Raw genomic sequence first — 55652 nt, 5'->3', positions numbered from 1 at the left:
ACCACCGCCGCCGTTGCCGCCGTTGCCGCCCGAGCCGCCACCGCCGATCGGCAGTTCGCCGCCGCCAGCGCGGCTGATCTGGCGCAGGCCGAAGCCCGAACCGGTCAGCATGAAATAGTTGCTGCGCAGGGCACCGTGACGCTGGATGTCGATCAGGGTCGGACCGCTGGAAGCCTGCTTGGTCCGGTTGGTGTCCATCAGGTTGGTCGCGGGCGTCAGATAGAAGCGGACACCGCCGAAGCCGGTCGCGCCATCTTCATCGAACATGCCGTTGGCGAAGAGCGCGACACCCGGGACTTCCGGCAGCAGCGCTTCGATGCCGACGTCGCCGCCCACACCGGTATCTTCCGCGTAGGCGACACCGGCGCCGAGGCGCAGGTTGGGATTGACGTAGATCGAGGCGCCGACGCGGCCGTAGAAGCTGTCTTCGACGACATCGCCCCACTGATAGCCGGCGAGGCCTTCGAGGGTGACGTTATCGAGATAATATTCGGCGATGCCGGAGACCGAATACTGCTTCAGCCCTTCGACATAATAGCCGCCGCCGGCGATACCGACCATGAACTGCTGCGGGTCGCGATAGAAGAGCTGAGCCGCGCCGCCCGCGTAGCCCGCCTCGTCCGCCACGACACCGGCGATCGCGTCGATCTGGAAGCCCATGTTCTGGCCGATCGGAGCCGCGATCGAGGCCGTGCCACCATAGAGCGTGCCGTTATCGTCACCGCCGCCGAAGATGTCGAACTTGCCGCTGACGCCGGCCAGCGCGTCGTTCCCGTAACCGAACTGGTCCCCGGAAACAGGCACCGCATCCTGAGCGGAGCTCCAGGTCGCGACCGCAAGGGTCGAGACCAGCGCCGTCGAGGAAAGGACCACCTTAAGTCGCCCGCCCGTAACAGACCTGTAAGGTCCACGCTGTCCGTGTTTCATTTCTTCCCGCCTCGTCAGCACTTGGCACTGTGCCCTAATGTGACTTGGGTGCCCCAAGCCGCCTGGATCGTCAAAAACAGCTGCCACCAATTTGGGAGAGAGACCCCCCAATACTGAGGCAACAACCCCCGTAACGTCAGTATCCGTCCAGATTTCGCACTTGGACCCGATCTGAAACCCCGGAAGCTTCACGAACTGGATTGTGTGATGTCCGCCTGATCATTTCGATTACGAACACCGCCGGAATAGAGAGTACCCGCCAATGCTTCCACCAAACTGGTTGGATAGGCTGCAGGCGGCACTTCCCCTGCGACACCATCGGGCAAATTCTGCCGGGCGACGGCATCATTAACCTTAATTTCTTCATACATACTTGTGGGACAATACAGGACCCATCGGGAATCGGCCCGGATTTGGCGTCCGAATACGATCCCTCGGGGCTGTGCGACATTTTCGCCGCGGTCGCGGCGGAAATGGTGACGGCCGTCACGTCCCGCCCCGCCCGGGGTGTGAGCTTGCTCACTTTCTTCGGCCGGTCCGCGGGCTACATTTCTCTCAGGTCAGGGCGAGATACAGCGATGGCCCCGAACCGGTACATGTTCAACCTGAGACGAAGGGCGAATTCATCATGAGCAACGAACTGTCCATCAAGCGCGGCACCAAGACCGATCCGGCCGATGTCGGCAGCATCGACAAGAGCAAGCTCGGCATCCTGCTGGCCAAGCCGCCGCAGACCGAAACCGAAGGCCAGGCTGCCTACAGCGGCTATACCCAGTGCCCCTGGTGCGGCCATGTCGGCTGGACCGTCGGTCTCGACACCAACTATTATGTCGACATCGTCTGCGGCTCCTGCGGCGGTTACTTCCGCGCCTGACGACGCATCGGGGTGGGTAATTCCAGAGATTACGCACCCCGGGCCCGCCCCCGGCCGCCACGGCGGCCGGGCCGCGCGCCGCTTGCCACGACGGCGCCGGCAGCACAGGCTGCGCGCCATGGCCACCGATTCCATTCCCGACCGTCGCCGCTTCATCGCCGAGAACACGGCGGTGGTCTCGCCCCCGCATACGCCGGAGCTGCGGCTCCATCTGGCGAGCGAAGCCATCCCGCTCTGGCACAAGACCGAGGAAGACCTCGGCGCCCTGGGCCTGCCACCGCCCTTCTGGGCCTTCGCCTGGGCCGGCGGACAGGCATTGGCGCGCTATATCCTCGATCATCCCGAACTGGTCGCGGGCCGGCGCGTGTTCGATTTCGCCTCGGGCTCGGGCATCGTCGCCATAGCGGCGGCGCGGGCCGGTGCCCGCACTGTTCTTGCCAGCGATATCGACCCTTTCGCCCTCGATGCGATCACCCTCAATGCCGCGCTGAACGGGGTCAGCGTCGAGGCGCAGGCCGCCGACGTGATCGGCAGGACCGACCTTGCGGCCGAGGTCGTGCTGGCGGGGGATGTCTGTTACGAGCAGCCGATGTCAGGCCGGGTGACCGACTGGCTGGGCGGTCTCGCCGCCGCCGGTCGCGTGGTGCTGGTCGGCGATCCGGGGCGCAGCTACCTGCCGCGCGAGCGACTGGAGTCGCTGGCCATCTATGAAATTCCGGTATCCCGAGAGCTCGAGGATGCCGAGGTCAAGCGGACGTCGGTCTGGCGCTTCATCGGGGCCTGAACGGACGCCGTGCCCGTGGCGGTTCCCACGGGCACGGCCTGGCCGTCAGGCCACCTGCCAGCTGAGCGCCGTCAGGCCACCTGCCAGCCGAGCGCCGTCAGGCCGCCTGCCAGCCGAGCACGGCCTTGATCTCGAGGAATTCCTCGAGGCCGAACTCGCCCCATTCACGACCGTTGCCGGACTGCTTGAAGCCGCCGAAGGGCGCGGCGAAGTCAGGGCCGGCGCCGTTCAGGTGCACGTTGCCGGTGCGCAGCCGGGCCGCGACCTTGCGCGCGTGCTCGATATCGCCCGACTGCACATAGCCCGACAGGCCATAGACCGTGTCATTGGCCATGCGAATCGCGTCTTCCTCGGTGTCATAGGGCAGGATGGCGAGCACCGGGCCGAAGATTTCCTCACGCGCGATGGTCATGTCGTTGGTGACGTCGGCGAAGACCGTCGGCCGCACGAAATAGCCTTTGTTCAACCCCTCCGGCAGGCCGAGACCGCCGGTCACCAGGGTCGCGCCCTCCTCGATCCCCTTGGCGATGAGGCCCTGGATCTTGCGGAAATGCACATCCGAGACGACAGGCCCCATGGTCACGCCCTTGTCGAAGGGATTGCCCACCTTGATCTGCTCGGCCGTCGCCTTCGCGATCTCCATCGCCGCGCCCTGCGATTCGCGCGGCACGAACATCCGGGTCGGCGCATTGCACGACTGGCCGGAATTGTTCATGACGCCGCGCACGCCGCCGCTGACCGCCGCGGTGAGGTCAGCATCGCGCAGGATGATGTTGGCCGATTTGCCGCCCAGTTCCTGATGCACGCGCTTGACCGTGTCGGCCGCCGCCTTGGCGACGAGGACACCCGCCCGGGTCGAGCCGGTGAAGGAGACCATGTCGATATCGGGATGGGACGACAGCGGCTGGCCGACGCCCGGCCCATCGCCATTGACGAGGTTGAACACGCCTTTGGGCACGCCCGCCTCGTGCAGCACTTCGGCGAAGATCATGGCATTGACGGGCGCGATCTCGGACGGCTTCAGAACGACGGTGCAGCCGGCGGCGAGCGCGGGCGCGACCTTGCAGACGATCTGGTTGATCGGCCAGTTCCACGGCGTGATGAAACCGCAGACGCCCACGGGCTCCTTGGAGATCGCCGTGGTGCCGCGCACGTCCTGAAACTCGAAGGTTTTCAGGACTTCGATCATCTTGGCGAGATGGGCGACGCCGGTCGCCGCCTGCGCCGCCTTGGACAGGAAGGCGGGCGCGCCCATTTCGGTCGAGATCGCCTCGACGAAATCGGCGTAGCGCGCCTGATAGGCGGCGAGAATCCGCTCGAGGAGGGCAATGCGCTCTTCCCGCGTCGTCTGGCTGTAGCTCTCGAAAGCCGCCCGCGCCGCCTTGGCCGCCCGGTCGACATCGACCGCCGAGCCGAGGGAAATCCGCGCGAAAGCCTCTTCGGTCGCCGGATTGATGACATCGAGCGCCTTCGGCACCGCCGGATCGACCCAGGCACCGTCGATATAGAACTTCAGATAGTCTTTCATGAGCCTCCTCCTCGCCGGTTGCTCCGGCCTTGTCGTGGTCTGGGACGTTAGGGCCATTGATAGCCGGCGTCGAGTGTCGTGGGCGAATGCCAGCCTCCTGCGGGCTCGGCACCAATTCGGCGTGAAATAGCTGACAATTTGTCCAACTCTCACTTGACGGCCAAGGCCGGCTGTTTCACTGCAATAGGCGGATATCGGACGAGGGATCGACATGCCACGCGCCACGACAACGATCTTGCTGGCGCTTTGCGCCGGCGCCACGCTCGCCGGCTGCGACAGCCTCGGCGACCGTCTGTCGAAGCGCCGGGCGTTCCCGGATTACTACACGCAGCCGACCGCCCCGGCGACGGCGCCCGGCAACACGGAAAACGCCGCGCCTGCCGCCGAACCCAGGCCGGTGCCCGCCCCCATCATCGAATCGACCCCTTCCGCCCTGCCTGCCGCATCGCCCACCGAAGCCGCCCCCGAGACGAACTCATCGGCGGAAGGCACGGCGGTCGATCCCGCGGCCGGCGCAACCACGATCTTCGACGCGACAAGCGCACCGGCGGCCCCCTCCACAACGACGCCTTCGATGCCGGCGGATCCCGCCGCGGGGGCGACCGTGATCTATGATGCCGGCGCGAATGCACCAGCCGCGCCTGACGCGGCGACGCCGCCGGGCGGCCCCGGCCCGCTCTTCATCGAAGTCCCGCCGGCTTCCGCCCCGGCGACGCCCGAGTCGACACCCGCCGACGCCGCCGCCACGGCGCTGCCGTCCGCCACGCCCGAGCCAGTCCCGGCCCCCGCCGCCGATCCCGTGTCCCCTCTGCCGGAGCCGGTCGAGCCCCCCCAGCCGCAGGCGGTCGGGACGACCGAGCCGCAGGCGGTCGGGACGACCGAGCCGCAGGCCGTGGAGGAATCGGGGACAAAACCGGCCGAAAGCGCCGAAACGAGCGATTCCCATGCCGTGGCATCCCCGGAGTCGGCCGCCACGCCGGCCGAACCCGCCGCGACGGGCGGCGCCCTGCCGGCACGCAGCATCAGAATCATTACGCCCTGAGTCAGGGATCTGGCTGAGTCAGGAAACAGGCTGAGTCATGACAACAGGCGGCCGGAAACGGCCGTCTGCGCAAGGCGAGGGAAAGGGGGGATTGATCGCCGATTCCGGCCCGCGATCAGAGGGCGTTCGCCATGCGGCCGAACTGGGCGAGAACCCAGTCGCCGATCTGAAAGACGACGAGGAACACCACCAGCGAAATCAGGCTGGCGATGAAGACATATTCCAGAGAGGTGGCCCCCTGCTCCTCGACGGACGGAGGGGGCGGAGTCGCTTCCTGGACCGTAAGGCCGGCGAGGCGGCGTAACGCTGCCCTGATCATGCCGAGACGCCCTCTCATATTAAGCCCCGCCGCATCGCCTGGGCGACACAGCGGGGCAAAGGCCCTTGATCGAAGATGACCCCGAAGGGATCAGTCAGACGATTAGGTGGCGTTGTTCAGCGTGTCCGAGACGTTGGTGAACACATCGCTGATGCCATTGCCGACGAAGCCCATGGCCACGATGGCGGCGACGGCGATCAGCGCGGCGATCAGGGCATATTCGATGGCGGTCGCGCCGCGTTCGTCGGTCTTGCGCATCGAGGCGATCAGATTGCGAAGCATTTCATCTCTCCTGTTCGGGACATCGGCTCTATCCGATCCCGTCAAACGGGTACCATATTCCTAGCGCCAATCAATCCGCCCGGCGCATGAGAAGACTATGGACCGTAATTCTTAACGCGGCGTTTCGATTGCAGGGCGTACCCGGAAAAGCGCCAGAGATTGCACCAAATTGGATTGAATAGGCACGAATTCCAGGAATTCCGGGGCATTGGCGGCCAAAAGATGCCCATTCAGGTAACCGGGATCGAGTCGTCGCAGGATGCCACCGCCCGCGACCAGACACACGGCGATGTAATCGACATCGCGCCTGCGCAGGACCGTTAAAACGGCCTGAGGATCGGTTGCGGAAAACACCGCGAGGGCGTCGTGCAGCGATGCCGAGCCGCGATGGTAAGGCCCGGCCACGGTGCGGAAAGCAGTCTCGTAGGCGATTCTCGGCCCGGCATTGATATCGTCCGACAGCACGATCGGATCGTCGGGGCCCTGAAGCTCCGGGGAGCGGACACCGTTCAGGGCGGCGACCAGCTGCGACAGATCGCAGGCCTCGCGCCGGACTTGCTCCCGCCCCGGCAGTGCAAGGCCGGCAAGCGGCACGATCAGGGCCATCCCGAGGGTTACCAGCGCCAGGCCGGCGATCCTGGGCAGCCACCGCAGCCCAGCCAGCACCCGCCCCGCCGCAGCCAGCAGACCGGCCGAGGCGACGGTACCGGCCGCCGCGAATTCGACAATGAAGCGCCGGAATTCCAGCCCGGCGACGAGTGTCATGAGAGCGGTCGCCAGAAGGACGACGATGGCGCGGCGGGCAGGCCCCTCCCCCTTTCCGACCAAGGCAAAGGGCAGCCAGAGGACGGTCAGCGCGATTCCCCCGACCTGGGAGAGGAGATCCGACCAGCCCACGACCTGTCGCAGATCGAAGGGCTGCATTTCCTTGATCCGGCCGATCACCGCCTGCATGTCAGGATCGGTGAAGCTGAGCGACGCCTTCTCGAACCCGGGGAAGGCCAGCGCGAGGGCCGCCAGAGCCACCACCGAAAACAGGGCGCCGACAACGATACGTCGCCATACCCGGCGCTTCTCGCTCGTCCTCCGTACAAGGAGGCGGTCGAGCAGCAAGCTGCCGGCGAAGACGAAGGTCATGGCGAGACCGAGGCCGAGATGGACGATGGAAACGCGGTCATGCTCGGCCGTCAGCCACCGGGCCGGTTCCACATCGACGGCAAGGGCAAGAGCGATCCCGCCGGTGAAACCAATGGCGATCCGCAGCCCCTGCGCGGCGAGCGCCGCACCCTCGTCCCTGCCCGCCACGAACAGAAGGCCGAAGGCGGCCAGTATCGGCACCACGACGAGCAAAGCCTCCGGGCCGACCCAGACCCCGAGTGCCCCGGCGGCACCGGCCAGCAAGGCCATGCCATGACGCTCCACCGACATCGCCGCCCGCAGCGCGGCGCCGAGCAGGACCACGGCGCAGAGCAGGATCAGCACATGGTGATCAGCCCGCCCCACGGCGCCATAGGCGAGCACGATGGGCTGGGCCAGCAGCATGATGCCGGCGAACCAAGAAACCTCACGCGACCACAGCGCGCGCGCCGCCCAGACCGCGAGCAGACAGGCGATGATGTGCAGCACGGGACAGATCAGCATCCCCGACCACCACAGCGCCTGTGGCTGGGGCACGCCCAGCGCCGCCGCCACCATCGCCGGCCCCAGGATCAGCAGGTCGAGCGGCCGGGTCCAGTGCAGGGGCATCCCTTCGGGCGCGCCCATGCGCGTTACCGTGTTGTCCCACCAGCCGCCGCCCTGCCACAATTGCTCGACCCGGAGCAGCCTTGTATAGCTGTCGGTATCGAGAAGCCGGTGCGCGCCGATGGCGCCGTCCGGCCCACCCGCCAGGCGCAGGTGCAGGGCAAGGGCGGCCAGGATGAACAGAAACGGCAGAAGGCGGCCGGCGAAAGTACGGTTCATGGCATTCCAGCTTCAGACAGGACCGAGCATCCGGTCGCGCGAACCGGCGGTTGGCGCCCATTGCAGCACGAATAGGGTTAACAAATGAACGCCGTCGACGATCCCCACCCCCAGACGGCCCCGGCGGTGGTGATCGGCGGTGGCCCCGCCGGTCTGATGGCGGCGGAAAGCCTGCTCGACGCCGGCTGCGCGGTCGCGCTTTACGACGCCATGCCCTCGCTCGGGCGGAAATTCCTGATGGCGGGCAAGAGCGGCCTCAACATCAGCCATGCCGAGGCGCTGGAGCCCCTGCTGGGCCGCTACGGCCCGGCGCGGCCCCGGCTGGAAGCCGCGATCCGATCCTTCGGCCCGGGCGAGATCACCGCCTTCGCCGCCGGTCTCGGCATCGAGACCTTCACCGGCTCGTCCGGGCGCATCTTTCCGGCCGGCTTCAAGGCCGCGCCCCTGCTGCGCGCCTGGCTGCGCCGCCTGCGCGCCAAGGGGCTTAAGATCCATGTCCGGCACCGCTGGTGCGGTTTCGGTGACGATGGCGCCCTCCGTTTCGAGACGCCCGGCGGCCCATGCGGCATTCCGGCCCCGGCAGCCACCGTGCTCGCCCTCGGCGGCGCCAGCTGGCCCAACCTCGGCAGCGACGGCGCATGGCGCCCCCTGCTGTCGGCGCGGGGGATCGCCACCCATGACTTCGGTGCCAGCAATTGCGGTTTCGACGTCGCCTGGTCCGAGGTGTTTCGCGGGCGTTTCGCCGGCCAGCCGGTGAAACCCGTCGCGGTGCGCTTCGGCGATCAGGAGGTCCGGGGCGAATTCGTGGTGACGGAAGGCGGGGTCGAGGGCGGCGCCATCTATCCCCTCGCCGCGGCGGCGCGGCGCGCGCTCGATCAGGGGCAACCGGCCATCCTCCTCCTCGACCTGATGCCGGGGCGGGACGAGGCGGCCCTCGCCGCCGCCCTGTCGAAGCCGCAGGGGCGTCACAGCCTGACCGATCACCTGCGCCGCTGCCTTGGCCTAAGCGGCGTCCGCGCCGGCCTGCTGCGCGAGGGGGCGGCTCCGGCGGACCTTGCCTCGCCGCAAGGTATCGCGCGGCGCCTGAAGGCCCTGCCCCTGCCCCTGACGCGGGCAAGGCCGCTGGCCGAGGCGATCTCGACCGAGGGCGGCGTCGCGCTCGACGCGCTCGACGATGATTTCATGCTGAAGGAACTGCCAGGCGTCTTCTGCGCCGGGGAGATGGTCGACTGGGACGCGCCAACCGGCGGCTATCTGCTGACCGCCTGCCTCGCCCTCGGCCATCGGGCCGGGCAAGGCGCCGCGCGCTGGCTGCGCGGGGGGCCGGTGTCGCTTTCACAATGATCGAAGGGATCACTCGTCGCCCCGGCGCAGGCCGGGGCCGCGTGACGAGAATGCTCCCTTTCCGTCACAAGATGCCGGCCTTTCGCCGGCAAGACGAGAAAAAGGAAACTTCCGGCCGTCCGAAAAGGACGCCGAGGCCCCCGGCGGAGAGCCGGGGGCCGCCCGAAACTGCTTACTTGTTCTTGCCGTGACGGGTCTTGATCCAGCGGACCGAGCCGGACTTGGAGCGCATCACGATGGTTTCCGTGGTGATGCCGAGCGGGGTGATCTTCACGCCTTCCAGCATCGAGCCGTCGGTGACGCCGGTCGCGACGAAGATGACATCGCCGCGGGCGAGGTCCTCGAGGTCATACTTGAGGTTGAGGTCGGTGATGCCGGCCTTCAGCGCGCGCGCCTTTTCCTCGTCGTTGCGGAACAGCAGACGGCCCTGCATCTGGCCGCCGATGCAGCGCAGCGCGGCCGCCGCCAGCACGCCTTCCGGCGCGCCGCCCGAGCCGAAGTAGATGTCGATGCCGGTGTCCGGCTCCGCCGTGGCGATGACGCCGGCGACGTCGCCGTCCGGGATCAGGTTGATGCGGGCGCCGGCGGCGCGCACCTTGGCGATCAGCTCAGCATGGCGCGGGCGGTCGAGGATGCAGGCGGTGACCTGATCGACCGGCACGCCCTTGGCGTCGGCGATGGCCTTCAGGTTCTCGGCCGGATCGCGGTCGATATCGACGATGCCGGGGGCATAGCCGCCGCCAACCGCGATCTTTTCCATGTAGACGTCGGGTGCGTGCAGGAAATGGCCGCGACGAGCCAGCGCGACCACGGCGAGGGCATTCGGCCAGGCCTTGGCGGTCAGAGTCGTGCCTTCGAGCGGGTCGAGGGCGATGTCGATTTCCGGACCCTTGCCGGTGCCGACTTCCTCGCCGATGTAAAGCATCGGGGCTTCGTCGCGCTCGCCTTCGCCGATGACGACGGTGCCCTTGATGTCCATCTGGTTCAGCGCCGTGCGCATGGCGTCGACGGCGGCCTGGTCGGCGGCCTTTTCGTTGCCACGGCCCGCCAGCTTCGCCGCGGCGATGGCCGCCGCCTCGCCGACCCGAACGAGTTCGAGCACGAGGGCGCGATCGTCCTCCGCCCCGATTTCGCCGGGGGCGGCCTTGGCAGTCTTCTTCGTCGCCATGTCCAGTTCCTTCAAATCCACTCTGCGCCGCCTCAGGCGCGCTTTATCTGTTCGATGCGAATCATGGTGGGGGCCTCGAGAACCGAGGCCAGCGCGCCGATCCGCGCCATGGCCCGCGCCATGGCGGCTTCCTGTACTTCGTGCGTCACGATCACCACCGGCACGCCTTCGCCAGGCGCGCGTCCCCGCTGCAGCAGGGACTCAATCGAGACCTGCTCGTCGCGCAGGATGGCGGCAATGTCGGCGATAACCCCCGGCCGATCAACCACGGAAAGCCGAAGGTAGCAGGCACCTTGTCGCGCCGTGACCGGCATCACCCTGGCGGGCGACAGTGCCTCGACCGGCACGCCGAACAGCGGCAGCCGGACGCCGAGGGCGATGTCGACGATATCGGCCATCACCGCCGAGGCGGTGGGGCCGGCACCGGCGCCCCGGCCCTCGAACATCATGCGGTCGACGAAATCGCCATGCACCACGACGCCGTTGAACACGCCGTCGACATGGGACAGGGGCGAGCCCTCGGCGATCATCACCGGGTGGACGCGGACGTCCAGCCCCTCGCCGGTGGAACGGGCGGTGCCGACCAGCTTGATGCGGAAGCCGAGTTCGCGGGCGAAGGCGATGTCGAGCGCCGAGACCCGGCGGATGCCCTCGATGTGAACGGCGTCGAAGTCGATCTTCGCCCCGAAGGCGAGACTGGCCAGCAGGGCGAGCTTGTGCGCGGCATCGACGCCGTCGACGTCGAAGCTGGGGTCCGCTTCGGCATAGCCGAGCTTCTGCGCCTCGGCCAGCGCGTCCTCGAAGGAGGCGCCGCTCTCGGCCATGCTGGTCAGGATATAGTTCGAGGTACCGTTCAGGATGCCGTAGACAGCCTCGATCCGGTTGCCGGCCAGCCCCTCGCGCAGGGCCTTGACCACCGGAATGCCGCCCGCGACCGCCGCCTCGAAATTGAGGGCGACGCCCGCCTTCTCGGCCATCGCCGCGAGGGCGACGCCGTGATGGGCGAGCAGCGCCTTGTTGGCGGTGACGACCGGCTTGCCCCGCGACAGGGCCGCCTCGACCGCGGCCTTGGCCACGGTCTCGCCGCCGATCAGCTCGACCACGAGGTCGACATTCTCGTCCGCGGCCATCTCGACCGCGTCGGCATACCAGCGCGCCCCGCCGAGGGCATTGCCGAGGCCGCGATCCTTGGCCGGATCGCGGGCCGAGACCGCGGTGATCTCGATCCGCCGCCCGGTACGCAGGGCGAGACGGTCGGCATGAGCCGCGAGCAATCGCACGAGACCGCCGCCGACCGTTCCCAGGCCGGCGACACCCAGTCGCAAGGAATCCGTCACGCCACGACCTTTTTCTGCACCGCCGCGTCCTGCGGACGCGCGGGGTCCGCCGAGGCGAGGAAACGTTTGATGTTGCGGATGGCCTGGCGCGTGCGGTGCTCGTTCTCGACCAGCGCGATGCGGACATGGCCATCGCCGTATTCGCCGAAGCCGAGGCCCGGCGCCACCGCGACCTTGGCCTCGGTCAGCAGGCGCTTCGAGAATTCGAGGCTGCCGAGATGGGCGAAGGCGGGCGGGATCGGCGCCCAGGCGAACATGGTCGCGGGCGGCGACGGCACGTTCCAGCCGGCGTCGAGCAGGCCGGGGATGAGCACGTCGCGCCGCGCCTTGTAGATCTGGCGCGCTTCCTCGACACAGTCCTGCGGGCCGTTCAGGGCGGCGGTGGCCGCGACCTGGATGGGCGTGAAGGCGCCGTAATCGAGATAGGACTTCATGCGGGCCAGGGCCTGGATCAGCTTCTGGTTACCGACGGCGAAGCCCATGCGCCAGCCGGGCATGGAATAGGTCTTGGACATCGAGGTGAACTCGACCGCGATATCCTTGGCGCCCGGCACCTGCAGGATCGACGGCGGCGGATTGCCGTCGAAATAAATCTCCGAATAGGCGAGGTCGGAGAGGATGTAGATCCCCTTGGCCCGGCAGAATTCGACGATGGGGGCGTAGAAGTCGAGGTCGACCACCTCGGCCGTCGGGTTCGACGGGTAGTTCAGCACGATGGCCGTCGGCATCGGCACCGAATGGCGCGTCGCCCGCTCGAGCACGGTCATGAAATCCGTCTCGGGCGTGACCGGCGGCAGCGAGCGGATCGCGGCACCGGCGATGATGAAGCCATAGGGATGGATCGGATAGGACGGGTTCGGCACCAGGATGGTGTCGCCCGGCGCCGTGATCGCCTGCGCGAGATTGGCGAGGCCTTCCTTGGAGCCGAGGGTCGCGATGACTTCCCGGTCCGGGTCCAGCTCGACGCCGAAACGGCGCGCGTAATAGGCGGCCTGGGCCTTGCGCAGGCCCGGAATCCCGCGCGAAACGGAATAGCGGTGGGCGCGCGGGTCGGCCACGGTCTCGACCAGCTTGTCGACGATGTGCTTCGGGGTCGGCAGATCGGGGTTACCCATGCCGAAGTCGATGATGTCCTCGCCGCGGGCGCGGGCCTTGGCCTTCAGGGAATTGACCTGCTCGAAGACATAGGGCGGCAACCGCCGGATGCGATGAAATTCGGGATCCATGATCGGACCTGATGTCCCTTCAAGGGAATGCGAGTTGAGAGAGTGAGTAGATTACTCGACGAAGACGACCGCTTCGGGCCCCTTGCCCCGGTTGCGCTGGCTGGCGGCCCCGGCGTCGGCGACGATCGCCTCCACCTTCACCGCCTGCGCGGGCACGCCCGCGGCCATCAATTCGGCCGCCACGGCATTTGCCCGGTCGATCGACAGCCCAAAGGCCCCGATCGAGTCGCCGCCATCGCCCTTGGCACGGGCATAGCCGACGATCCGCACCTGCGCCGCACCGGAATGCAGCGCGGAAGCCATCTGACGGATGGATTCGCGCGCTGCCGGCGAAAGGTCGATCGACCCTGCGGCAAAACCGATCACCGTGCCACTGCCTGAAGCCGATCCCGCCGCGGCAGCGGCGGTGGTAGCTCGGCTGGCCGGCGCGGCGGCACGGCGGCCTGCGTCGCGCGGCGTGTCGAGATCGACGCGAACGCGGGCGGGCGCGGCCCCGCCAAGGGCCGCCTGCATCGCCGCCGTCATGGGCACGCCGGTGACCGGCAGGGCGGGCGCGCGCGACGCCTCGAACTGCGGCATCGCCGTCGGAACATTGCGCGGGCTGCGGGTTTCGGCCAGCTGCTGCTGGTAGATATCGGCGACGATGACGCCGGGCGGCGCCTGGGCAGGAATCGCCAGCTCACGGGAAGCACCCGCGGTGACGAGGGCAAGGCTGCGCGTCTCGACCGGGGCCGGGGCGGGCGCCGTGCCGGCGCGGCCGGGCGCGACCGCGGGCTGGGCCCCGCCGGCCACCCGAATCTGGGGCGCGGGCGCGGGCGGCGCATAGCGGCTGCCGACCGGGGCCGGCTCGGCGGCGGCGACCGTCGTCGTGCCGCGGGCGGCGGCGACCGAGGCCGGGGACGGCACGGGCGCCCGTTCGCCGGCCGGGGCCGAACTGATCGAGGCGATGACGCGCGGCGTCGGGCCAGACGCCATCTGCCGCTGCTCCTGCCCCTCGGGCGCGGGCAGGCTGGCGACGGTCGGCGGCACCTTCAACGGGCGCACCGCGCCCGTGGTCGGCCGCGGCGCGGCGGGGTCGGCGACGGCTTCCGCCTGGGCCGACGGCCGGGCGACGGCGCGCGGCACGGCGGCGGCATAGCCGCTGCCGGTATTGGCGGCCGGGCGGCTGGAATAGGACGCGGCTTCCGGCGTCGAGGGCAGCGGCGGCGGCACCTGGCCACCGTCGGCGCGGCGCTGATAGCTGCCGAAGGGCGTGATGCCCCGGGCTTCGGCGGCCTGGCGGCGCTCCTCATTGGGATCGCGGATTTCGCTGGCGGCGACCGGCGGCAGGCTGCGCGGCGACGGCGCGGCGGCTTCCTCGCCGCCACGGAGGGCCTGGCTGGTGTATTGCGCGTTCTGTCGGTCGCCCGCGAGGCTGTTGGTGATTCTCACCCGCTCCGCCGCCGTGGTCGAAGGTGTCGGCCGCGTGGGCACCGACGACAGGGACGGAAAGCTCTCCTCGATGGTCGCCGGGCGCCGCACCGCATCGGCATCGCTCGTCGTCTCCGGCGTGTTGCCGGCGGTCGAAGGCGAATCACTGGCCGACTGGGCGAACCCCGGCGTGCCGGCCGCGAGCACGGCGCCCAGCGCGGCCGAGGCGACGCTCACCGCCACGACGATGGAAGGCACCAGACGTGCCGATCCTTCTGCGCCCCGCAAGACCCTAGCGACCATGGATTGAACCCCGAAACGACCCGGCCCGCGCGGGCCGCATAACATTTAGACAGACGTCGACTTTAACGCATAACGCAGACCAATTATACTCCCCCGCACGAGGAAGCCCACGCCCGTCAGTCTCTCAACAATAAGGAATGGTTCATGGCCGATCAACACGGCAAAGACCAGCAGCCGATCCCGGACCCGGCCGCCTTTGCCCGCAACATGGTTGAAGTCGCCAAGCGCTGCCGGAAACTCGTCGCTGAATTCATGGAACGGCAGGACATCGTCCGCAAGAACGTGAATTTCGATCCGCAGAATCTGGTGGCCGCCTACCTCGAGATGACGGCCAAGATCATTTCGAATCCGTCCTATATGCTCGATGCCCAGGTCAAGCTGTGGAAGGATTACGCCCAGCTGGTGCAGAGCGCGACCAAGCGCCTGCTCGGCGAGAGGCCGTCGCCGGTGATCGCCCCCTCGAAGAGCGACAAGCGCTTCAAGGACAAGAGCTGGGAAGAGAATCAGGCCTTCGACTTCATCAAGCAGTCCTACCTGCTGGCCGCGCGCTGGATCCAGAACACGGTCCACGACGTCGAGGGGCTGGACGCCAAGACCAAGAAGAAGGTGGAGTTCTATACCCGCCAGTTCGTCGACGCGATCGCGCCCTCCAACTTCGTGCTGACCAATCCCGAGGTGCTGCGCGTCACCATCGAGAGCAACGGCGAGAACCTGGTGCGCGGGCTCGATCATGTGCTCGAGGATCTGGAACGCGGCAAGGGTCGCCTTGCCATCCGCATGACCGACCCCAATGCCTTCGAGGTCGGCCGCAATATCGCGGTGACGCCGGGCAAGGTCGTGTTCCGCAACGATCTGATGGAACTGCTGCAGTACGAGCCGGTGACCGAGAAGGTCTACAAGCGGCCGCTGCTGATCGTGCCGCCCTGGATCAACAAATATTACATCCTCGACCTGAAGCCGCAGAACTCCTTCATCAAGTGGGCGGTCGACAACGGCTTCACCGTCTTCGTCGTATCCTGGGTGAACCCGGATTCGAAGCTCGCGCAGATCGGCTTCGAGGGCTACATGAACCAGGGCGTGCTCGCCGCGCTCGACGCCGTCGAACAGGCGACCGGCGAGCATCAGGTCAACGCCATCGGCTATTGCATCGGCGGCACGCTGACCGCGGCCACCCTCGCCTATCTGCAGACCATCGGCGACAAGCGCATCGCCGCCTGCACCTTCTTCGCCGCCCAGGTCGATTTCGCCGAGGCGGGCGAGCTGTCCGTCTTCATCGACGAGGACCAGCTGGAGTTCCTGGCCGACCGCATGTCGGAAAAGGGCTATCTCGAAGGCGGCGACATGGCGACGACCTTCAACATGCTGCGCGCGAACGACCTGATCTGGTCCTTCGTCGTCAACAACTACCTGCTCGGCCGCGATCCCTTCCCGTTCGACCTGCTGTTCTGGAACCAGGACGCGACGCGGATGCCGATCGCCATGCACATGTTCTACCTGCGCGAATGCTACCAGAAGAATCTTCTGTCGCAGCCGGGCGGGATCACCCTGAACGATACGCCGATCTACCTGAACAAGGTGAAGGTGCCGCTCTATTTCGTCGCCAGCCGGGAAGACCACATCGCCCCGGCGCGTTCGGTGTTCCGCGGCGCCCGCACCTTCAAGGCGCCGGTGCGCCTCGTCCTCGCGGGCTCGGGCCATATCGCCGGCATCATCAACCCGCCCGAGGCCAAGAAGTACCAGTATTGGACCAACGATGACCTGACCGGCGCCGCCTCGCTCGAAGACTGGATCTCCAAGTCGACCGAACATCCGGGCAGCTGGTGGCCGGACTGGCTGGAATGGATGTCCAAGAAATCGGGCGCCATGGTCCCCGCCCGCGTCCCCGGCGACGGCAAACTGCGCGTGCTGGACGATGCACCGGGCACTTACGTGAAGATCAAGTCTGAATGAGACCCGGGGCGGGGGAGCGATCCCCCGCCCCGTTCGCTTGTAAGAGCTGCGCCGGCCGCGTTGTCAGTTGACCGAAACGTCACCGGGCCCCTGATCGGGCGTGCCATCATCGCCGCCGCCATCGGCCCCCGAGACGGCACCCTTGTCATCGCCCGCCTCGGCCTCGCCGGCACCGCCCTTGTCGTCGCCCGCGTCGTGGCCGGCCCCGTCATCGCCGCCGCGCCCGCGTGCTTCACCCGCCTCGCCGCCGCGCCCGCCGGAGCCAGCCTCGCCGCCACGACCGGCATCGCCGCCGCGGCCGCCTTCGCCACCATGGCCACCTTCGCCACCATGACCGCCGCCGCTGCCACCACCGTGGCCACCGCCACCATGGCCCCCCCCACCACCGTGCCCGCCTTCACCACCGGATTTGGCATAGGCCACCGAGGCACCGAACAGGCCGCCGGTCGTGCCGGCCAGCGGCGCGCCGAGGACCAGCGTCAGGGTGGCGAGAGAAGTGATAAGGCGCTTTGTCGTGTTCATGTCGATCATCCCGTCAGGTTCGGCATTGATCTGCCGATGACAAGGACGAGCGCCGGGGGCGAAACCGTCCCTCGGCCGGGACGAATTTATTTTTTCGCGGGCATGGACGTTTCCCTGTCCGCCATCGTTCCCTGATCGAGGATCGTCTGGAGAGATCATGAGCGCTGCCGCCGGTACAGCCGTCATCACCGCCCTGCTGCCCGTGCTGCGGCGCTTCGCGCGCAAGCTGGCGGGTTCGGCGGCGGAGGGCGACGACCTGCTGCAGGAATCCTGCGAGCGGATGCTGAAATACCTGCGCCGGACGCCCGAGGCGGAAATCGGCCGGGCCTGGTGCTATGCCGTGGTGCGGAACTGCTGGGTCGACCTGCACCGGCGGCGCAGCCGCCACGCCGCTTTCACCCGTCCGCTGGCCGAGGACGAGGACATCGACAGCCTGCATACGATAAACGCGCCGGATCTGCATTTCGACGACATCTGGCGCCATGTCGACCGGCTGCCGCCGATCCACCGGGAAACCATCCTCCTGTGCTGCATCGAAGACCTGTCGAGCGAGGAGGCAGCCGCCGTCCTCGATGTTCCGGCCGGCACGGTCCGCTCGCGCCTGGCCCGCGCCAAACTTGCCCTTGCCGATGCCATCGGCGTGGAGGTGTCCCATGGTTGAATTGCGTGAAGAAGTCGTCGCCGTCGTCGCCACCAGTGCGGTCGACAATGACGAGACCGGGGCCGTCCGCGACCTGCTGCGGCCCGAGGCCGAGCTTCTGTCGCTCTACGACCGTCTCGTCGCCGCCCAGCGCCTGATCGTCCGCGCCCGCAAGGCCGCGCCGCCGGTCGCGGTGAACGGCGACTTTCTGGCCCGGATGGGCCTTGCCGAGCCGCCCGCGGTCGTCCGGCCCCGACATCGCCCGCTGTGGCTGGTCGCCGCCGGGCTGATGGCGGCCGCCATCGGTGCCGTCACCCTGCTCACCCCCGCCGATGAAGGACACTATGCCCCGGCCGGCGCCGGACCCGTCGCCGCGCCCCTGCCCGACCGCCTGACCCTGCCCGATGGCGAAGTGCTGGCGGCGCGGGCCGATGCGGTGCTTGCCCAATTGCCGTGCCGGGTCTTCGCCTCGGCCGAGACCCGGGCGATTGCCTGTCTCGCCAACGACGGCACGCAGCAAACCATCCTGCTCGAGCCCTGAAACCATGCGCCCGCGCCCTCTCCGCCTCGTCCTCCTCCTCGCGCTGCTGCTGGCGCTGGCCGCGCCGCATCGCCTGACCGGCCATTGCGGCTTGGCCTTCGCCAAGGGTGATGGCGGCGGCGATGGTGGAGGTGGCGGAGGCGGCAGTGGAGGTGGAGGTGGCGGAAGCGGCGGGGGCAGCTCCGGCCATGGCGGCGATGACGGCGGCGGCAGCTCTGGTGGAGACAGCTCTGGTGGCGATGACTCGGGCGGTGAAAGCTCCGGAGGGGACGATTCCGGGGGGGACGACTCGAGCAGCGACAATTCCGGCGACGACGATTCCTCAGGCGCCCGTGGCGGCGATCATGCCGGCGACAGCGCCGGCCGTCACATCGGGCGCGAACTGACGATCGTCGGCGCCACCCTCTCGCCCGAGGCGCTGCGCCCCTTCGATGTCGTGGTCATCGAGGACCGCGAGCTTCAGGCGCTCGGCCTTCATGTCGTGCGCCTGCGCACCCTGCCGCCGATCAGCACCGAGGAAACGCTGGCCGCGCTCCGCCTCGCCTTTCCCGATGCGCTGGTCAGCCGCAATCATCTCTATCGCCCCGAAAAATTCGATGGCCCGTCCGGCACCGATGCCCCGCCGGGCCTGTCCAACTGGCACCGCCGCCTGACCCGCTGGAGCGAAGAGGCGGCCGCCTGCGCCAGGGGCCGCGCCATCGGCGTCATCGACACCCTGCTGCTGAAGGGCGAGGCCGACCTCGCCGGGATCGAGATCGAAAGCCGGACGACGACCGACGCGGGCTACGAGGCCAGCCTCGATGCCCATGGCAGTTACGTCGTCTCGCTGCTGGCGGGGCCCAATATCGGCGTGGTGCCGGGCGCGCGGGTGTTTCATGCCGCGGCCGTCGAAGGGGTCGGCCGGGGCGTCTATGCCTCCGCGACCTCGATCGCGACCGCGCTCGACTGGATGGTCGGCAACCGGGTCGCCGTCGTCAATGTCAGCCTGGCCGGGCCGGACAACCCGCTTTTGCACCGGGCGATCCAGATCGCCGCGACACGCGGTACCCTGCTGGTCGCCCCCGTGGGGAACCAGGGGCCGGCGGCCGATACCGCCTATCCCGCGGCCTACCCGGAAGTGGTGGCGATCACGGCGACCGACCGGCTGAACCGGGTCTGGCAGGGCGCCTCCAAAGTCGCGGCCCCCGCCATCGCCGCGCCGGGTGCCGGCCTTCACATCGGCCGCGCCACCGTCAGCGGCACGTCCTACGCCAGCCCGCTGGCGGCCGGCGCCCTGCTGACCGCGCTCGCGCCGGGCGATCCGGGGGATCCGAAACAACGGCTGCTGTCGCGAACGGGCGCGACCGACCGGTCCGGGATCGGCCTTTTGCAGTTCGATCCCGGCTGCTTCCGCGACTGAGCGCGGGGCCTCGTCAGGCGACGAGGCCGGTCCGCCCCATGGCGAGGAACTTCTGGCGCCGGTCGCGGCGGATGGCGGCGCCGTCCTTGCCCTTGAATTCGTTGAAGGCGGTCGAGATGGCATGACCGACCGAGGCGATGGCCGCCTTCGGATCGCGATGGGCGCCGCCCAGCGGCTCCGACACGATGCCGTCGATGACGCCGAGCTTGATCAGGTCCTGCGCCGTCACCTTCATGGCCGCCGCCGCGTCCTGCGCCCGCTCGGCCGAGCGCCACAGGATGGAGGCGCAGCCCTCGGGCGAGATCACCGAATAGACCGCGTGTTCGAGCATCAGCACCTTGTTCGCGGTCGCCAGCGCCACCGCGCCGCCCGAGCCGCCTTCGCCGACGATGACCGCGACCAGCGGCACCGAGAGCTTCAGGCAGGCCTCGGTCGAACGGGCGATGGCTTCCGACTGGCCGCGCGCCTCGGCCTCGATGCCGGGAAAGGCGCCGGGGGTGTCGATCAGGGTGATGACGCCCATCTTGAAGCGGTCGGCCAGTTCCATCAGGCGGATCGCCTTGCGATAGCCTTCGGGCTTGGCCATGCCGAAATTGTGACGGATGCGGCCTTCGGTATCGGAGCCCTTCTCGTGGCCGATGACCATCACCGGCTTGCCCCGGAAGCGGCCGATGCCGCCCAGAATCGCCTTGTCGTCGCCAAAGGCGCGGTCGCCCGCGAGCGGCACGAAATCCTCGACCAGCATCTTCACATAGTCGTGAAAGCGCGGCCGGCTCTGATGCCGGGCGACCTGGGTCTTCTGCCACGGCGTCAGCTTGGCATAGGTCTGGCGCAGAAGCAGGTCCGCCTTCACCTCGAGACGGGCGATGTCTTCCGCGATGGAAATGCCCTGCGTCGCCGGCATGGCTTGGAGTTCCTTGATCTTGGCTTCGAGCTCCGCGATGGGCTTCTCGAAATCGAGGAACATGACCATGGTTTCGTCCTTGTGTTACCCGGGGCCAGAGGGCCCGAAGAACGGGCCGCGCATCCGGCGGCCCGTCCTATAGCACATCACTTGGCCGCGATGCGATCCGCCTGTTCGACCAGCGACTGGGCCTGGCGGATGGAGGCGATGTCGATCAGCCTGCCGTCGAGAGAAACCGCGCCCTTGCCTTCCTTCTGGGCGATGGCCATCGCTTCCAGAATGCGGCGGGCCTTGGTCACTTCCTTCTCGGACGGGGTGAAGACCTCGTTCGCGACCGGGATCTGCTTGGGGTGAATCGCCCATTTGCCTTCGCAGCCGAGCACGGCGGCGCGTCGCGCCTGCGCCTGGTAGCCGTCCGAATCCGAGAAGTCGCCGAACGGGCCGTCGATCGGGCGCAGGCCATTGGCGCGGGCCGCGACCACCATGCGGGCGATCGCATAATGCCACATGTCGCCCCAGTGACGGACGCGCTCACCCGCCTCGTCCGGGTCGGTCAGCACGGCATAATTGGGGTTCGGGCCGCCGATCTGGGTCGTCTGGGCGCGGCACGAGGCGGCATAGTCGGCGACGCCGAAATGCAGCGATTCGTTGCGCTTCGAGGCGGCGGCGATCTCGTGGATGTTCTGCATCCCGAGGGCGGTCTCGATGATGTGCTCGAGGCCGATCTTCTTCTTGCGGCCGATCGCGGTCTCGATCTGGGTCAGCATCATGTCGACGGCATAGACGTCGGAGGCGGTGCCCACCTTCGGGATCATGATGAGGTCGAGACGCTCGCCGCCGCGCTCCACGACATCGACGATGTCGCGATAGGCATAATGGGTGTCGAGGCCGTTGATGCGGACCGAGATCACCTTGTCGCCCCAGTCGACGTCATGCAGCGCCTGGATGATGTTCTCGCGCGCCTTCGGCTTGTCATCGGGGGCGACCGCGTCCTCGAGATCGAGGAAGATCACGTCGGCGGCCGACTTGGCGGCCTTTTCGAACATATGCGGGCTGGAGCCCGGCACGGCCAGTTCGCAGCGATTCAGGCGGGAGGGGGCCTGTTCGACGACTTTGAAGCTCATCAGCGACGTCTCCGGATAAAGTGGCGGGGACCGTAGAAAGGCCGGTCTGGCTTGTCAACTTGTGCGGCGCGGCAATCTTGCCATCGGATGGTGGCGATTGACGAGAGAGCGCATTTTTTCATCGAGAATGTGGGTGTAAATCTCGGTCGTCGAAATATCGGCATGACCGAGCAGGGTCTGCACCACCCGAAGATCGGCGCCATGGGCCAGCAGGTGGCTGGCGAAGGCATGGCGCAGGACGTGGGGCGAGACCCGGTCGGGGTCGAGCCCGGCTTCGAGCGCCAGCGCCTTCAGCCCTTGCGCGAAATGCTGCCGCGTCATGTGACCGGTCGCCGTGCCCGCCGGAAAGAGGAAGCGCGCCTGTTTGGGCAAAAGCCCCGCCGGCCGTAATTTGAGCCAGCGGGCGATGGCCGCCCGGGCGGGGTCGGACAGGGGCACCATGCGCTCCCGCCCGCCCTTGCCGCGCACGAGGACGAAGCGCGGATCATGGGTCAGCGCCGCCATCGGCAGCCCGACAAGCTCCGAAACCCGAAGGCCGGTGGCGTAGAGTATTTCGAGAAGGGCGAGGAAACGCATCCGCCGCTTCTGCCCCGAGGGACCGGCCGCCTGGCCGAGGGTTTCGGCGGCGAGGCGCAGCAGGGCCTCCACCTCCGTTTCCGAGAGATATTTGGGCAGGCGCCGGCCCTGGCGCGGGCTGGCGATGCGGCTGGTCGGATCGTCCGCCCGCAGGCCGTCCGCGAGGGCGAAACGGTGAAGCTGGCGCAGCGCCGACAGCCGGCGCGCCGCGGTCGAAGGTTTCAGCGCCAGCGCCTGCGCATGGGCGAAATAGGCCTCGATATCCTCGGCCCCCGCCCGGGCGAGGCCGCGCCCCCGGCCATCGAGAAAGAGCGCGAAATCGAGCAGGTCGCGGCGGTAGGAGGCGAGCGTATTGGCCGCCGCCCCCCGCTCCGCCGCCATCATTTCGAGAAAGGCGTCGAGCAGGGCGGCGTCCTCACCCTTGGGCACGAAGACCGGCGGGGATGGAGGCCGGCCACGCCGGCCGCCGGGGGCGCTCACGACGACGCGCTCACAGGTCCGCTGCCAGCGCCGCCTCGAGGGCGAGCGCCGTCGCCTCCGCGCCGAGATCGAGCCGGCGCAGCACCGAGACCGAAAGGCCGAGGTCCGCCGCCGGCACCTCGGCCAGCGGCCGGTCGCCGAGCAAAGCCAGCACACCGATAAGGGCAAGGCCCCGCTGCCCTTGCGCGAGTTGTGCCTCCAGCCTCGTCTGTTCGGCGGAAGCGGGCGGCAGCGACGGCAAGAGTTCCGCATCCGTGGGCAGATGCAGGCCTTCAAGCAGGGCCGCCAGCAAGGCCATGGCCCGCTGGCCGGCATCGCCGCGCGGCAAAGTGTCGATCCAGACTGGCGCGCCCCCGTCGGCGGCGCCAAGCAGCGCGCGATAGGGCCAGAGCCGGGCATAATCGCGGCTGTCCGCCGCCTCCCGGCCCATCTGCCGCAACTGGGCGAGCGCGGACAGACGGTCACCGGCCAGCAGCGCGGCCCGCACCAGTCCGCCACCGATGGCGGGCGGCAGGGACTGGGACGAGAGGTCGGCGATCGCCCTGCCCTGCACCCGCGCGAGGGCCGAAGCCAATTCGGCGTCGCGCCCGGCAGCGATCAGGGCGTTGATCGCCTGGGCCCGCACCGCCGGTCCCGAAGCCTCGACCACCGCACGGCTGAGGGAGGCCCGGCGCAGGGAGGGTGGCAGGCCGGCGACGGCGCCGGTCGGTGGCGGCCCTTCGGCATAGAGATCGGCCAGTTGCGCGGGTGCGACCACACCCAGCGCGACACCCCGTTCTGCCGCGTCGATCCGATATTCGAGCGAAGCCGTCGCCCCGACCAGCAGGCCAAGGGCAAGCGGCGGCGGGTGGTCGTAGATGGCGGCATCGAGCGGCAGGGCGAGCGCCCGCGCCGCCCAGAGCGACAGCGGGTCCGCCGGATCGACCGCGTCCGGCCCCGCCCTCTCCTGCCCGAGCAGGGCACCAAGCAGCCGCTCGAACCCCTGCGAGATCGGCGCCTGCTCGCGTGCGAGGTCGAGGGCGAGTTGCGCCCCGGCGCCATCGCCCGCCTGCGCCCGGCACAGGCCGACCGCGCGCAGCACGTCGACATTGGCGCCCGCAGCCCCGCCCAGCCGGTCGAGGCCGGCATGGCACAATTGCCCCCGGTCGTCCGAAGCGGCAAGGCCGCGCAAGGCGGCAGCAAGGGCGGGCGGCGGCAGCGCCGCGAAGTCCGGGCGCGACGCCAGGCGCAGCAAGCCGGGACCATCGCCCGCCGCCACGCGCAACACGGCGATACGGGACAGGAGGTCCGGGTCGGCCGGATCTTCTGCCAGCAACCGCGCGGTCAGGGCGCGGGCGACGGTGCTGCGCCCGGGCACGGTCACGCGGTCGAGTGCGGCGATAAGCGGCGCCGTCTCCCCCGCCAGCCAGGGCGTGGCGGCGGGCGGGGTCGGATCGACCGTGAAACTCTCAGGCACGGGGGCGAGCGGGATCGCCGGATAAGGCGTGCCGTCCCCTGATGGCAGACGGCCGAGTTCGGCCGGTTGGACCGGCGCCGGAGCCGGGGCGAAGCCGAGGTCCGACGGCATCGGCCCGGGGTCGCGCAACACAGGGGGCAGCAGGCTCTGCGGCCCCCCGGCCCCCTGGGCGAGAGCGCCAGCGGCAGCCGCCGACAGGACGGCGATGGACGTGAGGAAGAGAACGGGTAAGGCCGGCCTATTCCGGGAAGCGGTCATTGGGCAAAACCTGCTCCACCCGCTCACGCGTGACGGGCGGGTTGAAGGTCGCGAGATAGACGGCTCCGCCGATCGCGGCGACAACCAGCACGGCTGCCAGGGAAAGAAGGATTTTCGACATGACCGGACACTGACAGCTGGGTGAGGCGGGAATGGGGCGACGCGGGCGACGATGGACGTGCCCGGGACGAATCCCGTGATACCTCGACCATTCTAGGGTTCGGTCCGGCGAAGAACAAGCTCAGGGGAGGAACCTGCACGGGGCAGCCGTGCGCCCGGCGAGAGGGAAAACCGCCAGGCGCCCTTGAAAGATCGGCGGTCAGCGGGCACATTCCGGCCGTGGACGACAATGCGCATATTCAGGACCCGCAGGCCGACGCCCCGGTTCCGCCCCATCCGCCCTTTGCGCTGACCCGCACCATCGTGCTCGTCGGTCTGATGGGCGCCGGCAAGAGTTCGGTCGGCAAGCGGCTGGCCCAGCGCCTGCACGTGCCCTTCATCGACGCCGACACGGAAATCGAGAACGCCGCCGGCTGCACCATCGAAGAGATTTTCGAGCGCCACGGCGAAGCCGCCTTTCGCGATGGCGAGCGCCGGGTGATCGGCCGGCTGCTGACCGAAAACACGCCCCATGTCCTCGCCACCGGCGGCGGCGCCTTCATGGACCCGGAAACCCGCGCCCGGATCAAGGCTTCCGGCCTGTCGATCTGGCTGCGCGCCGATCTCGACGTGCTGGTGCGCCGGGTGAAGAAACGCAACAACCGCCCCCTGCTGAAACGGGGCGACCCGAGGGAAATCCTCGGCCGGCTGATCGACATCCGCTATCCGGTCTATGCCGAGGCGGATCTGACCATCGAAAGCGTCGACGGTCCGCACGATCACGTGGTCGACGACATTCTGGCCGAGGTCGCCCGCGTTCAAGGAATCGAGCATGTCTGATCCCGTCACCGTCCCCGTTTCCCTCGGTGACCGCGCCTATGACGTTCATATCGGCGTCGGCGTGATCGACCGGCTGGGCGCGGGCGTGCGCGATCTGTTTCCGCGCGGCCGGGCACTGATCGTCACCGACGAGCATGTGGCCGCCCTGCATCTCGACCGGGCGAAAGCCAGCCTCGATGCCGCCGGGGTCCGCCACGAGACCATCGTGGTTCCGGCCGGCGAGGGCAGCAAATGCTTCACCGTGCTGGAACAGGTGATGTCCCGCCTGCTCGATTTCCGGATCGAGCGGCGCGATGCCGTCGTCGCCCTCGGCGGCGGGGTGATCGGCGACCTCGCCGGTTTCGCCGCCTCGATCGCCAAGCGCGGCGTCGATTTCGTGCAGGTGCCGACCACCCTGCTGTCGCAGGTCGATTCCTCGGTCGGCGGCAAGACCGGGATCAACACGCCGCAAGGCAAGAATCTGGTCGGCGCCTTCCATCAGCCGCGCCTCGTGCTGGCCGACACCGGCCTGCTCGAGACCCTGCCCCGGCGGGAATTGCTGGCCGGCTATGCCGAAGTGGTGAAATACGGCCTGCTCGGCGATGCCGCCTTCTTCGACTGGCTGGAGGTCCATGGCCCCGCCCTCGTCGCCGGCGACCGCGCGGCCCGGATCGAGGCGGTGCGACGCTCCGTTACCGCCAAGGCCGGCATCGTCTCCCGCGACGAAAAGGAAACGGGCGAGCGCGCCCTGCTCAACCTTGGCCATACCTTCGGCCATGCGCTCGAAGCCGCGACCGGTTTCGGCCAGCGCCTGTTGCATGGCGAAGGCGTCGCCATCGGAATGCGCCTTGCTTTCGACCTGTCGGTCGACCTCGGCCTGTGCCCCGGTCAGGACGCGGTACGCGCGCGCCGGCACATGGCGGCGGTGGGCCTGCCCGTCGCGCCATCCGACATCGAGGGCGCGGCGCAACTGGCCGGCGAGTTGGCGCCCGACGCCCTGATCCACCACATGGCCCAGGACAAGAAGGTGAAGGACGGCAAGCTGACCTTCATCCTCGCCCGGCGCATCGGCGAAGCCTTCATCACCCAGGATGTGGCGATCGACGCGGTCGAGCGCGTGCTGCGCGCCGCCTGACCCCCGGTCTGTCCGACCTTCAGGCGGCCGCCAGCGTTCCCCGGTAGTAGTCGACAACCCAGCAGCGCAGGCTGGAGGTGAAGTTGGACGCCGGCCGCTCGGCCGCGACGCGGTTGCACAGGTCGTCCAGCCCCAGGCCTTCGCGGCGACAGATATCCTCGATTGCATCCCACAAGGTCGGCTCCAGCCTGATGCTGGTTCTGCGCCCGTTGATCTTGACGTTGCGAATCTGCATAACCTGCCCCGCATGACCACTCATACGGGTGCATTATAATCATACGTCCGTTTGAGACGTGATCTAAAAAGTTGCTATTTCCAAATTTGCTCTCATTAGGAGCAGATTGGAGGCGCGCGACGACGGGGCCGGGACGGTTCGCCCCGGCCTCGCGCCCGGTCAGACCAGGAAGTCGCTGGCGTCAAGCACGCCGATGCTGGTGTTCTCGAGGATGAACTTGTCCGTGCCATAGGCGATCACGACATCGGTGCCGACCTGCGACATGTGAGCCTGGATATCGGCGAAATCCGCGGCGACCCCCGTGAAGTCGAGATAGTCGAAATTGTTGGTGAAGTCCTTCACGTGATCGACACCCGTCCCGGTCGAGAACACGAAGGTATCGCGCCCCGCGCCACCGGTCAGGTCATCGTTGCCGATGCCGCCATCCAGCCGGTCGGTATTGTCGCCGCCGAACAGATTGTCGTTGCCCTGGCCGCCCAGCAGGATGTCGTTGCCGGCATCGCCATAAAGAATGTCGTCCTTGGCCCCGCCGTCGAGCTTGTCGGACCCGGCGCCGCCACGCAGATCGTCGCTGCCCTGCCCGCCCGAGATTGTGTCGTTGCCGGCGCCACCGTCGATGAAATTGGCGGCGCTGTTGCCGGTCAGCGTGTCGGCATAGGCCGAGCCCGAAATATTCTCGATCTGCGTGACCGAGCCACCGGCGACGCCGCCGATGGAAATCTTGCCCGTCGACAGGTCGATCACGCCCCCCTTGTCGGCGTTGTAGATGGTGATCGTGTCGATGTCGGCGCCGCCGTTATAGCTGTCGTAGGCGTGAAGCGGGCCGGCGACAACAAAGGTATCGTTGCCCCCATTGCCGATGAGCTTGTCCCGGCCGCCGGCGAGCGACCAGAACACATCGTTGCCGCCGCCGCCGATCAGCGTGTCGTTGCCATCGGAATCATACATCGTATAGGCGGCGTCGGTCTCGGCGCTGGCGTCGATATAGACGGAATTGCCGGCGCCGATATTGCCCGAGCTGCTGATCAGCAGTCCCTCGCCCGTGTTCAGATTGCCGTCGGCGAAGAACAGCTTGTAGGTGAAGCCGTCGCGCAGCACCACCCGCTCGACCCCGGCGAGGCCGTCGTCGGCGAAATGGACCCCGGCCGACAGGTCGCCGGTCAGGTCCATCACGTCGTAACCCGCGCCGCCCCAGATGGTGTCGCCGGAATCGAGGTCGCCGCCGAAATAGATATAGTCGTCGCCGCCAAGGCCCGAGACGATGTCCGAACCGCCATTACCGCCGCGATAAAGGTCCGCGCCACCGCCACCGGTGAAATGGTCGTTGCCCGCGCCGTCATAATAGTCGAACCGGCCGTCCGTCTCGAGCGAGCCGATGAAATTGACGGTCTGGCCCGCCTGCACGCTGCGCATGTCGAGGTTCAGCCACTGGCCGGCCGCCAGCAGCGTGTCGGCGACCTGGAAGTCGGCGCCATAGTTGCCGACCACGGCCAGCGTTTCGATATTCTGGAAATTGGCGCCGTTCAGGATGATCGTCGCCGACTGCAGACCACGGAAATAGACGATGTCGCTACCCGCGCCGCCATTGATGAAATCGCCGGCACCGAAATTGTTCTCGGCCATGATGACGTCGCCGCCGCCCTGGCCGTCGATGTAATCGTTGCCGCCATAGGACATGGACAGGCTGTCGCCGCCCTGGCTGCCGATCAGGATGTCGTCGCCATAACCGTCCGAGACGTTGAAGCGGCCATCGGTCTCGGCCGAGCCATTGAAGTGGAAGTAATGGCCGCTGCCGCCGAAGCCGACACCATAGGCGCTGACCGTCATCACTTCGCCGGCCTGCAGGTTGCCATTGCTCATGGTGATGTCATAGGAGAAGCCCGAGGTCATCTCGAAACTCTCGACATAGCGCAGCGTGGTCGAACTGAGGACGAGGCCGGCGCTGTAATCGCCCTTCAGGATCACATGGTCGTAGCCGTCGCCGCCGATGACGCGGTCGGCCGCGGTCAGGGTGGCGCCGAAGCGGAATTCGTCGTCGCCTTCCTTGCCATTGACGATGTCCACGCCGCCCTGGGCCATGTCGAAGACGTCGGCTGCGCTGGTGCCGTTATAGGTGTCGTCGTTATTGGTGCCGGTGAAGTTCATGATGCGATCTCTGAGCCCACGATTGGGATGGAGATCGTATAATCCGGGCCGAAGACACGGGCAAAGCCAGCTTGCGGTTTTTGTTCGTTCATCACACCGGGCGTACCGCCGTCACACCCCGGTCGGCCCCCGGCGCGCGATCCGGGGGCCGGTTTCCGTCGGCGTCAGACCAGAAAGTCGCCGGCATCGAGCGCGGCGACATCGGTCCCGAGAATGACCAGACGGTCGGCGCCGAGGGCGATCACGACGTCCGCGCCGACCTGCGTCATATGGGCGGCGACATCGGCGAAATCGACCGCGATGCTGAGCCGGAGATCGAAACTGTCCTCGCCGTCGACATAATCCTGAACGGTGTCGGTGCCACCGCCCCTCGAGAAGACGAAGACATCGCCGTCGGCGCCGCCTTCGAGGCTGTCGTTACCCGCGCCGCCGTCCAGACGGTCGGCCCCGGTACCGCCAGCAAGGATATCCGCCCCGGCCCCGCCGAACAGCTTGTCGTTGCCGGCATCGCCGTAAAGACGGTCGTCGCCCGCCCTGCCCTCGATCCGGTCGAGACCGGCGCCGCCCCGCAGGTCATTGGCGAGATCGTTGCCGAACAGGCGGTCGCTTCGGTCGCTGCCCACGGCATTCTCGAAATTGGCGATGCGTCCGGCGTCCTCGCCCCTGACCGAGAGAGTGCCGCCAGCGAGGTCGATCACACTGGCGGCGGTGCCGACACCGCACAACAGCGTGTCGATCCCGTCGCCGCCATTGAAGGCGCTGCCGGCTTTGGTCAGGGCGCCGAACACGATGGTATCGTCACCGCCCCGCCCCTGCACCAGATCGCGTCCTCCTTCCGCGGCACTGATCCAGTCATCGCCGCCGCCACCGATCAGCGTGTCATCGCCCCGCCCGTCGGTGATGACGAAGGTGGCATCGGTCTCGTGGCCCGCGTTGACGTCGATATGCATCGTGCTCGCGGGACCGAAACGGTCATCGGTGGTGACATGGATCACGTCGCCCGCTTTCGCGTAGGCGTCGGAAAACATGATGTGGAAGGAATTGCCGTAATAGGTATCGAGAACGATGGTCTCGAAACCGCCGATCCGGGCGCCCGTCAGATTGGCGGAGAGCAGACTGCCGCCGCCCAGGGTGAGAGTGTCGTTGCCCGCGCCGCCCTGCATGACGTCGAGCGCGTCATAACCCGAGTGGATGACGAATGAATCATCGCCCGCCCCGCCGATGAAGACATCGTGCCCGCCATGGTAACTGTGGACGACGTTGCCATGCGACCCGCCGATGAACACGCTGTCCTGCCAACCCTCGAAAAAGGCCAGCGTGCCATCGGTTTCGGCCGAACCGTCGACCCTGACCGCATTGCCCGCCCCCCCACCATCGACGGTAACCGAGGCATAGGTCGCGATATACATCGTCCGGCCGGCCGCGGTATTGCCGTCGTTCAGGGTCAGATCGTAATCATGACCGCTGGCCATGTGGATCGTGTCCATGTAGCGGACGGTGTTGGCGCCAAGAGCGAGACCGGCGCCATAGTCCCCTTCGATGAACAGATAGTTGTAGTCGCGCGGATCGCTGCCGCCATTGACCCGGTCGTCGGCGGTCAGGGTGGCGCCGAAATAGAAATAATCGCTGCCGCTGCCACCGTTGACCCGGTCGATGCCGCCCTGGGTCAGGTCGAACATGTCCTTTCCGGTCGTTCCGGTGAACCTGTCGTTGCCGCTCGTGCCGACGAAGTCCATGGCCTCTCCTTCCGCCTTGGCGATGCCGACGATTGTACGCCGGGTCGGAAGACAGGCCGTTGCTGCAGATCAATTCCGCGGGCATCGCCGCGGTCGTTTATTCCCCGGGCGCGAGCAGGGTCAGTTGCAGGGCGTGCAGGCCCTTGCCGAATTCATCCGCCAGCAGGCCGTTGACCAGCCGATGGCGGGCGACCCGGCCTTGTCCGGCGAAGGCGGGCGCGCGGACGCGGACGTTGAAATGGCTCTCCCCCGCCTCGTTGGCGCCGGCATGGCCGGCATGACGGGCGGAATCGTCGATCACCGTCACTTCGGCGCCGTCGAGGGCGCTTTCGAGTCTCGCGCGGATTCGGTCGGCCATGCGCATGGTGAATTCCTTCTCTGACGTCGGGGCGCCGTCTTAATTCGCGCCCCACCTTGTGTGTGCCCTTCCCCGCACCCATAATCCCCCGATGCCCCGTAAGGAAAGTGCTTATCCACGCCGGGCCAACGGCCCTGGCGACTCTGCCGCGCTGCGCCCCTGCGCCAGCGAGGGGTGCCTGTGCGCGGGTGAATACCGCGCGCCGCGCTCGCGCAATCCCGACGATCCGCCGCTGTGGTTCTGCCTCGATCATGTGCGCGAATACAATCGCACCTGGAACTGGTTCGAGGGCATGGGCGCCGACGAGATCGAGACCTATCAGTCGCAGAACGCCACCTGGCACCGCCCGACCTGGAAGCTGGGCGAACGCGCGAGCGGCCGCTCCCAGGCTCGCCATCATGCCGAGCACGGCGCCCACGATCCCTTCGATCTCCTGGGCGAGGCCGGCTATCGCATCGACGGCAGGGCGCGAAGCGGCGCCGTGCCCGAGGCCCGCCGCCTTTCGCCCGAGGACAAGGAAGCCCTCGCCGTTCTCGAACTCGACGCCGGCGTCAGCGCCCCGGACGTCAAGTCCCGCTACAAGGCGCTCGTAAAACGCTACCATCCCGACCGTAACGGCGGCGACAAGACCGCCGAAGCCCGTTTGCGCAAAGTCATCGACGCTTACCGTCATCTGCGCGACAAGGGATTCATGCGTGAGGAATTGGCCAGGTAATCAGCCGAGTAGGATTGACCGATCATGACTTCCAACACCCATGCTGTGACCCTCGACGGCAAGCCCGACATCAAGGTTTCGGTCCGTCAGGTGTTCGGCATCGACAGCGATCTCGAAGTGCCCGGCTTCTCGGCGCCCAACGAATATGTGCCGGACCTCGACGAGACTTATCGCTTCGACCGGGAAACAACGCTGGCGATCCTCGCGGGCTTTGCCTACAACCGCCGCGTCATGATCCAGGGCTATCACGGCACCGGCAAGTCGACCCATATCGAGCAGGTCGCCGCGCGGCTGAACTGGCCCTGCATCCGCATCAATCTCGACAGCCACATCAGCCGCATCGACCTCGTCGGCAAGGACGCCATCGTCCTGAAGGAAGGCCGTCAGGTCACCGAATTCCGCGAAGGCATCCTGCCCTGGGCGCTGCAGAATCCGACCGCGCTGGTGTTCGACGAATATGACGCCGGCCGCCCGGACGTGATGTTCGTGATCCAGCGCATCCTCGAGGTCGAGGGCAAGCTGACCCTGCTCGACCAGAACCGGGTGATCCGGCCGCATTCCGCCTTCCGCCTGTTCGCCACGGCAAACACGGTCGGCCTCGGCGATACCACCGGCCTCTATCACGGCACGCAGCAGATCAACCAGGGTCAGATGGACCGCTGGAACATCGTCGTCACCCTGAACTACCTGCCGAAGGATCAGGAAGTGGCGATCGTCCTCGCCAAGTCGCCGCAGTTCCAGAACCCCGAGGGCAAGAAGACGATCACGGCCATGGTCGGCGTGGCCGAACTGACCCGCGCCGGCTTCATCGCCGGCGATATCTCGACCGTGATGTCGCCCCGCACGGTGATCACCTGGGCCGAGAACGCGCGCATCTTCAACGATGTCGCCTTTGCCTTCCGCGTCACCTTCCTCAACAAGTGCGACGAGGTGGAGCGGGCGACGGTGGCGGAATATTACCAGCGCTGCTTCGGCAAGGAATTGCCGGAATCCGCCGCCAACATCCGCATTTCGTGATCGAGCCGGCCTGACGCCATGGCCCGTCCCGAAAGCCCCGTCGAGCCCTTCAAGCGCGCGGTCGCCGCCGCGACCCGCGCCATCGCCGAGAAGCAGGAGCTGAACATCGCCTTCGGCGCCGAAGGCGTGACCGGGCGGCCCAATGCCGCCGCCCCGTCCAGCGGCTTCGGCGGCGTGACCGGTGCCTCCAGCCCCGCCCCCGGCGCGGCGCTGCGCCTGCCCCAGCCCTCGCGCGAGATGAACCCGACCGAGGTCGCCGTGGTGCGCGGCCAGGCCGATTCCGCCGCGCTTCGCCTGCGCTATCACGACGACAAGCTGCACGGCCAGTATCTGCCGGAAGGCTCCACCGCGCGCGCCGTGTTCGACGCGGTCGAACAGGCGCGTTGCGAGGCGATCGGCGCCAACGACATGGTCGGCGTCGCCGACAATCTGGGCACCATGATCGACGAGCGCTGCAAGGCGCGCGGCTATGCCCGCGTGGTCGACCGCGCCGACGCCCCCCTGTCGGAAGCGGTCGCCCTGATGGTGCGCGAGCGCCTGACCGGCGCCGCACCGCCGGAATCGGGCGGCAAGATCGTCGACCTGTGGCGCGACTGGGTGCAGGAAAAGGCTGCGGGCGATATCGAGCGCCTCGCCGGCGTGATCGACGACCAGGCGGCCTTCTCCCGCATGTCGCGCAAGCTGATCGCCGACCTCGGCCTGTCGGAAGACATGGGCGCCGACGAGGACGACCAGGACAAGAACGACGACAGCGAAGACGAGGATCAGGACGAGGGCGAGAGCGACGACAGCCAGGGCGAAGGCGCCGCCCCCGAGGGCGCGACCACGGAAATGGTCGAATCCGACGAGGCGAGCGACGACGATTCGACCGAGACCGCCGTCCAGATCGACAGCGACGAAGACCTCGACAGCGCCGAGGGCGAGGATTCGACCGAGGCGACACGGCCGTGGCGTCCCAACACGCCCATCGAGCAGACCCCGGGCGAGCCGCCCTACCGCGCCTATACCACCGATTTCGACGAGGTGATCGAGGCCGAGGAACTGTGTGACGCCGACGAGATGACGCGCCTGCGCGCCTATCTCGACCAGCAGCTGCAGGCCTTGCAGGGCGTCGTCTCCAAGCTCGCCAACCGGCTGCAGCGCCGCCTGATGGCCAAGCAGAACCGCAGCTGGGAATTCGATCTCGAGGAAGGCCTGCTCGACGCCGCGCGCCTGTCCCGGGTCGTCACCGATCCGATGCATCCGCTTTCGTTCAAGCTGGAACACGACACGACCTTCCGCGACACGGTCGTCTCGCTGCTGATCGACAATTCGGGCTCGATGCGCGGCCGGCCGATCACCGTCGCCGCGACCTGCGCCGACATCCTGGCCCGGACGCTCGAGCGCTGCTCGGTCAAGGTCGAGATCCTGGGCTTTACCACGCGGGCGTGGAAGGGCGGGCAATCGCGCGAGCGCTGGCTGAAGGAAGGCAAGCCCGCCGCCCCCGGCCGTCTGAACGATCTGCGCCACATCGTCTACAAGAACGCAGACGCGCCCTGGCGCCGGGCGCGCAAGAACCTCGGCCTGATGATGCGCGAGGGCCTGCTGAAGGAAAACATCGACGGCGAGGCCCTGCTCTGGGCCCACAACCGCCTGCTCGCCCGGAACGAGCAGCGCCGCATCCTCATGGTAATCTCGGACGGCGCGCCGGTCGACGACAGCACCCTGTCGGTCAATTCCGGCTCCTATCTCGAGAAACACCTGCGCCAGGTGATCGAATGGATCGAGACCCGCTCGCCGGTCGAGCTGATCGCCATCGGCATCGGCCATGACGTTACCCGTTACTACCGCCGCGCCGTCACCATCGTCGAGGCGGAGCAGCTGGGCGGCGCCATGATGGAACAGCTGGCGTCGCTGTTCGACGAGAAGGCGGGGGCCAAGGCGGCCGCGGGCAAGCCGGGACAAGGCGGGCGCCGGGCCGGCGGGCAGCGCGGGCGATGAGCCTGCGCGGGCCCGACGCCTTCCTGCTGATCGGCTTGCTGTTCCCTGCCCTGCCGGCCATGGCGGGGCAGATCGCGGTCGAGACGCACCCGGTCCCCCTCGATCCGGCGCATCCCGGCGTCAAGCGGGTCGGCAGCCTCGATTATGCTGGTGGCCTTACCCTTCTGTCGGACGATGGCCGCTTTGGCGGCTGGTCGGGAATGCTGGTCTCGCCCGATGGCGCGCGGATCGTGCTGATCAGCGACATCGGCTGGTGGCTGACCGCTGACCTTGTCCGGCAGGATGGCCGGATTTCAGGGCTCGCCAACGCCGAGATCGGCCCCCTGCTCGCCCCCGACGGACGGCCGCTCGGCGGCGACAAGATGAACGGCGATGCCGAAGCCATCACCGCCCGCGCCGACGGCAGCATGATCGTCGCCTTCGAGCAGGATCATCGCATCCTGCTTTACCCGGCGCAGGCCGATGGCTCCCTGCCGCTGCTGCATGTGCCCGAGACGTTGCCGATCCCGCCGGACCTGCGCAAGGCCGATCCCAACGGCGGGCTGGAAGCCCTGACCGCCCTGTCGGACGGCGCCCTGTTCGGCTTTTCCGAAGACTTGCTGGATGCCGCCGGCCGCCACCAGGGCTGGCGCTTCGATGGGCCGGACGGCGCCCCGCCCCGCACGCTGGCGCTGGAAGCCGTCGCCGACTTCAAGCCGACCGATCTGAAGCCCCTGCCGGGTGGCGACTTCCTGCTGCTGGAGCGGCGCTACGACCTGCTGACCGGCCCGGGCGCCCGGCTGTCGGTCCTGCCGGCGGTATCGACGGAGTCCGCCACGCCCATCGCGGGCCGCGAACTCGCCCGTATCCCGGCCGAGCTGACGGTCGACAATTCCGAAGCCCTCGGCATCTATCGCGACGCGGCGAGCAAGACACACGCTCTCGTCCTGTCGGACGACAATTTCAATCCGCTGCAGCGGACCCTGCTGATGGATTTCGTGCTGCCCTGACGGTTCGGCCCCCTGCCTCGCGGCAAGGGGCCGGATATCGTCAGGCCAGAATGAAATCCGACACCGACAATGTGGTCACGCCCTGCAAGGTGGCGATCAGCATCGCCTCCCCGGCGCCACCGGCACCATCGGCATCGAACCACAGGCGGCCATTGTCACTTTCAAACAGGAACTGGGCCTTGCTCCCTGTCGCCACCGGGTCGGCTCCCACCACGAGGGCAAGGGCATAATCGGCGGCGAGGTCGAAGCCTTCCCGGTCGATGAGGATTTTGTCCTCGCCACGATGGAAATCGGTGATCAGATCGCCGGCACCGGCGGCGCCGCTGGCATCGAAGACATCGTCGCCATAGGCGAACATGTCCTTGCCGGCGCCGCCGGTCAGGATGTCGCCGCCCTGGCCGCCCCGCAGGACATCGTCACCGGCACGGCCATCGAGAATATCGGAGCCATAGCCGCCCTCGAAGGTCTCCGCGGCCGCGCTGCCGCGGATCGTATCCGCGATATCGGTGCCGATGATCCGCTCGATGTTGCTGATCGTCATGCCCTTGGCGAGACCGTCGTTGAGGGCGCGATTTTCCAGGTCGATGGTGACGCCGGTGGCGGAATCAATGGCGAAGGCCAGCGTGTCGAAGCCGGACTGGCCATCGAAAACATCGGCACCAGCGCCGTCCTCGTCGGTCCGGATCAGCATATCGTCGCCAGCACCGCCATAAAGCTTGTCGCTGCCGTTGCCGTCCCGCAATTCGTCATTGCCACCGCCGGCTTTCAGGGTGTCGTTGCCATCGCCGCCACTCAGTCGGTCGGCGTAGTTTCCGGTGGTGACCGCATCCGCGCCGCTGCCGCCGTCGAAGGTCAAGGCTTCGATGCCTTCAAAGGTCGTGGAGCCCCCCACGGTCAGCCTGCCGGTGGTCAGGGTGAAGCGCGCGGCCACGGTCTGGTCGGACAGATCGAGCAACAGATGGTCGATGCCCGCGCCGCCATCGGCAAAATCCCCGGCAGAGATGTGGAGTCGGTCGTTGCCGTCGCCGCCATAGAGCTGGTCGGCATCGCCGTCCGGACCGCCGTTGCCGGCCCAGAGTTCGTCGTCGCCGGCATCGCCATGAAGCGTGTCGGCCCCGGCCCCGCCCACCAGCATGTCGTCCCCCGCGAGACCCTTCAGCATGTCATTGCCGGCCCCGCCATCCAGCCGATCCGCCGCAGCCCCACCGGTCAGGCTGTCGTTGCCGCTGCCGGTGCGAATGTCGACCTGCTCGATGTTCTTCAACGTGGCCGCGCCGTTGACCAGGGTCGCATTGGCCGAAAGCACGAATGTGATGGCGGCCGTCGCCTGCGACCGGTTGATCGCGACAAAGTCGAAGCCGGTCCCGCCGTCGACCGTGTAGGTGCCACGAACACTGCCCGTTCCGTCGTTCAGGAAGGCGGTATCATTGCCCGCGCCAAGGGCGATGGTGGTGGTCGCGGAAACCTTTGACGTCACGCTGACCCGATCGTTACCGGTCCCCGCGTCGATCGTGTTGTTGCCGCCTTGATCGACAATGTAATCGTCGCCCGCGCCGCCCGAGATCGTGTCGGCTCCGGCACCCGACATCAGCGTGTCCCCGCCCGAGCCGCCGGTCAGGCTGTTGTTGCCTTCACCCGCGTCGAAGCGGACGCTGAGCGCATTGCCGGCGGAAAGCGTGTCGTCACCCTTGCTGGTGGTGATGTCGAGACGCTCGATATCGGTCATGGTGGTGCCGTCCGACAGGGTGATGGTCTTGCCATCGGCCGAGAAGGACATGGTGTAATTTCGCGATTCCGCGGGATTGGAGCGGTCGAGCCTGGCGAGATCGACACCGGTGCCGCCGATCAGCGTGTCGGCGCCGCCCCCGGCGGCGGACAGCACATCGTCGCCCGCGCCGCCTTCCAGGCGGTCACGGCCGGTGCCGCCGTCGAGCGCGTCATCGCCGCCTTCGCCCTTCAACGTGTCGTTGCCGGCATAGCCGTTCATCGCATCGTCTCGGTCATGGCCGGTGAATTTGTCGACACCGGCAGAACCGTGGAGTTCGTACGCCTCGACATATTGCAGGGTCGTTCCATTCGCGAGCGTGTTCACGAGATTGGAGGCCAGCGCCGTGAACGTGCCGGCAAGATCGCGGATCACCACGCGATCGAGGCCGCTGCCACCATTGATCACGTCCCGCCCTTCGAGCAGGCTGGTCTCGATGCGGTCGGCCCCCGAGCCCCCTTTCAGGGTGTCGTCGCCCGCGCCGCCGACGATCAGATCGTCACCGGCACCGCCGTCGATCGTGTCGTTTCCGGCCTCGCCCCAGATGTAATCATTGCCATCGCCGCCCGAGATCGTGTCCTTACCGGCGCCACCGAACAGACTGTCATCCCCGGCCTCGCCATAGATCTTGTCGTCGCCGTCGCCGCCATTGATCAGGTCGCGCCCGAAGCCGCCGTAGAGCGTGTCGATATCGGCGCCGCCGTCGATCAGATCGTCGCCAGCCCCGCCGCGCAGCTGGTCCCGCCCCTCATCGCCACTGATGAAATCGTTGCCGCCGCCGCCATCGGCGATATCGTTGCCCCCGCCCCCCTGGAACATGTCGCCCCAGGCACCGCCGGTGAAGCGGTCGGCGTAGTCGGTCGCGAAGACCTGCAGCCTCTCGATGCTGGTCAGCGTGGCACCGAGAAAGGTGGTGGCCGTCGGCGTATCGGCCACGGCGATATTGATCCCCCGGGTGGCGCCGTAGAAGCTCAGACCCAGCGTGTCGATCCCTACACCGCCATCATAGACGTCGCCCGCCATGACTTCGGGCGACGCGAAAATATAGTCGTCGCCGCCATTCGCCGAGATGTCGTCTGCCTGCCAGGAGGCATAGAGATAGTCGTCGCCCATCGTGCCGGACACAGGGACCATGGTGATTGCACTGCTCATCTGTCGAATCTCGCTCTGTTACGGATCGGTCGGCCCGGGGGGCGCCGTGACCTCTGGACATCCGGCCCCATGGGGCCGCGGGGGGCAGTCCAGACATCGCGCAACTTGGCCGCGACGGATGTGCGCGACGTCACATTTCGGCGTGGAACATATGAGATTTCAGAAGAGCGGAAATCGAGTGACGCCATGCGTCACACCAACCATGCACGGCGCGATGGCTTCAGGCGGCCTGCGGGCGGCCCCACCAGGCGATGGCCAGCCGGAACGGGGCAAGCAGGCCAAGGGCGAAGGAGAGTTTCACCGCGAGGTCGCCGGCCGCCCAGCCGAGCCAGGGCAGGCCCGAGAAGGCGAAGGCGGCGGAGAAGAACACCGTCGTGTCGACGATGGAGCCAAGGGCCGAAGCCGCCAGCGGCGCCCGCCACCAGGTCTGGCGGCGCAGGTGGTTGAACACCGTGACGTCGAGCAGCTGGCCGGTGAGGAAAGCGAGGCCCGAGGCGGCGGCGATACGCGCGTCCGCGAACAGGGCCGACAGGACGACGGCGATCAGGAAGCCGACATAGACTACCCGCCGTGCCGCGACGGCACCGATCTGCCGGTTGGTCAGATCGGTGACGAAGAAGGACAGCGGGTAGGTAAAGGCACCCCAGGTCAGCCAATCCGCGAGACCGAAGGGCTCGAACGGATATTGGACCAGGATGTTGGAAGCGACCACGACGGCGGTCATGGCGGCGACGGCGCCGAGGAAGAAACCCCGGTCCGTCGTGGCCAGCGCCGTCACGGCCCCGCCCCGTCCGCTCAGGCGGCCTGGGCGACCGCGGCTTCGGCGCGCTTCTCGATCAGCTTCTTCAGGCGGCGGGCCTTCAGCGACAGCTCGGTGTCGCGGGCCTTGACCAGGAAGGCATCGAGGCCGCCGTTATGCTCGACCGAGCGCAGGGCATTGGCCGAGATGCGGAAACGGATCGACTGATTCAGCGACTCGCTGATCAGGGACACGTTCACCAGGTTCGGCAGGAAACGGGTCCGGGTCTTGTTGTTGGCATGGCTGACGTTGTTGCCAACGAGAACGCCCTTGCCGGTCAGTTCGCAGCGCCGCGCCATGTGTGATCTCCCATGCCTTTTGCGCAAAATATCCGTATCACTGGAAGCCCAAGGCTCCCCGTGGAAGTCGCGTCTTCTAGACCCGCGATGCCCATTCGTCAAGGCCCGAAGCCTGCATTCTGCGCCATAGGCCCCTGTTCCCGCGGTGCCTTGCGATGCGCGGGCGGCGGGACCACCCTTAACGCATTATCCCTACAATCCGAAGGGTTGAGCCATGTCCCGGACCTCCCCCCTGTTTTCGCCCTATCGCATGGCCTCGATCGACTTGCCGAATCGCATCGTCATGGCGCCGCTCACCCGCGACCGCGCCGGCCCCGGCAATGTGCCGACCGCGCTGATGGCCGAATATTACCGCCAGCGCGCCAGCGCCGGCCTGATCATTTCCGAAGCCAGCCAGATCTGCCCCGAAGGCCAAGGCTATGACGCCACCCCCGGCATCCACAGCGAAGAGCAGATCGCCGGCTGGCGCAAGGTGACCGACGCGGTGCACGACGCGGGCGGCCATATCTATCTTCAGCTCTGGCATGTCGGCCGTATTTCCAATGTTGCCCTGCAGCCGGGCGGCGTGGAGCCCGTCGCCCCCTCGGCGATTCAGGCCAATGCCAAGACCTTCGTGAATGGTGACTTTGCCCCCACTTCCATGCCCCGGGCGCTGCGCACCGAAGAATTGCCGGGCCTGGTCGCGACTTACGCGACGGCCGCGCGCAACGCGATGACCGCCGGCTTCGACGGGGTCGAGATTCACGCCGCCAACGGCTATCTGCTCGACCAGTTCCTGCGCGACGGCACCAACAAGCGGGACGATGCCTATGGCGGCCCCATCGCCAACCGCGCCCGCCTGCTCTTCGAGGTGGTCGAAGCCGTTTCCGCCGCCATCGGGCCGGAGCGGACCGGCGTCCGCCTCGCCCCCGTCTCCCCGTCCAATGACATATCGGACAGCGACCCGACGGCTCTGTTCAGCCATGTCGTCGAGGGGCTGGACGCGCGCGGCATCGCCTATATCCATATCGTCGAAGGCGCCACCGGCGGCAGCCGCGACATCGGCCAGCCGTTCGATTTCGTCGCCCTTCGCAAACGCTTCCGCGGCGCCTATATCGCCAACAACGGCTATGACAAGGCGCTGGCCGATCAGGCCCTGCTCGCCGACCACGCCGACCTGATCGCCTTCGGCAAACCCTTCATCGCCAATCCCGATCTCGTCGCGCGCCTGCAGCAGAACGCGCCCCTCAACGCCGTGGTCCGCGAAACCCTCTATGGCGGCGGCGCGGAAGGCTATACGGACTACCCGGCGCTGGACTGAGATTGTCGCAGGGTATTACCGCAGCAGCCCCTGCCAGTCGCGGGCGGCGTGGATGATGTCGAGGATGACGATCCGGGCGTCCTCGACACGGTAAAGAATGAGATAGTCGCCGTGCGGTCGCCGACGAAGTCCGATGGACTCGTGCCCCGGCACCAGCGGGAAGGCCAGCGGCATCTCGGTAAGTGCCTTGGCCTTGTCCCGCAACTCTTCGACGAAAGTGATCGCCCTCGCCCTGTTGTCCCTTGCGATATAGAGGGCGATGCTGCGGAGTCCTGCCTGAGCTCTTGCGGAAAAGGCGACTTTCACGCGCCTTCGGTTCCAGCTGGCAGCGCCTCCAGTTGGGCCAGCAACCTATCGAAGACTTCATCGGCGTCGATCACCCGGCCCGCCTCGACATCGGCGAGACTGTCTTCGATGGCCTTCTCGAAGGCAGCCTTGCGGGCCTCGCGCTCTTCGAGCAGGCGGAGGGCATCGCGGATCACTTCGCTCGCGCTGGCATAGCGGCCGGTGGCGACCTGTTCGCGGATGAAATCCTCGAAATGCTTGCCGATGGTGTAGCTGCTGGGCATGACCGGACCTCCTGCTATCAGTTTATGATAGCGCCGGCCCGGCCCACCTTCAATTGGGCCACCCCCTCAATCGGGCCAGACCTTCAATCCGGCCAGACCGGCCGGCCGAGGAAGGCGGTCAGCAGGCGCTCGGCGGCGAGGGTCGGGGTGGTCTCGCGGGCGACGACGGCGCCCTCCAGCGCCGGGGCCTGCGCGGCGACCACAGGGTGGTCCTTGAGGGCGGTGATCAGCCCATCCTCGATCTCGCGCCAGAGCGCGGCGCGGGCCTGTTCGGCGCGCAGCCTGGCGAGCTCGCCCGCTGTTTCCATCGCCTGACGGAATTCGCCGATGGTGGCCCAGACCGTGTCCATGCCGGTCGCCGAGACCGAGGAAACGGTCAGCACCTTGGGCCGCCAGCACGGCACCTTGGGCCGCATCAGGTGGAGCGCCGAGCGCAGTTCGGATGCCGCGCGCTGGGCCGCATGGGCGAGGTCGCCGTCCGCCTTGGTGACGATCAGCAGGTCGGCCAGTTCCATGATGCCGCGCTTGATGCCCTGAAGATCGTCGCCGCCCGCGGGCGAGGCCAGCAGGACGAAGAGGTCGACCATGTCGGCGACCGCGGTTTCCGACTGGCCGACGCCCACCGTCTCGATGAAGACGACATCGAACCCGGCGGCCTCGGTCAGCAGCATGGCTTCGCGCGTGCGCCGCGCGACGCCGCCCAGCGTACAGCCCGAGGGGCTGGGCCGGATGAAGGCATTCGGCTCGCGCGAGAGGGTTTCCATGCGCGTCTTGTCGCCGAGGATCGAGCCGCCGGAGCGGCTGGACGACGGATCGACGGCGAGCACGGCGACCTTCTGCCCGCTCCGCGTCAGCCAGGTGCCAAAGGCCTCGATGAAGGTGGATTTGCCGACGCCCGGGGGCCCGGAGAAACCGATGCGGATCGCCCGGCCCGTGCTGGGCAGCAGATGTTCGATCAGGCGGGAGGCCTGGATGCGGTGATCGTGCCGCGTCGATTCGACGAGGGTGATCGCCCGCGCGAGGGCGCGCCGCTCGCCGGCCAGGATGCCGGTGGCGAGCGCCTGCGTCGCGCCGGTCATGGGTGCCGGCTCGCCGGCGGAAACGGAACCTGTCATCATCCGCTGGATTTATCAGGGGAGAGGCGGTCAGGCCAAGCCCCCGCGACATCGGAATTCGTCCCGTCAGCCCGAAACCGGAGGAATGGCCCATGCGTATCGTCCGCCGTCTCGCCGCCGCCCTCGCCCTCGCCAGCGCCCTGCCCGCCGCCGCCTTGGGCGCGGGGCCGGACCGGGTCGACCTGACTTACCGCGTCTTCCTCGGCGGCCTGCCCATCGTCGAGATCGACGCGCAGACGACGGTCGATGAAGGCGGCCGCTACCGGATGGACAATCTCACCCGCACCGTCGGCCTGTGGGAGAGCCTGTTCAAGGCCCGGATGCTGACCCGGGTGGACGGCCGTCTCGATGCCAAGGCCGAGGACGGCGCCCGTCCCAGCCTGTTCCAGGTCCGCTACGACGGAAGGGTCGGCAAGCGCCGCTCGGTCGATGTCTATTTCAACGCCAACGGGCCGAGCGACATCTTCGCCGTGCCACCCAACGCGGAAGATGGCCGCCGCCCGGTCGAGCCCGAATTCCTGCTGGGCGCGACCGATCCCGCGACCGCCGCCCTGCTCGCCGCGGAAAGCGGCCCCGAGGACCGGATCTGCCAGCGTTCGTTCAAGATTTTCGACGGCAGGCGGCGCTATGACGTCGCCTTCGAGAACAAGGGGACGGATCATATCGACGGCGGCAATGGCGACTTCTACGAGGGCGAGGCGACCCACTGCCTGATCCGCTACAAGCGCATCAAGGGCTTCGATCCCCAATGGGAGCGCTCTGACGCCAGGAACTATCCGAACGAAGTGCACATCTGGTTCGTGCGCTTCCCCGATCTGCCCCGGGCAATCCCGGTCAAGGTTCAGGTGAAGACGGAATATGGCGTCACGGTCGCGCAGCTGATCCGCCGCGCCCTCGCCAAGGGTGAGCCCTTGAGCGACGCCGCCGCCCTGCTGCCCCCGCCGGACATGAAGGGCATGGGCGGCTGACGATCCGATTGACGTCGTCGCCCCGGCGCAGACCGGGGCCTTTCAACGGCATGGGCGCCCTTGCCGGCCCGAGATGCCGGCCTTCGCCGGCATGACGAGCTGGCCGGCGGCTTACGCCGCCTGACGACGCTTGGCGATGATCGACATGATCTCGGCCGCGGCTGCCGGGATGTTGGTGCCGGGGCCATAGATAGCCGCGACGCCCGCCTTGTAGAGGAAATCGTAGTCCTGCGCCGGGATGACGCCGCCGCACACCACCAGCACGTCCTCGGCGCCGGCCTTCTTCAGTTCGGCGATCAGCTCGGGCACCAGGGTCTTGTGGCCGGCGGCCTGGGACGAGACGCCGACGACATGGACGTCGTTCTCGACCGCGTCACGGGCGACTTCGGCCGGGGTCTGGAACAGCGAGCCGACGTCGACGTCGAAACCGATATCGGCGAAGGCGGTGGCGATCACCTTGGCGCCACGGTCGTGGCCGTCCTGCCCCATCTTGGCGACCAGCATGCGCGGACGGCGGCCTTCCTCGCGGGCAAAGGCGGCGACTTCGTTGCGGATGCGGTCGAAGCCTTCGTCACCCTCATAGGCGGCGCCGTAAACGCCGGAGATCGAGCGGATCACCGCCTTGTGGCGGGTGAAGACCTTTTCCAGCGCATCGGAAATCTCGCCCACCGTGGCGCGGACGCGGGCCGCCTTCACGGCGAGGTCGAGCAGGTTGGCCTCGGTGCTCTTGGCGCCTTCGGTCAGGGCGTTCAGCGCGGCCTGCACCGCCGCCTCGTCGCGGCTGGCGCGGATCGACTTCAGGCGGGCGACCTGGGACTCGCGGACGGCGACATTGTCGACGTCGAGGATGTCCACCGGCGCCTCTTCCTTCAGGCGGTACTTGTTCACGCCGACGATGACTTCCTCGCCCCGGTCGATGGCGGCCTGACGGCGCGCCGCCGATTCCTCGATGCGCAGCTTGGGCAGGCCGCTTTCGACCGCCTTGGTCATGCCGCCCATCTCTTCCACTTCGGCGATCAGCTTGCGCGCCTCGGCGACGAGGTCGGCGGTCAGCTTCTCGACATAGTAGGAGCCGCCGAGCGGATCGACGACATGGGTAACGCCCGTCTCTTCCGCGAGGATGAGCTGGGTGTTGCGGGCGATGCGGGCCGAGAATTCGGTCGGCAGGGCGATCGCCTCGTCGAGCGAATTGGTGTGCAGCGACTGGGTGCCGCCGAAGATCGCCGCCATCGCCTCATAGGCCGTGCGGACGACGTTGTTGTAGGGGTCCTGCTCGGTCAGCGACACACCCGAGGTCTGGCAGTGCGTGCGCAGCATCAGGCTGGACGCCTTCTTCGGCTTGAACTGGGCCATCAGTTCGGCCCAGAGGAAGCGGGCGGCGCGCAGCTTGGCGACTTCCATGAAGAAGTTCATGCCGATGGCGAAGAAGAACGACAGGCGGCCGGCGAAGGCGTCGACGTCGAGGCCCTTGGACAGGGCGGCGCGGACATATTCGAGACCGTCGGCCAGGGTATAGGCCAGTTCCTGCACCTGGTTGGCGCCGGCTTCCTGCATGTGGTAGCCGGAGATCGAGATCGAATTGAACTTCGGCATGTTGGCCGAGGTATAGGCGATGATGTCCGCGATGATCCGCATCGAAGGCTCGGGCGGATAGATATAGGTGTTGCGGACCATGAACTCCTTCAGGATGTCGTTCTGGATCGTGCCCGAGAGCTTGTCCTGCGAGACGCCCTGCTCTTCCGCCGCGATGATGTAATTGGCGAGGCAGGGCAGAACGGCACCGTTCATGGTCATCGAGACCGACATCTTGTCGAGCGGGATGCCGTCGAACAGGATCTTCATGTCCTCGACGCTGTCGATGGCGACGCCCGCCTTGCCGACGTCGCCGGTGACGCGCGGATGATCGCTGTCATAGCCGCGATGCGTCGCGAGGTCGAAGGCGATGGAGAGGCCCATCTGCCCGGCGGCCAGATTCTTGCGATAGAAGGCGTTGGACGCCTCGGCGGTCGAGAAGCCGGCGTACTGGCGGATGGTCCAGGGCCGGTTGGAATACATCGAGGCGCGCACGCCGCGGGTGAAGGGGGCGAAGCCGGGCAGCGTGTCGGCGGTTTCCAGCCCTTCGACGTCGGCCGCGGTATAGAGCGGCTTCACGGCGATGCCTTCCGGCGTGTTCCACGTCAGGCTCTCCGCCGGCGCGCCGCCGAGTTCCTTCGATACCAGTGCCTGCCAGTCTTCAAGGCTGCGCTTCGGAAAATCGGCCATTGCCCGCCATCCCCTTACAATTCCTTCGTCGTAATAGGGTCTTCCGACCGAAGAAGTCAACGTGCGGCACGGGGGTTTGCAGGCAACAGGCGGTTGCGTCATGCTTTCGTCGAATCGAATAGCTGCCGTTTTCAGTTTCCGAGGTCCACATGCGCCCGATCCTCCTGCCGGTCCTTGCCGCCGGCCTGCTGTGGAACGCCGCCGTGCAGGCGGCGGATTCCGCGCCCGAGACCGCATCCGACCCCAATGGCACCTTCACCTTCCAGTGGGAAAACGACGCCTTCGCCGCCACCGACCGCTACTACAGCAACGGCGTGCAATTCTCTTGGCTGTCGCCCTCCCGCCCGCCTTCGGCGATGGAAGAGGCGGCGGACCTCGTCGGCTTCTTCCTTGGCCCGGACTCGCAATTGCGCTGGGGCCTTGCCCTCGGCCACACGATCTACACGCCCGAGGACACGGAAACCCGGACACCCGATCCGAAGGACCGGCCCTATGCCGCCTGGCTGTTCGGCGCCCTCTCCCTCGTCTCCTATGACGACGAGGTGCTGAACACGGTCGAGCTTCAGCTCGGCACCGTCGGCCCCTCGGCGCTGGGCGAGGAGGTCCAGAACAATTTCCATGACCTGATCGGCGATGGCCATGCCGAAGGCTGGGACGATCAGATCAAGGACGAATTCGGCGCCAACCTGATCTTCGACCGCAAATGGCGGGCGATCGAGCTGACCGGCCCCCGCACCGGGCTTCGCGTCGACGTGACACCCAGCGCCACCCTGTCGCTGGGCAATGTCGCGACCTATGTCGCGGGCGGCCTCATGCTGCGGCTCGGCCAGAACATTGATTCAGATTTCGGCGCGCCGCGCATCCGCCCCGCCCTCGCCGGCTCGGCCTTCTACGACAAGCGAAACGGTTTCGGCTGGTATGTCTTCGGCGGCATCGAGGGCCGCGTGGTGCTGCGCGACATCTTCCTCGACGGCAATACCTTCAAGGACAGCCGCCATGTCGACAAGCGCACCATCGTCGGCGATGCCCAGCTCGGCACCTCGATCTTCTTTGGCTCGACCCGGATCACCTATTCCTATGTGATCCGCAGCGAGGAGTTCGAAGGCCAGGACGGCTTGTCGCGCTTTGGCGCCGCCAGCGTCAGCTGGAGTTTCTGAGCGACCGTCCGGACGCTTCGGACAGAGGCGACAACCATCGCGCGATTCGGGCCCGTCGCATTCGGGATGGCCAAAACAAAATTAAAAAACCATTATGGATGTTAATGGATTCATAATGGTTATACCGCCATGGCCATTCCCCCTCCGAGTTCGAAACGGGCCGCCGCGGCCTTTCTGCTCGCCCCCCTGCCGCCGGCGATGCTGGTCGCTCTCACAGAGCCGACGACAACCGATCGCGTCGGGGATTTCATGATGATTGCGGTGGCCAGCGGCTATCTGCCCAGCCTGATCTTCGGCCTGCCGCTTTATCTTGCCCTGCGTCGACACCTCGCGGCCCGGGCGCCCTTGGTCGCGACCCTTGGCGGCGTTGTCGCCGCGCTGCTGCCACTGCTCGCCTTTCTGGCCAGTGCCAGCCGGGGCCGGACCCTGGGCGGCCACCCCCCGGCCATCGTCGACCTGGCCCTTGGCTGGACCGGCCTTGACCCCGATGCCGCGCTGGTCGTCACCGCCTTCGCGCTGGGCCTTGGCGGCGGCTATGTCTTCTGGCTCGTGCTGGCGTCCCCACTCGGTGAGGTCTTCACCCGCGACGACCACAAGCTCTACGCCCCCTATGGCTGAGATGTCCGGGCCGCGCCGACGCTGCCCGGACCGAGCGCTTACTTCGCCGGAATGAAGATCGGCATGAACGTCGGCGCCGGCCCGGCTGGCGGCGGATGCCGGCTGCAAGTCGAGCACGCGGCGACAACGAGGGGCTTGAGATTTATCCCCGCGCATCCGATGTTCTGGCGGTCATGTCTCCCCCCCTTCGCCCCTTCGCCCGCCCGACCGTCTCCGTGGTCGCCGAAGGCAGGGTTACCGCCGTTCTCGGCCCAACCAACACCGGCAAGACCCATTTTGCCATCGAGCGGATGCTGGCGCACCGGACCGGCATCATCGGCCTGCCCCTGCGCCTGCTCGCCCGCGAGGTCTACGACCGGGTGGTGAAGATCAAGGGCGAGGCGGCGGTCGCCCTCGTAACCGGCGAGGAAAAGGTGATCGGGCGCGACGCGCGCTATTGGGTCGCCACCGTCGAGGCCATGCCGCAGGACCGCAGCTACGACTTCCTCGCGGTCGATGAAATCCAGCTGGCGACCGATCTCGAGCGCGGCCATGTCTTCACCGACCGGCTGCTGCGGGCACGCGGCCTGACCGAGACCCTGTTCCTCGGCTCCGAGACCATGCGGCCGGTGATCCGCCGCCTGATCCCCGACGCCGCCTTCGTCTCGCGCCCCCGGCTGTCCACCCTGTCCCATGCCGGTTATCGCAAGCTGGCGCGGCTGCCCCGACGCTCGGCCATCGTCGCCTTTTCGGCCAATGAGGTCTATGCCCTCGCCGAGGCGATCCGGCGCCAGCGCGGCGGCGCCGCCGTCGTCCTCGGGGCGCTGTCGCCGCGCACGCGGAACGCGCAGGTCGCCCTGTTCGAGGCGGGCGAAGTCGATTACCTGGTCGCGACCGATGCCGTCGGCATGGGCCTGAACCTCGGCGTCGATCATGTCGCCTTCGCCAGCCTCGAGAAATTCGATGGCCAGCGCCACCGCCCCCTGCTCCCGACCGAGGTCGCCCAGATCGCCGGCCGCGCCGGCCGCCACATGCGCGACGGCACCTTCGGCACCACCGCCGGCATCGAGCCCTTCGACGAGGACATGATCGCGCGGGTGGAGAACCACCGCTTCGACCCGGTGCGCCAGCTGCAATGGCGCTCGGCAGAACTCGACTTCTCGTCGCCCCGCGCCCTTCTCGCCTCTCTGGAGCGCCAGCCGCCCCTGCCCGGCCTGATGCGCGTGCGCGATGCCGACGATCAGGCCTCCCTGCGCGCCCTCGCCGAGGATGAGGAGATCGCGGCGCTTGCCACCGGCCGAGCGCGGGTCGAGCTGCTGTGGCAGGTCTGCCAGATTCCCGACTTCCGCAAGACCATGGCGGATGTCCATGTTCGGCTGCTCCACCGCATCTATCGCCACCTCGCCACCGAGGGGCGACTGCCGGGCCCCTGGGTCGAGGACCAGTTGCGCCGGCTGGACGATACGCTCGGTGACATCGACACGCTGGCGACCAGGCTCGCCCATATCCGGACATGGACCTTCGTGTCGTACAGAGGGGATTGGCTTGAGCGCCCGGAGGCGCTACAGGAACAGGCCCGTTCGATCGAGGATCGCCTGTCGGACGCGCTGCACGAAAGACTGACCCAGCGTTTCGTCGATCGACGATCGTCCGCGCTGATCAGAAGACTGGCTGGCGAGAGTGAGTTGCTGGGAGCGGTCGACTCCACAGGTGACGTTCTCGTCGAAGGGGAGTATGTGGGACGCATGTCTGGCCTGAAATTCATCCCCGATCCGGACGCCGAAGGCGCCGACGGCAAGGCGGTGCTCGCCGCCGCCAACCGCGCGCTCGGTCCCGAGGTCACGCGCCGCACCGAGGAACTCGAAGCCGCCGGCGACGAGATCTTCAAACTCGACCCCGAAGGCCGCGTGCTGTGGGATGGCGCCGTGCTGGCCCGGCTGATGCCCGGCCGCGACGTGCTGCACCCCCGCGTGCATCTGCTGCCCCATGAATTGCTGGACGGCGCCCAGCGCGACCGCGTGCTGCACCGGGTAGAGCGCTTCGTCGCCGCCCGCATCGAAGCCGTGCTCGGCGCCCTGACCAAGCTGCAGACGGCCGAGGAATTGCCCGGTCAGGCGCGCGGCCTCGCCTTCCGCCTGGGCGAGGCGCTGGGCGCCATTCCCCGGCGCGACATCGCCGATGAACTCGACGGCCTGACCCAGCCCGCCCGCGCGGAACTGCGCCGCCTTGGCGTCAAGTTCGGCAAGCTGACGGTCTATCTGCCCGCGCTGCTGAAGCCCGAGGCGACCCAGCTGAAGCTGACCCTGCTGGCGATCGCGACCGGTAGCGGTTCGGTCGCGCCGCCCGCGCCCGGCCATGTCGCCTATCCGCTCGACGGCCAGACGCCGGACCAGTGGCTGTCCGTCGCCGGTTTCCGCCGCTGCGGCGCCAAGGCGATCCGCATCGACATGCTGGAGCGGTTGGACCAGTCCCTGCGGGAGAAGCAGGGCGAGGACATGATCACCCCGACCGGCGAGTTGACCGGTCTCGTCGGCTGCTCGAACGAGGAATTCGTCGCGGTCATGCGCGCCCTCGGCTACGAGAAGCTGACTCTCGAGGATGGCGCCGTGCGGTACCGCGTGCGCGGCCGCAAGGGCCGGCCCCAGCGCCCGGCCCGCCCTGCGGCGACCCCGGCGCCCACCCCGGAGGCAGTGGCACCGGCCGCGCCAGCGCCGATCCAGTCCGTCCCCGCCATCGAGGGCGAGGAGCCGGTTGCCGCGACCGCCCCGGCCGAAGGCACCGAGAGCGCCGACATCGAGGCCATCGAAGGCGAAGCCACCACGGGCGAGCCGCACAAGCGCCGCCGTCGTCGCCGCAATCGCAAGCCCCGCCGTGACGGCGACGTCGCGGCTGTCGCCGCCGCCGAGGGCGAGCCTCAGGCCGAAGGCGCGCCGACCGAGGCTCCCGCGCCCGACGCGCCCGTGGCGGAAGCTGGCGCCGATACCGCCGATGCCCCGCCGGCCGCCGACGGCGAAGCCCCGGCGCCGCGCCTGATCGGCCAGTTCGCGCCCCAGCCGAAGAAACATCCCGACCCGCGCGACCGCCGCCGCAAGCCGAAGAAGCCCAAGCCGCAAGGCCCGCAGCAGGCCGCGCCGGAAGGCCAGCCCGCCGCCGACGCCGCCCCGGCGCGTGGCCCCCAGGGTCCGCGTCCGCCCCGTCATGAGGGACAGCGTCATGAGGGGCAGCGGCATGAGGGCCAGCGCCATGAAGGCCCCCGTCCGCCACGCGATCAGCAGGCGCAGGGCAAGGGTCCCAAGGGTCCGCACAATGGCAACCAGAACCGGCCCCGCCGGTCCGAGCCGCCGCCGCCCAAGGTCGATCCCGATTCGCCCTTCGCCAAGCTGCTCGCCCTGCGCGACAAACTCTCGCGGTAATGACCGAAGCGGCCGGGCAGAGCCTTCGCCTGGACAAATGGTTGTGGCACGCGCGTTTCGCCAAGACGCGCGGCCTCGCCGCCGAATACGCCGAAAAGGGCCGGGTGAGGCTGAACGGCCAACCCGCCCTGAAGGCGCATCAGAACATAAGGATCGGCGACGTGCTGACCTTCAGCTTCGGACAAAAGCCCCGCGTCATCCGCGTCCTTGGCCTTGGCACGCGCCGGGGTCCGGCGCCGGAGGCCCAGGCCCTATACGAAGACATCACGCCCGAGGGTTGAGGGCGGCAATCCGTCCCCTGTCCGCGCGCCCGGCCCAGGGCCACCATCGGCGACAGGCGGGAGGAATCGTCTCATGCGGGTGATGGTGCTGGGCGGCAATGGTTTCATCGGCGGCCATGTGGTGGCCTGCCTGCTGCGCCATGGCCATCATGTCACCCTGGCCCTGCGCCATCCGCCGCAGGGCCCCGCCCTAGACCCGCGCCTGACCGCGCTTCGGGCCGACCTGTCCCGCGATACCAAGGCCGAGGACTGGCAGCCCCGCCTCGCCGGGATCGAGGCCGTGGTCAATTGCGCCGGCATCCTGCAGCAGCGCCCGGGACAGGATATCGACGCCATCCACCACCGTGGCCCGGCCGCGCTTTTCGCCGCCTGCGCGGCGGCGGGCGTCCGCCGCGTCATCCATGTTTCGGCGATCAGCGCCCGGCCCGGCACGGCCACCGCCTATGCCCGCAGCAAATGCGCCGGGGACGATGCGCTCGCGGCGTCCCCGCTCGACTGGGTGATCCTCAAACCCTCCCTCGTCCATGGTGCCGGCGGTTATGGCGGCACGGCCTTGATGCGGGCGATGGCGCTTCTGCCGGGGCTCACGCCCGTGCCAGGCGACGGGGAAGCCGCCTTCAACCCGATCCACGCCGAAGACCTGGCCGAGGATATCGTGCGCCTGCTTGGCCCGGCGGCGGTCAGCCGCCAGGTGCTGGAGCCGATGGGGCCGGAACGGGTCAGCTTGCGCGATATCCTCGCCGCCCTGCGCTGCTGGCTGGGGGCGCCGCCCGCGCCCGTGCTGCCCTTGCCCCTGCCGCTGGTTCGCCTTGCCTGCCGGATGGGCGATCTGTTCGGCGGGCCGCTCAGTTCGACCGCCCTCGACCAGCTGCTGGCCGGCAACGATGGCGATGCCGCGCCCTATGCCGCCGCCATCGGCCGGATGCCGCGCGGGTTTCGGGCCTCGCTGGCGGAAACACCGGTGCCGCCCGAGGCGCGATGGCAGGCCCGCAGCTACTTCCTGCGCCCCTTGCTGCGCCTCGCCCTCGCGCTGGTCTGGCTCGGCTCCGGCCTGGTCGGATTGTTGCAGTCGCCGACGACAGTCGTGACCTTCGCCCATGCCCTCGGCCTTGGCGAGGGGGCCGGTCTCGCTGCCGGATATGGCTTTTCCCTGCTCGACCTGCTGATCGGCGTCGGCGTGCTGTGCCGCTGGCGGCCCGGTCTGCTCGCCCTGCTGCAGCTCGGCGTCGTCGCGGGCTATACCGCCGCGCTCGGCGTTGCCTTGCCCGCTCTCTGGCTCGATCCCTTCGGCCCCCTCCTGAAGAATGTCGCGGTGGTGGCCGCCGCCCTCACCCTTGCCCGGCTGGAGCCCACGCGATGACCGACGCCTATACGCTGGTCAAACTGCTCCACATCCTGTCGTCCACCATTCTGTTCGGCACCGGGATCGGCACGGCGTTCCAGATGCTGATGGCCACGCGGGACGGCCGTCCCGAGGTCGTCGCCCGGGTGGCGGACCAGGTCGTCCGGGCGGACTGGTGGTTCACCACGCCCGCCGTCATCGTCCAGCCGATCAGCGGCCTCGCCCTCGTTCACCTCGCGGGTTACAGCCTCGGCGAGACCTGGCTTCTCGCCAGTCTCGCGCTCTATGCCGTCGCCGGGGCCGCCTGGCTGCCGGTCGTCGTCATCCAGCGCCGGCTGCGCGATCTGGCGGCGGCATCGGCGCAGGCTGGCGCCCCGCTGTCCCCGGCCTGGCATCGGCTGTTCCGCTGGTGGTTCCTGCTCGGCTGGCCGGGCTTTGGCGCCGTCATCGGGATCTTCGCGCTGATGGTGATCCGCCCCGGCTGACCCCCTGCGGCAAATCCGCAATCCGCATAGGGTTGTTGTCGGTCCTGCCGCGTGTTAGGCAATCGCCGTGCTTGATCGTCTGCTCTCCTTCCTGCGGGGGGACGAGGCGCCCGCGGCGCCCGGATCCGACCTCGCCTTCGCCGTTGCGGTGCTGTTTCTTGAAGCGGCGTCGATGGACGACCGTGTCGATCAGGCCGAAAAGGACAGGGTGCAGGCCATTCTCGTCCGTCATTTCGGGCTCGACGACGAGGCCGCCCGCCGCCTGATCGAGGCGGCCGGCAAGCGTCAGGCGGAATCGGCGCAATTGCTGCGTTACACCCGCACCGTCAAGGACCGGATGAACGAGGCGGAGCGGCTGCAGCTGATGGAATGGCTGTGGGAAGTGGTCTATGCCGACGGCAAGGAGCACGACCTCGAAGCGAATTTGATGCGTCGCATCGCGGGATTGATCTATGTCGAGGACGCGGACAGCGGCGCGGCACGAAAAAGGGTTAGGCGCAGGCTCGGCCTCGATGGCGGGTCTGGCGACAGGACGGAGTGACGGAAGATGACCTATGTGGTCGGCGAACAGTGCATCAAGTGCAAGTATACGGACTGCGTGGAAGTCTGCCCGGTCGATTGCTTCTATGAAGGCGAGAACATGCTCGTCATCAATCCGGACGAATGCATCGACTGCGGCGTCTGCGAGCCCGAATGCCCGGCCGAGGCCATTTTCCCCGATACCGAGGACGGCATCGAGAAATGGGCCGAGTTGAACCGCGAATACGCCAGCCAGTGGCCCAATATCACCCGCAAGATCGACGCCCTGCCCGAGGCCGACGCCATGAAGGGCGTGGCCGACAAGCTGGACAAATTCTTCTCGCCCAATCCCGCCAAGCAGGATTGAGCAGGCCCCGGGGCGGCGCCGGCCAAGGGCCATGGCGCCGCTGCATGGCCATGTGACAAAAAATCAAAGCCGCTTTGATTCGAGCTTTGCGATCAAGCACTTAAGGCGGTTTCAAGGCACTGCGGCTGAAATTTTTGGGCTGCGGTGTCAAGGGGCAATGTGACTGTCCCTTCATTTTCGCTTCGCAGCATGTTATAAAGCTCGTCCGGTCGGCTGACCCCCTTGGGCGTGCCGCTCATCCAGATGCAACGATAACCGCGCGACCCCGTGGGGCGGGTCGGACGGTTTCTTTTGCGCCCAGGACGATGTGGCTGCCCGCGGGATGCGGCGCGACTGGCATGGAATACCAATGGATTTGCAGCGGCCCGGTGACCCGTCGGTCCCGGCCGGACGAAGACTAACTGTCTAACCGTCAGAGATAGGACGAGAACATGGCTGTCGTGACGAAGAAGAAGACGCAGGTTGATTACGCCGTGGGCGATCACATCGTCTATCCGGCGCATGGCGTCGGCAAGATCGTTGACCTCGAAAGCCAGATCATTTCCGGCATGACGCTGGAACTCTTCGTCATCGTCTTCGACAAGGACAAGATGACCCTGCGCGTGCCCTTCGGCAAGGCGCAGTCGGTCGGGATGCGCCGTCTGTCCAGCCCGGACACGATGAAGGAAGCCCTGACCGTGCTGAAGGGCCGCGCCCGGGTGAAGCGCACCATGTGGTCGCGCCGCGCTCAGGAATACGAAGCCAAGATCAATTCGGGCGACCCGGTTTCCATCGCCGAGGTGGTCCGCGACCTGCACCGCAACGCCGGCCAGCCGGAACAGTCCTATAGCGAACGCCAGATCTATGAGGCGGCCCTCGACCGTCTGGCCCGCGAAGTCGCCGCGGTCGAGAAGATCGACGAGACCGCCGCGGTCGAGCGGCTGGAAAAGGTTCTGCGCGCCGCCTGAGCGCCCGCGCCTTCCCTCTTTCCGAACGGCGGTGGCAGCGATGCCGCCGCCGTTTTCTTTTGGGGCCGACACGCAGCACAAACAAAAAGGGCCGGCGGTGCGAAACCGCCGGCCCCCTGTTCCGACCTCGCGGCCGGAGAAAATCAGATCGTGGCGATCCAGGTCGCTTCCCGGCCCTTCTGGGCGGTCTGCACCGTCATCTTCACGCGCTGCTGGGCCTGCAGGTCGACGAGACCGCAACGGCGCAGCACGCTCTTGTGAATGAAGACGTCCTTGCCGCCGTCATCGGCGACGATGAAGCCGAAGCCGGATTCCGGCTTGAACCACTTCACGGTGCCGCTGATGGTGTCCGCATCCGAAGCCGGAGCCGCGATGGGGGCCTGATTGAAGCCGCCACGATCGCCGCCACCGCCGAAGCCGCCGCGATCACCGCCGCCGCCGAAGCCGCCACGGTCGCCGCCGCCGAAGCCACCGCGCTCACGGCCGCCGAAGCCGCCGCGATCGCCGCCGCCGAAGCCGCCACGGTCGCCGCCGAAGCCGCCACGATCCCGACCGCCAAAGCCACCACGGTCACGGTCGCCGAAGCCACCACGGTCGCCGAAGGGCGCGCGATGCGGGGGAGCCGAGCCGGGCTCGACGCCGACGACATCGATCAGGCGCTGAACCTGCGGCCCGCGGGGACCTTCGCCGATGTCAACGGTGAGTTCTGCCCCATCCGGGAGATCGCCATA

General features: G+C 67.8%; 52 protein-coding genes (2 of these 52 cut by a window edge). 25 read left to right on the top strand and 27 right to left on the bottom strand.

The features are described from left to right. Nucleotides 1–873, bottom strand: partial view of a hypothetical protein gene (locus tag DKG74_RS18640; protein ID WP_109907689.1) — the start only. The gene continues 2742 nt to the left of window position 1, outside the view; only the first 873 of its 3615 coding nucleotides appear in the window; it begins with the start codon at nt 871–873; its stop codon lies off the left edge, out of view. Nucleotides 874–1555: 682 nt separating this feature from the next. Between DKG74_RS18640 and DKG74_RS18635 the strand changes: the two genes are divergently transcribed. Together DKG74_RS18635 and DKG74_RS18630 are read left to right on the top strand one after the other, a co-directional pair. Beyond that, nucleotides 1556–1801, top strand: coding sequence for a hypothetical protein (locus DKG74_RS18635; RefSeq protein WP_109907688.1), 246 nt, complete (start codon nt 1556–1558; stop codon nt 1799–1801). Nucleotides 1802–1919: 118 nt separating this feature from the next. After that, entirely contained in the window at nt 1920–2585 is a 666-nt protein-coding gene (locus DKG74_RS18630) for a class I SAM-dependent methyltransferase (RefSeq protein ID WP_109907687.1), read from the top strand. Nucleotides 2586–2682: 97 nt separating this feature from the next. Here the strand turns inward: DKG74_RS18630 and DKG74_RS18625 are convergent, their stop codons facing one another. Then, nucleotides 2683–4113, bottom strand: a complete 1431-nt coding sequence (locus DKG74_RS18625) for an aldehyde dehydrogenase family protein (RefSeq protein ID WP_109907686.1) — start codon at nt 4111–4113, stop codon at nt 2683–2685. A 211-nt stretch (nt 4114–4324) separates the two neighbouring features. Here DKG74_RS18625 and DKG74_RS18620 point away from each other — a divergent pair, with 211 nt between their 5' ends. Then, nucleotides 4325–5155: a hypothetical protein gene (locus DKG74_RS18620; protein WP_133251624.1), complete on the top strand. Its 831-nt coding sequence runs from the start codon at nt 4325–4327 to the stop codon at nt 5153–5155. A gap of 115 nt (nt 5156–5270) precedes the next feature. Here DKG74_RS18620 and DKG74_RS18615 read toward each other — a convergent pair whose 3' ends face one another. The 3 genes from DKG74_RS18615 to DKG74_RS18605 all read right to left on the bottom strand — a co-directional run bounded on the left by DKG74_RS18615 (nt 5271) and on the right by DKG74_RS18605 (nt 7718). Then, nucleotides 5271–5492, bottom strand: a complete 222-nt coding sequence (locus DKG74_RS18615) for a Flp family type IVb pilin (RefSeq protein ID WP_109907684.1) — start codon at nt 5490–5492, stop codon at nt 5271–5273. An 84-nt stretch (nt 5493–5576) separates the two neighbouring features. Continuing rightward, nucleotides 5577–5756, bottom strand: a complete 180-nt coding sequence (locus DKG74_RS18610; RefSeq protein ID WP_207779413.1) for a Flp family type IVb pilin — start codon at nt 5754–5756, stop codon at nt 5577–5579. A gap of 111 nt (nt 5757–5867) precedes the next feature. Continuing rightward, a complete protein-coding gene (locus DKG74_RS18605) occupies nt 5868–7718 on the bottom strand; it encodes a hypothetical protein (RefSeq protein ID WP_109907683.1) in 1851 nt (616 codons plus the stop codon). A gap of 84 nt (nt 7719–7802) precedes the next feature. On the opposite strand from DKG74_RS18605, the gene DKG74_RS18600 reads away from it, so the two are divergent. Further along, complete coding sequence (locus DKG74_RS18600; protein WP_109907682.1) at nt 7803–9062, top strand: TIGR03862 family flavoprotein; 1260 nt, start codon at nt 7803–7805, stop codon at nt 9060–9062. 172 nt (nt 9063–9234) lie between these two features. Here the strand turns inward: DKG74_RS18600 and glpX are convergent, their stop codons facing one another. Genes glpX through DKG74_RS18580 form a run of 4 tightly spaced genes read right to left on the bottom strand, consistent with a single transcriptional unit; the run spans nt 9235 to nt 14461 of the window. Then, a complete protein-coding gene (glpX, locus tag DKG74_RS18595) occupies nt 9235–10230 on the bottom strand; it encodes a class II fructose-bisphosphatase (RefSeq protein ID WP_109907698.1) in 996 nt (331 codons plus the stop codon). A 32-nt stretch (nt 10231–10262) separates the two neighbouring features. Beyond that, entirely contained in the window at nt 10263–11567 is a 1305-nt protein-coding gene (locus DKG74_RS18590; protein ID WP_109907681.1) for a homoserine dehydrogenase, read from the bottom strand. Continuing rightward, nucleotides 11564–12793: an LL-diaminopimelate aminotransferase gene (locus tag DKG74_RS18585; protein WP_109907680.1), complete on the bottom strand. Its 1230-nt coding sequence runs from the start codon at nt 12791–12793 to the stop codon at nt 11564–11566. Before DKG74_RS18585 ends, DKG74_RS18590 begins: the two co-directional genes overlap by 4 nt. 51 nt (nt 12794–12844) lie before the next feature. Beyond that, nucleotides 12845–14461 (bottom strand): OmpA family protein, encoded by a 1617-nt coding sequence (locus DKG74_RS18580; RefSeq protein WP_133251623.1) that lies wholly within the window; start codon nt 14459–14461, stop codon nt 12845–12847. Between the two features lie 189 nt (nt 14462–14650). Between DKG74_RS18580 and DKG74_RS18575 the strand changes: the two genes are divergently transcribed. After that, nucleotides 14651–16456: a PHA/PHB synthase family protein gene (locus tag DKG74_RS18575; RefSeq protein WP_109907678.1), complete on the top strand. Its 1806-nt coding sequence runs from the start codon at nt 14651–14653 to the stop codon at nt 16454–16456. A 63-nt stretch (nt 16457–16519) separates the two neighbouring features. On the opposite strand, the gene DKG74_RS22090 is transcribed toward DKG74_RS18575, so the two are convergent. Beyond that, nucleotides 16520–16978, bottom strand: coding sequence for a hypothetical protein (locus DKG74_RS22090; protein WP_207779412.1), 459 nt, complete (start codon nt 16976–16978; stop codon nt 16520–16522). Between the two features lie 157 nt (nt 16979–17135). On the opposite strand from DKG74_RS22090, the gene DKG74_RS18565 reads away from it, so the two are divergent. Genes DKG74_RS18565 through DKG74_RS22085 form a run of 3 tightly spaced genes read left to right on the top strand, consistent with a single transcriptional unit; the run spans nt 17136 to nt 19558 of the window. Next, the gene (locus DKG74_RS18565) at nt 17136–17639 is read left to right on the top strand and encodes an RNA polymerase sigma factor (RefSeq protein ID WP_109907677.1); all 504 of its coding nucleotides are present in this window, start codon (nt 17136–17138) and stop codon (nt 17637–17639) included. Next, a complete protein-coding gene (locus DKG74_RS18560; RefSeq protein ID WP_109907676.1) occupies nt 17632–18159 on the top strand; it encodes a hypothetical protein in 528 nt (175 codons plus the stop codon). The genes DKG74_RS18565 and DKG74_RS18560 overlap by 8 nt, the downstream gene beginning before the upstream one ends. A gap of 4 nt (nt 18160–18163) precedes the next feature. Further along, nucleotides 18164–19558, top strand: coding sequence for a S8 family serine peptidase (locus DKG74_RS22085; protein ID WP_109907675.1), 1395 nt, complete (start codon nt 18164–18166; stop codon nt 19556–19558). A gap of 13 nt (nt 19559–19571) precedes the next feature. Here DKG74_RS22085 and DKG74_RS18550 read toward each other — a convergent pair whose 3' ends face one another. The 5 genes from DKG74_RS18550 to DKG74_RS21845 all read right to left on the bottom strand — a co-directional run bounded on the left by DKG74_RS18550 (nt 19572) and on the right by DKG74_RS21845 (nt 24477). Next, nucleotides 19572–20531 (bottom strand): acetyl-CoA carboxylase carboxyltransferase subunit alpha, encoded by a 960-nt coding sequence (locus tag DKG74_RS18550; protein WP_109907674.1) that lies wholly within the window; start codon nt 20529–20531, stop codon nt 19572–19574. A gap of 77 nt (nt 20532–20608) precedes the next feature. Next, on the bottom strand, nt 20609–21586 hold the full coding sequence (locus DKG74_RS18545; protein ID WP_109907673.1) for an HpcH/HpaI aldolase/citrate lyase family protein: 978 nt from the start codon (nt 21584–21586) through the stop codon (nt 20609–20611). 54 nt (nt 21587–21640) lie between these two features. Next, nucleotides 21641–22642 carry a site-specific tyrosine recombinase XerD gene (locus tag DKG74_RS18540; RefSeq protein WP_243404165.1) on the bottom strand — a complete coding sequence of 334 codons (1002 nt, stop codon included), beginning with the start codon at nt 22640–22642 and terminating at the stop codon, nt 21641–21643. Nucleotides 22643–22652: 10 nt separating this feature from the next. Beyond that, nucleotides 22653–24356 (bottom strand): hypothetical protein, encoded by a 1704-nt coding sequence (locus DKG74_RS22335; protein ID WP_243404164.1) that lies wholly within the window; start codon nt 24354–24356, stop codon nt 22653–22655. Then, complete coding sequence (locus tag DKG74_RS21845) at nt 24337–24477, bottom strand: hypothetical protein (RefSeq protein WP_165837755.1); 141 nt, start codon at nt 24475–24477, stop codon at nt 24337–24339. The genes DKG74_RS22335 and DKG74_RS21845 overlap by 20 nt, the downstream gene beginning before the upstream one ends. Nucleotides 24478–24794: 317 nt before the next feature. Between DKG74_RS21845 and DKG74_RS18535 the strand changes: the two genes are divergently transcribed. Together DKG74_RS18535 and aroB are read left to right on the top strand one after the other, a co-directional pair. Next, the gene (locus tag DKG74_RS18535) at nt 24795–25295 is read left to right on the top strand and encodes a shikimate kinase (RefSeq protein ID WP_109907697.1); all 501 of its coding nucleotides are present in this window, start codon (nt 24795–24797) and stop codon (nt 25293–25295) included. After that, nucleotides 25288–26409 (top strand): 3-dehydroquinate synthase, encoded by a 1122-nt coding sequence (gene aroB, locus DKG74_RS18530; RefSeq protein ID WP_109907671.1) that lies wholly within the window; start codon nt 25288–25290, stop codon nt 26407–26409. Before DKG74_RS18535 ends, aroB begins: the two co-directional genes overlap by 8 nt. Before the next feature lie 19 nt (nt 26410–26428). On the opposite strand, the gene DKG74_RS18525 is transcribed toward aroB, so the two are convergent. The 4 genes from DKG74_RS18525 to DKG74_RS18510 form a co-directional block, all read right to left on the bottom strand. Continuing rightward, on the bottom strand, nt 26429–26644 hold the full coding sequence (locus tag DKG74_RS18525; protein ID WP_165837754.1) for a ribbon-helix-helix domain-containing protein: 216 nt from the start codon (nt 26642–26644) through the stop codon (nt 26429–26431). 159 nt (nt 26645–26803) lie between these two features. Next, on the bottom strand, nt 26804–28789 hold the full coding sequence (locus tag DKG74_RS18520) for a calcium-binding protein (RefSeq protein ID WP_109907669.1): 1986 nt from the start codon (nt 28787–28789) through the stop codon (nt 26804–26806). Between the two features lie 164 nt (nt 28790–28953). Next, on the bottom strand, nt 28954–30525 hold the full coding sequence (locus DKG74_RS18515) for a calcium-binding protein (RefSeq protein WP_109907668.1): 1572 nt from the start codon (nt 30523–30525) through the stop codon (nt 28954–28956). 97 nt (nt 30526–30622) lie between these two features. Beyond that, nucleotides 30623–30883: a BolA family protein gene (locus DKG74_RS18510; RefSeq protein ID WP_341475865.1), complete on the bottom strand. Its 261-nt coding sequence runs from the start codon at nt 30881–30883 to the stop codon at nt 30623–30625. A 91-nt stretch (nt 30884–30974) separates the two neighbouring features. On the opposite strand from DKG74_RS18510, the gene DKG74_RS18505 reads away from it, so the two are divergent. The 4 genes from DKG74_RS18505 to DKG74_RS18490 are packed head-to-tail and all read left to right on the top strand — an operon-like array spanning nt 30975 to nt 35584. Then, on the top strand, nt 30975–31598 hold the full coding sequence (locus tag DKG74_RS18505; protein WP_109907666.1) for a J domain-containing protein: 624 nt from the start codon (nt 30975–30977) through the stop codon (nt 31596–31598). A 24-nt stretch (nt 31599–31622) separates the two neighbouring features. Then, entirely contained in the window at nt 31623–32615 is a 993-nt protein-coding gene (cobS, locus tag DKG74_RS18500) for a cobaltochelatase subunit CobS (protein ID WP_109907665.1), read from the top strand. Between the two features lie 18 nt (nt 32616–32633). Continuing rightward, nucleotides 32634–34595 carry a cobaltochelatase subunit CobT gene (gene cobT, locus DKG74_RS18495; protein WP_109907664.1) on the top strand — a complete coding sequence of 654 codons (1962 nt, stop codon included), beginning with the start codon at nt 32634–32636 and terminating at the stop codon, nt 34593–34595. Further along, nucleotides 34592–35584, top strand: a complete 993-nt coding sequence (locus tag DKG74_RS18490) for an esterase-like activity of phytase family protein (protein ID WP_109907663.1) — start codon at nt 34592–34594, stop codon at nt 35582–35584. The genes cobT and DKG74_RS18490 overlap by 4 nt, the downstream gene beginning before the upstream one ends. A 40-nt stretch (nt 35585–35624) precedes the next feature. On the opposite strand, the gene DKG74_RS18485 is transcribed toward DKG74_RS18490, so the two are convergent. The 3 genes from DKG74_RS18485 to rpmB form a co-directional block, all read right to left on the bottom strand. Further along, on the bottom strand, nt 35625–38501 hold the full coding sequence (locus DKG74_RS18485; RefSeq protein WP_109907662.1) for a calcium-binding protein: 2877 nt from the start codon (nt 38499–38501) through the stop codon (nt 35625–35627). A gap of 220 nt (nt 38502–38721) precedes the next feature. Next, nucleotides 38722–39279: a VUT family protein gene (locus DKG74_RS18480; protein WP_341475864.1), complete on the bottom strand. Its 558-nt coding sequence runs from the start codon at nt 39277–39279 to the stop codon at nt 38722–38724. 17 nt (nt 39280–39296) lie between these two features. After that, a complete protein-coding gene (gene rpmB, locus DKG74_RS18475) occupies nt 39297–39599 on the bottom strand; it encodes a 50S ribosomal protein L28 (protein ID WP_109907661.1) in 303 nt (100 codons plus the stop codon). A 214-nt stretch (nt 39600–39813) separates the two neighbouring features. On the opposite strand from rpmB, the gene DKG74_RS18470 reads away from it, so the two are divergent. Then, nucleotides 39814–40899: an alkene reductase gene (locus tag DKG74_RS18470; protein WP_109907660.1), complete on the top strand. Its 1086-nt coding sequence runs from the start codon at nt 39814–39816 to the stop codon at nt 40897–40899. A gap of 15 nt (nt 40900–40914) precedes the next feature. On the opposite strand, the gene DKG74_RS18465 is transcribed toward DKG74_RS18470, so the two are convergent. The 3 genes from DKG74_RS18465 to meaB all read right to left on the bottom strand — a co-directional run bounded on the left by DKG74_RS18465 (nt 40915) and on the right by meaB (nt 42547). After that, nucleotides 40915–41205 carry a type II toxin-antitoxin system RelE/ParE family toxin gene (locus tag DKG74_RS18465; RefSeq protein WP_109907659.1) on the bottom strand — a complete coding sequence of 97 codons (291 nt, stop codon included), beginning with the start codon at nt 41203–41205 and terminating at the stop codon, nt 40915–40917. Then, nucleotides 41202–41468 carry a type II toxin-antitoxin system ParD family antitoxin gene (locus DKG74_RS18460; protein ID WP_109907658.1) on the bottom strand — a complete coding sequence of 89 codons (267 nt, stop codon included), beginning with the start codon at nt 41466–41468 and terminating at the stop codon, nt 41202–41204. The genes DKG74_RS18465 and DKG74_RS18460 overlap by 4 nt, the downstream gene beginning before the upstream one ends. 83 nt (nt 41469–41551) lie before the next feature. Further along, entirely contained in the window at nt 41552–42547 is a 996-nt protein-coding gene (gene meaB / locus DKG74_RS18455) for a methylmalonyl Co-A mutase-associated GTPase MeaB (RefSeq protein ID WP_109907657.1), read from the bottom strand. 128 nt (nt 42548–42675) lie between these two features. Between meaB and DKG74_RS18450 the strand changes: the two genes are divergently transcribed. Beyond that, nucleotides 42676–43551 carry a DUF3108 domain-containing protein gene (locus DKG74_RS18450; protein WP_109907656.1) on the top strand — a complete coding sequence of 292 codons (876 nt, stop codon included), beginning with the start codon at nt 42676–42678 and terminating at the stop codon, nt 43549–43551. Nucleotides 43552–43662: 111 nt separating this feature from the next. On the opposite strand, the gene scpA is transcribed toward DKG74_RS18450, so the two are convergent. Continuing rightward, entirely contained in the window at nt 43663–45813 is a 2151-nt protein-coding gene (scpA, locus tag DKG74_RS18445; RefSeq protein WP_109907655.1) for a methylmalonyl-CoA mutase, read from the bottom strand. Between the two features lie 149 nt (nt 45814–45962). Between scpA and DKG74_RS18440 the strand changes: the two genes are divergently transcribed. From DKG74_RS18440 to DKG74_RS18400, 9 genes are all read left to right on the top strand, one after another. Further along, nucleotides 45963–46970, top strand: coding sequence for a lipid A deacylase LpxR family protein (locus tag DKG74_RS18440; protein ID WP_109907654.1), 1008 nt, complete (start codon nt 45963–45965; stop codon nt 46968–46970). A 249-nt stretch (nt 46971–47219) separates the two neighbouring features. Further along, complete coding sequence (locus DKG74_RS18435) at nt 47220–47588, top strand: hypothetical protein (protein WP_133251622.1); 369 nt, start codon at nt 47220–47222, stop codon at nt 47586–47588. Between the two features lie 173 nt (nt 47589–47761). Then, complete coding sequence (locus DKG74_RS18430) at nt 47762–50980, top strand: helicase-related protein (protein WP_109907652.1); 3219 nt, start codon at nt 47762–47764, stop codon at nt 50978–50980. After that, on the top strand, nt 50980–51261 hold the full coding sequence (locus DKG74_RS18425) for an RNA-binding S4 domain-containing protein (RefSeq protein WP_109907651.1): 282 nt from the start codon (nt 50980–50982) through the stop codon (nt 51259–51261). Before DKG74_RS18430 ends, DKG74_RS18425 begins: the two co-directional genes overlap by 1 nt. A 73-nt stretch (nt 51262–51334) precedes the next feature. Next, nucleotides 51335–52621: an SDR family oxidoreductase gene (locus DKG74_RS18420; RefSeq protein ID WP_109907650.1), complete on the top strand. Its 1287-nt coding sequence runs from the start codon at nt 51335–51337 to the stop codon at nt 52619–52621. Continuing rightward, the gene (locus tag DKG74_RS18415) at nt 52618–53088 is read left to right on the top strand and encodes a DUF2269 family protein (protein WP_109907649.1); all 471 of its coding nucleotides are present in this window, start codon (nt 52618–52620) and stop codon (nt 53086–53088) included. Before DKG74_RS18420 ends, DKG74_RS18415 begins: the two co-directional genes overlap by 4 nt. A 67-nt stretch (nt 53089–53155) precedes the next feature. Next, nucleotides 53156–53629, top strand: a complete 474-nt coding sequence (locus DKG74_RS18410) for a tellurite resistance TerB family protein (protein WP_165837753.1) — start codon at nt 53156–53158, stop codon at nt 53627–53629. A gap of 6 nt (nt 53630–53635) precedes the next feature. Then, a complete protein-coding gene (gene fdxA / locus DKG74_RS18405) occupies nt 53636–53974 on the top strand; it encodes a ferredoxin FdxA (RefSeq protein WP_109907647.1) in 339 nt (112 codons plus the stop codon). A 431-nt stretch (nt 53975–54405) separates the two neighbouring features. Further along, nucleotides 54406–54921 carry a CarD family transcriptional regulator gene (locus DKG74_RS18400; RefSeq protein ID WP_109907646.1) on the top strand — a complete coding sequence of 172 codons (516 nt, stop codon included), beginning with the start codon at nt 54406–54408 and terminating at the stop codon, nt 54919–54921. A 143-nt stretch (nt 54922–55064) separates the two neighbouring features. On the opposite strand, the gene DKG74_RS22450 is transcribed toward DKG74_RS18400, so the two are convergent. Next, nucleotides 55065–55652: the 3' portion of a cold shock domain-containing protein gene (locus DKG74_RS22450; RefSeq protein WP_279340896.1), read on the bottom strand. 168 nt of this gene lie beyond the right edge of the window; 588 of the gene's 756 nt are visible here — the last part of the coding sequence; its start codon lies off the right edge, out of view — the gene reads right to left on this strand; the stop codon is at nt 55065–55067.

The organism is Zavarzinia aquatilis (assembly GCF_003173035.1).
Taxonomy (GTDB): domain Bacteria; phylum Pseudomonadota; class Alphaproteobacteria; order Zavarziniales; family Zavarziniaceae; genus Zavarzinia; species Zavarzinia aquatilis.
This window is presented reverse-complemented; position numbering and strand designations above follow the sequence as displayed.

Excerpts from the sequence above, each read along its gene's own strand:
- DKG74_RS18620 (WP_133251624.1), top strand. The coding sequence starts at position 4,325 with ATGCCACGCGCCACGACAACGATCTTGCTGGCGCTTTGCGCCGGCGCC.
- DKG74_RS18400 (WP_109907646.1), top strand. The coding sequence starts at position 54,406 with ATGGCTGTCGTGACGAAGAAGAAGACGCAGGTTGATTACGCCGTGGGC.
- fdxA (WP_109907647.1), top strand. The coding sequence starts at position 53,636 with ATGACCTATGTGGTCGGCGAACAGTGCATCAAGTGCAAGTATACGGAC.
- DKG74_RS18525 (WP_165837754.1), bottom strand. The coding sequence starts at position 26,644 with ATGCAGATTCGCAACGTCAAGATCAACGGGCGCAGAACCAGCATCAGG.
- rpmB (WP_109907661.1), bottom strand. The coding sequence starts at position 39,599 with ATGGCGCGGCGCTGCGAACTGACCGGCAAGGGCGTTCTCGTTGGCAAC.
- aroB (WP_109907671.1), top strand. The coding sequence starts at position 25,288 with ATGTCTGATCCCGTCACCGTCCCCGTTTCCCTCGGTGACCGCGCCTAT.
- DKG74_RS22085 (WP_109907675.1), top strand. The coding sequence starts at position 18,164 with ATGCGCCCGCGCCCTCTCCGCCTCGTCCTCCTCCTCGCGCTGCTGCTG.
- cobT (WP_109907664.1), top strand. The coding sequence starts at position 32,634 with ATGGCCCGTCCCGAAAGCCCCGTCGAGCCCTTCAAGCGCGCGGTCGCC.
- DKG74_RS18435 (WP_133251622.1), top strand. The coding sequence starts at position 47,220 with ATGATGATTGCGGTGGCCAGCGGCTATCTGCCCAGCCTGATCTTCGGC.
- DKG74_RS18600 (WP_109907682.1), top strand. The coding sequence starts at position 7,803 with ATGAACGCCGTCGACGATCCCCACCCCCAGACGGCCCCGGCGGTGGTG.
- DKG74_RS18615 (WP_109907684.1), bottom strand. The coding sequence starts at position 5,492 with ATGAGAGGGCGTCTCGGCATGATCAGGGCAGCGTTACGCCGCCTCGCC.
- DKG74_RS18585 (WP_109907680.1), bottom strand. The coding sequence starts at position 12,793 with ATGGATCCCGAATTTCATCGCATCCGGCGGTTGCCGCCCTATGTCTTC.
- DKG74_RS18485 (WP_109907662.1), bottom strand. The coding sequence starts at position 38,501 with ATGAGCAGTGCAATCACCATGGTCCCTGTGTCCGGCACGATGGGCGAC.
- DKG74_RS18625 (WP_109907686.1), bottom strand. The coding sequence starts at position 4,113 with ATGAAAGACTATCTGAAGTTCTATATCGACGGTGCCTGGGTCGATCCG.
- DKG74_RS18575 (WP_109907678.1), top strand. The coding sequence starts at position 14,651 with ATGGCCGATCAACACGGCAAAGACCAGCAGCCGATCCCGGACCCGGCC.
- DKG74_RS22090 (WP_207779412.1), bottom strand. The coding sequence starts at position 16,978 with ATGAACACGACAAAGCGCCTTATCACTTCTCTCGCCACCCTGACGCTG.
- DKG74_RS18490 (WP_109907663.1), top strand. The coding sequence starts at position 34,592 with ATGAGCCTGCGCGGGCCCGACGCCTTCCTGCTGATCGGCTTGCTGTTC.
- DKG74_RS18470 (WP_109907660.1), top strand. The coding sequence starts at position 39,814 with ATGTCCCGGACCTCCCCCCTGTTTTCGCCCTATCGCATGGCCTCGATC.
- DKG74_RS18535 (WP_109907697.1), top strand. The coding sequence starts at position 24,795 with ATGGGCGCCGGCAAGAGTTCGGTCGGCAAGCGGCTGGCCCAGCGCCTG.
- DKG74_RS22335 (WP_243404164.1), bottom strand. The coding sequence starts at position 24,356 with ATGACCGCTTCCCGGAATAGGCCGGCCTTACCCGTTCTCTTCCTCACG.
- scpA (WP_109907655.1), bottom strand. The coding sequence starts at position 45,813 with ATGGCCGATTTTCCGAAGCGCAGCCTTGAAGACTGGCAGGCACTGGTA.
- DKG74_RS18505 (WP_109907666.1), top strand. The coding sequence starts at position 30,975 with ATGCCCCGTAAGGAAAGTGCTTATCCACGCCGGGCCAACGGCCCTGGC.
- DKG74_RS18605 (WP_109907683.1), bottom strand. The coding sequence starts at position 7,718 with ATGAACCGTACTTTCGCCGGCCGCCTTCTGCCGTTTCTGTTCATCCTG.
- DKG74_RS18430 (WP_109907652.1), top strand. The coding sequence starts at position 47,762 with ATGTCTCCCCCCCTTCGCCCCTTCGCCCGCCCGACCGTCTCCGTGGTC.
- DKG74_RS18420 (WP_109907650.1), top strand. The coding sequence starts at position 51,335 with ATGCGGGTGATGGTGCTGGGCGGCAATGGTTTCATCGGCGGCCATGTG.
- DKG74_RS18565 (WP_109907677.1), top strand. The coding sequence starts at position 17,136 with ATGAGCGCTGCCGCCGGTACAGCCGTCATCACCGCCCTGCTGCCCGTG.
- DKG74_RS18510 (WP_341475865.1), bottom strand. The coding sequence starts at position 30,883 with ATGGCCGACCGAATCCGCGCGAGACTCGAAAGCGCCCTCGACGGCGCC.
- DKG74_RS18520 (WP_109907669.1), bottom strand. The coding sequence starts at position 28,789 with ATGAACTTCACCGGCACCAATAACGACGACACCTATAACGGCACCAGC.
- cobS (WP_109907665.1), top strand. The coding sequence starts at position 31,623 with ATGACTTCCAACACCCATGCTGTGACCCTCGACGGCAAGCCCGACATC.
- DKG74_RS18515 (WP_109907668.1), bottom strand. The coding sequence starts at position 30,525 with ATGGACTTCGTCGGCACGAGCGGCAACGACAGGTTCACCGGAACGACC.
- DKG74_RS18560 (WP_109907676.1), top strand. The coding sequence starts at position 17,632 with ATGGTTGAATTGCGTGAAGAAGTCGTCGCCGTCGTCGCCACCAGTGCG.
- meaB (WP_109907657.1), bottom strand. The coding sequence starts at position 42,547 with ATGACCGGCGCGACGCAGGCGCTCGCCACCGGCATCCTGGCCGGCGAG.
- DKG74_RS18440 (WP_109907654.1), top strand. The coding sequence starts at position 45,963 with ATGCGCCCGATCCTCCTGCCGGTCCTTGCCGCCGGCCTGCTGTGGAAC.
- glpX (WP_109907698.1), bottom strand. The coding sequence starts at position 10,230 with ATGGCGACGAAGAAGACTGCCAAGGCCGCCCCCGGCGAAATCGGGGCG.
- DKG74_RS18415 (WP_109907649.1), top strand. The coding sequence starts at position 52,618 with ATGACCGACGCCTATACGCTGGTCAAACTGCTCCACATCCTGTCGTCC.
- DKG74_RS18610 (WP_207779413.1), bottom strand. The coding sequence starts at position 5,756 with ATGCTTCGCAATCTGATCGCCTCGATGCGCAAGACCGACGAACGCGGC.
- DKG74_RS18550 (WP_109907674.1), bottom strand. The coding sequence starts at position 20,531 with ATGGTCATGTTCCTCGATTTCGAGAAGCCCATCGCGGAGCTCGAAGCC.
- DKG74_RS18450 (WP_109907656.1), top strand. The coding sequence starts at position 42,676 with ATGCGTATCGTCCGCCGTCTCGCCGCCGCCCTCGCCCTCGCCAGCGCC.
- DKG74_RS18630 (WP_109907687.1), top strand. The coding sequence starts at position 1,920 with ATGGCCACCGATTCCATTCCCGACCGTCGCCGCTTCATCGCCGAGAAC.
- DKG74_RS18545 (WP_109907673.1), bottom strand. The coding sequence starts at position 21,586 with ATGAGCTTCAAAGTCGTCGAACAGGCCCCCTCCCGCCTGAATCGCTGC.
- DKG74_RS21845 (WP_165837755.1), bottom strand. The coding sequence starts at position 24,477 with ATGTCGAAAATCCTTCTTTCCCTGGCAGCCGTGCTGGTTGTCGCCGCG.
- DKG74_RS18460 (WP_109907658.1), bottom strand. The coding sequence starts at position 41,468 with ATGCCCAGCAGCTACACCATCGGCAAGCATTTCGAGGATTTCATCCGC.
- DKG74_RS18425 (WP_109907651.1), top strand. The coding sequence starts at position 50,980 with ATGACCGAAGCGGCCGGGCAGAGCCTTCGCCTGGACAAATGGTTGTGG.
- DKG74_RS18635 (WP_109907688.1), top strand. The coding sequence starts at position 1,556 with ATGAGCAACGAACTGTCCATCAAGCGCGGCACCAAGACCGATCCGGCC.